Source organism: Acidimicrobiales bacterium (assembly GCA_036378675.1).
GTDB lineage: Bacteria > Actinomycetota > Acidimicrobiia > Acidimicrobiales > Palsa-688 > DASUWA01.
Genome location: DASUWA010000007.1, coordinates 1 through 57,671, shown reverse-complemented (window position 1 = coordinate 57,671; position 57,671 = coordinate 1). Strand labels below are relative to the sequence as shown.

General features: G+C 64.9%; 54 protein-coding genes (1 of these 54 running past the window's edge). 36 read left to right on the top strand and 18 right to left on the bottom strand.

All coding sequences use genetic code 11. The features are described 5' to 3' along the window. Both VFZ97_02450 and VFZ97_02445 read right to left on the bottom strand, forming a co-directional pair. Positions 1 to 1,221, bottom strand: partial view of a DNA polymerase Y family protein gene (locus tag VFZ97_02450; GenBank protein HEX6392272.1) — the 5' portion only. It extends 555 nt beyond the left edge of the window; 1,221 of the gene's 1,776 nt are visible here — the first part of the coding sequence; its start codon is at positions 1,219 to 1,221; its stop codon lies beyond the left edge, outside the window. Positions 1,222 to 1,238: 17 nt separating this feature from the next. Next, positions 1,239 to 1,973, bottom strand: a complete 735-nt coding sequence (locus VFZ97_02445; protein HEX6392271.1) for a hypothetical protein — start codon at positions 1,971 to 1,973, stop codon at positions 1,239 to 1,241. A 233-nt stretch (positions 1,974 to 2,206) separates the two neighbouring features. On the opposite strand from VFZ97_02445, the gene VFZ97_02440 reads away from it, so the two are divergent. Further along, complete coding sequence (locus VFZ97_02440; GenBank protein ID HEX6392270.1) at positions 2,207 to 2,713, top strand: SRPBCC family protein; 507 nt, start codon at positions 2,207 to 2,209, stop codon at positions 2,711 to 2,713. Here VFZ97_02440 and VFZ97_02435 read toward each other — a convergent pair. Beyond that, positions 2,703 to 4,100 (bottom strand): NAD-dependent malic enzyme, encoded by a 1,398-nt coding sequence (locus VFZ97_02435; protein ID HEX6392269.1) that lies wholly within the window; start codon positions 4,098 to 4,100, stop codon positions 2,703 to 2,705. The genes VFZ97_02440 and VFZ97_02435 overlap by 11 nt on opposite strands. A gap of 491 nt (positions 4,101 to 4,591) precedes the next feature. Between VFZ97_02435 and VFZ97_02430 the strand changes: the two genes are divergently transcribed. Beyond that, complete coding sequence (locus VFZ97_02430) at positions 4,592 to 6,604, top strand: acetoacetate--CoA ligase (GenBank protein HEX6392268.1); 2,013 nt, start codon at positions 4,592 to 4,594, stop codon at positions 6,602 to 6,604. Positions 6,605 to 6,614: 10 nt separating this feature from the next. On the opposite strand, the gene VFZ97_02425 is transcribed toward VFZ97_02430, so the two are convergent. Continuing rightward, positions 6,615 to 7,055, bottom strand: coding sequence for a MarR family transcriptional regulator (locus tag VFZ97_02425; protein HEX6392267.1), 441 nt, complete (start codon positions 7,053 to 7,055; stop codon positions 6,615 to 6,617). A gap of 92 nt (positions 7,056 to 7,147) precedes the next feature. Between VFZ97_02425 and VFZ97_02420 the strand changes: the two genes are divergently transcribed. Then, the gene (locus VFZ97_02420) at positions 7,148 to 7,516 is read left to right on the top strand and encodes a hypothetical protein (GenBank protein ID HEX6392266.1); all 369 of its coding nucleotides are present in this window, start codon (positions 7,148 to 7,150) and stop codon (positions 7,514 to 7,516) included. Positions 7,517 to 7,878: 362 nt separating this feature from the next. Beyond that, the gene (locus VFZ97_02415; GenBank protein HEX6392265.1) at positions 7,879 to 9,930 is read left to right on the top strand and encodes a hypothetical protein; all 2,052 of its coding nucleotides are present in this window, start codon (positions 7,879 to 7,881) and stop codon (positions 9,928 to 9,930) included. Here the strand turns inward: VFZ97_02415 and VFZ97_02410 are convergent. The 4 genes from VFZ97_02410 to VFZ97_02395 are packed head-to-tail and all read right to left on the bottom strand — an operon-like array spanning position 9,888 to position 15,565. After that, complete coding sequence (locus VFZ97_02410; protein HEX6392264.1) at positions 9,888 to 13,694, bottom strand: ABC transporter ATP-binding protein; 3,807 nt, start codon at positions 13,692 to 13,694, stop codon at positions 9,888 to 9,890. The genes VFZ97_02415 and VFZ97_02410 overlap by 43 nt on opposite strands. A gap of 58 nt (positions 13,695 to 13,752) precedes the next feature. Next, entirely contained in the window at positions 13,753 to 14,424 is a 672-nt protein-coding gene (locus VFZ97_02405; protein HEX6392263.1) for a ribonuclease HII, read from the bottom strand. Continuing rightward, a complete protein-coding gene (locus tag VFZ97_02400) occupies positions 14,421 to 15,161 on the bottom strand; it encodes a pyrimidine reductase family protein (protein HEX6392262.1) in 741 nt (246 codons plus the stop codon). The genes VFZ97_02405 and VFZ97_02400 overlap by 4 nt, the downstream gene beginning before the upstream one ends. Next, a complete protein-coding gene (locus VFZ97_02395) occupies positions 15,158 to 15,565 on the bottom strand; it encodes an RpiB/LacA/LacB family sugar-phosphate isomerase (GenBank protein ID HEX6392261.1) in 408 nt (135 codons plus the stop codon). Before VFZ97_02395 ends, VFZ97_02400 begins: the two co-directional genes overlap by 4 nt. A gap of 67 nt (positions 15,566 to 15,632) precedes the next feature. On the opposite strand from VFZ97_02395, the gene cofC reads away from it, so the two are divergent. Further along, the gene (gene cofC / locus VFZ97_02390; GenBank protein HEX6392260.1) at positions 15,633 to 16,256 is read left to right on the top strand and encodes a 2-phospho-L-lactate guanylyltransferase; all 624 of its coding nucleotides are present in this window, start codon (positions 15,633 to 15,635) and stop codon (positions 16,254 to 16,256) included. Between the two features lie 45 nt (positions 16,257 to 16,301). Here the strand turns inward: cofC and VFZ97_02385 are convergent, their stop codons facing one another. From VFZ97_02385 to lon, 3 genes are all read right to left on the bottom strand, one after another. Next, positions 16,302 to 16,799: a histone H1-like repetitive region-containing protein gene (locus tag VFZ97_02385; protein ID HEX6392259.1), complete on the bottom strand. Its 498-nt coding sequence runs from the start codon at positions 16,797 to 16,799 to the stop codon at positions 16,302 to 16,304. Between the two features lie 13 nt (positions 16,800 to 16,812). Then, positions 16,813 to 17,244, bottom strand: a complete 432-nt coding sequence (locus tag VFZ97_02380; GenBank protein HEX6392258.1) for an HU family DNA-binding protein — start codon at positions 17,242 to 17,244, stop codon at positions 16,813 to 16,815. A gap of 105 nt (positions 17,245 to 17,349) precedes the next feature. Then, a complete protein-coding gene (gene lon, locus VFZ97_02375) occupies positions 17,350 to 19,731 on the bottom strand; it encodes an endopeptidase La (GenBank protein HEX6392257.1) in 2,382 nt (793 codons plus the stop codon). Positions 19,732 to 19,851: 120 nt separating this feature from the next. Here lon and VFZ97_02370 point away from each other — a divergent pair, with 120 nt between their 5' ends. Further along, the gene (locus VFZ97_02370) at positions 19,852 to 22,527 is read left to right on the top strand and encodes a hypothetical protein (GenBank protein HEX6392256.1); all 2,676 of its coding nucleotides are present in this window, start codon (positions 19,852 to 19,854) and stop codon (positions 22,525 to 22,527) included. 59 nt (positions 22,528 to 22,586) lie between these two features. Beyond that, entirely contained in the window at positions 22,587 to 22,985 is a 399-nt protein-coding gene (locus tag VFZ97_02365; protein ID HEX6392255.1) for a nuclear transport factor 2 family protein, read from the top strand. A 7-nt stretch (positions 22,986 to 22,992) separates the two neighbouring features. Here the strand turns inward: VFZ97_02365 and VFZ97_02360 are convergent, their stop codons facing one another. After that, positions 22,993 to 24,549, bottom strand: coding sequence for an AMP-binding protein (locus tag VFZ97_02360; protein ID HEX6392254.1), 1,557 nt, complete (start codon positions 24,547 to 24,549; stop codon positions 22,993 to 22,995). A 115-nt stretch (positions 24,550 to 24,664) separates the two neighbouring features. Between VFZ97_02360 and VFZ97_02355 the strand changes: the two genes are divergently transcribed. From VFZ97_02355 to VFZ97_02340, 4 genes are read left to right on the top strand one after another with little or no spacing between them, the layout of a single operon-like run. Further along, positions 24,665 to 25,849, top strand: coding sequence for a glycosyltransferase (locus VFZ97_02355; GenBank protein HEX6392253.1), 1,185 nt, complete (start codon positions 24,665 to 24,667; stop codon positions 25,847 to 25,849). After that, entirely contained in the window at positions 25,846 to 26,580 is a 735-nt protein-coding gene (locus VFZ97_02350) for a polysaccharide deacetylase family protein (GenBank protein HEX6392252.1), read from the top strand. Before VFZ97_02355 ends, VFZ97_02350 begins: the two co-directional genes overlap by 4 nt. A gap of 9 nt (positions 26,581 to 26,589) precedes the next feature. Then, entirely contained in the window at positions 26,590 to 27,546 is a 957-nt protein-coding gene (locus VFZ97_02345; protein ID HEX6392251.1) for a metal ABC transporter substrate-binding protein, read from the top strand. Further along, positions 27,543 to 28,406, top strand: a complete 864-nt coding sequence (locus tag VFZ97_02340; protein ID HEX6392250.1) for a serine hydrolase domain-containing protein — start codon at positions 27,543 to 27,545, stop codon at positions 28,404 to 28,406. The genes VFZ97_02345 and VFZ97_02340 overlap by 4 nt, the downstream gene beginning before the upstream one ends. Here VFZ97_02340 and VFZ97_02335 read toward each other — a convergent pair. Then, complete coding sequence (locus VFZ97_02335; protein ID HEX6392249.1) at positions 28,403 to 28,753, bottom strand: carboxymuconolactone decarboxylase family protein; 351 nt, start codon at positions 28,751 to 28,753, stop codon at positions 28,403 to 28,405. The genes VFZ97_02340 and VFZ97_02335 overlap by 4 nt on opposite strands. Before the next feature lie 134 nt (positions 28,754 to 28,887). Here VFZ97_02335 and VFZ97_02330 point away from each other — a divergent pair, with 134 nt between their 5' ends. Beyond that, positions 28,888 to 29,331: a cyclic nucleotide-binding domain-containing protein gene (locus tag VFZ97_02330; protein ID HEX6392248.1), complete on the top strand. Its 444-nt coding sequence runs from the start codon at positions 28,888 to 28,890 to the stop codon at positions 29,329 to 29,331. Here VFZ97_02330 and VFZ97_02325 read toward each other — a convergent pair. Beyond that, positions 29,314 to 30,213, bottom strand: a complete 900-nt coding sequence (locus VFZ97_02325; protein ID HEX6392247.1) for an ABC transporter ATP-binding protein — start codon at positions 30,211 to 30,213, stop codon at positions 29,314 to 29,316. The two genes, VFZ97_02330 and VFZ97_02325, sit on opposite strands and share 18 nt — an antisense overlap. Positions 30,214 to 30,446: 233 nt before the next feature. Between VFZ97_02325 and VFZ97_02320 the strand changes: the two genes are divergently transcribed. The 17 genes from VFZ97_02320 (at position 30,447) to VFZ97_02240 (ending at position 49,003) form a co-directional block, all read left to right on the top strand. Next, positions 30,447 to 31,349, top strand: a complete 903-nt coding sequence (locus VFZ97_02320) for an ABC transporter permease (GenBank protein HEX6392246.1) — start codon at positions 30,447 to 30,449, stop codon at positions 31,347 to 31,349. Positions 31,350 to 31,359: 10 nt separating this feature from the next. After that, positions 31,360 to 32,220, top strand: coding sequence for an ABC transporter permease (locus tag VFZ97_02315; protein ID HEX6392245.1), 861 nt, complete (start codon positions 31,360 to 31,362; stop codon positions 32,218 to 32,220). Between the two features lie 9 nt (positions 32,221 to 32,229). After that, complete coding sequence (locus tag VFZ97_02310) at positions 32,230 to 33,684, top strand: MCE family protein (GenBank protein ID HEX6392244.1); 1,455 nt, start codon at positions 32,230 to 32,232, stop codon at positions 33,682 to 33,684. Continuing rightward, on the top strand, positions 33,681 to 34,739 hold the full coding sequence (locus VFZ97_02305) for an MCE family protein (protein ID HEX6392243.1): 1,059 nt from the start codon (positions 33,681 to 33,683) through the stop codon (positions 34,737 to 34,739). Before VFZ97_02310 ends, VFZ97_02305 begins: the two co-directional genes overlap by 4 nt. Positions 34,740 to 34,752: 13 nt before the next feature. Continuing rightward, entirely contained in the window at positions 34,753 to 35,763 is a 1,011-nt protein-coding gene (locus tag VFZ97_02300) for an MlaD family protein (GenBank protein ID HEX6392242.1), read from the top strand. Beyond that, positions 35,760 to 36,932 carry an MCE family protein gene (locus VFZ97_02295; protein HEX6392241.1) on the top strand — a complete coding sequence of 391 codons (1,173 nt, stop codon included), beginning with the start codon at positions 35,760 to 35,762 and terminating at the stop codon, positions 36,930 to 36,932. The genes VFZ97_02300 and VFZ97_02295 overlap by 4 nt, the downstream gene beginning before the upstream one ends. Positions 36,933 to 36,942: 10 nt before the next feature. After that, entirely contained in the window at positions 36,943 to 38,037 is a 1,095-nt protein-coding gene (locus VFZ97_02290) for an MCE family protein (GenBank protein ID HEX6392240.1), read from the top strand. Continuing rightward, positions 38,034 to 39,116 (top strand): MCE family protein, encoded by a 1,083-nt coding sequence (locus tag VFZ97_02285; GenBank protein ID HEX6392239.1) that lies wholly within the window; start codon positions 38,034 to 38,036, stop codon positions 39,114 to 39,116. Before VFZ97_02290 ends, VFZ97_02285 begins: the two co-directional genes overlap by 4 nt. A gap of 20 nt (positions 39,117 to 39,136) precedes the next feature. Beyond that, complete coding sequence (locus VFZ97_02280) at positions 39,137 to 39,724, top strand: hypothetical protein (GenBank protein HEX6392238.1); 588 nt, start codon at positions 39,137 to 39,139, stop codon at positions 39,722 to 39,724. Continuing rightward, entirely contained in the window at positions 39,721 to 40,551 is an 831-nt protein-coding gene (locus VFZ97_02275; GenBank protein ID HEX6392237.1) for a hypothetical protein, read from the top strand. Before VFZ97_02280 ends, VFZ97_02275 begins: the two co-directional genes overlap by 4 nt. A 32-nt stretch (positions 40,552 to 40,583) precedes the next feature. Further along, positions 40,584 to 41,654, top strand: coding sequence for a hypothetical protein (locus tag VFZ97_02270; protein HEX6392236.1), 1,071 nt, complete (start codon positions 40,584 to 40,586; stop codon positions 41,652 to 41,654). Between the two features lie 106 nt (positions 41,655 to 41,760). Next, on the top strand, positions 41,761 to 42,138 hold the full coding sequence (locus VFZ97_02265; protein HEX6392235.1) for a hypothetical protein: 378 nt from the start codon (positions 41,761 to 41,763) through the stop codon (positions 42,136 to 42,138). A gap of 3 nt (positions 42,139 to 42,141) precedes the next feature. Then, positions 42,142 to 43,797, top strand: coding sequence for an AMP-binding protein (locus VFZ97_02260; GenBank protein HEX6392234.1), 1,656 nt, complete (start codon positions 42,142 to 42,144; stop codon positions 43,795 to 43,797). Positions 43,798 to 43,807: 10 nt separating this feature from the next. Next, the gene (locus VFZ97_02255; GenBank protein ID HEX6392233.1) at positions 43,808 to 45,262 is read left to right on the top strand and encodes an AarF/UbiB family protein; all 1,455 of its coding nucleotides are present in this window, start codon (positions 43,808 to 43,810) and stop codon (positions 45,260 to 45,262) included. Positions 45,263 to 45,306: 44 nt separating this feature from the next. After that, positions 45,307 to 46,497: a prolyl oligopeptidase family serine peptidase gene (locus VFZ97_02250; GenBank protein HEX6392232.1), complete on the top strand. Its 1,191-nt coding sequence runs from the start codon at positions 45,307 to 45,309 to the stop codon at positions 46,495 to 46,497. A gap of 15 nt (positions 46,498 to 46,512) precedes the next feature. Continuing rightward, the gene (locus tag VFZ97_02245) at positions 46,513 to 47,241 is read left to right on the top strand and encodes an LppX_LprAFG lipoprotein (GenBank protein ID HEX6392231.1); all 729 of its coding nucleotides are present in this window, start codon (positions 46,513 to 46,515) and stop codon (positions 47,239 to 47,241) included. 19 nt (positions 47,242 to 47,260) lie between these two features. Then, entirely contained in the window at positions 47,261 to 49,003 is a 1,743-nt protein-coding gene (locus VFZ97_02240; protein ID HEX6392230.1) for an MFS transporter, read from the top strand. Between the two features lie 178 nt (positions 49,004 to 49,181). Here the strand turns inward: VFZ97_02240 and VFZ97_02235 are convergent, their stop codons facing one another. Next, complete coding sequence (locus VFZ97_02235; GenBank protein HEX6392229.1) at positions 49,182 to 49,856, bottom strand: uracil-DNA glycosylase; 675 nt, start codon at positions 49,854 to 49,856, stop codon at positions 49,182 to 49,184. Positions 49,857 to 49,884: 28 nt separating this feature from the next. Here VFZ97_02235 and VFZ97_02230 point away from each other — a divergent pair, with 28 nt between their 5' ends. From VFZ97_02230 to VFZ97_02220, 3 genes are read left to right on the top strand one after another with little or no spacing between them, the layout of a single operon-like run. Further along, positions 49,885 to 50,679 carry a histidine phosphatase family protein gene (locus VFZ97_02230; protein ID HEX6392228.1) on the top strand — a complete coding sequence of 265 codons (795 nt, stop codon included), beginning with the start codon at positions 49,885 to 49,887 and terminating at the stop codon, positions 50,677 to 50,679. Further along, positions 50,676 to 51,308: a DUF3090 domain-containing protein gene (locus VFZ97_02225; GenBank protein ID HEX6392227.1), complete on the top strand. Its 633-nt coding sequence runs from the start codon at positions 50,676 to 50,678 to the stop codon at positions 51,306 to 51,308. Before VFZ97_02230 ends, VFZ97_02225 begins: the two co-directional genes overlap by 4 nt. Further along, positions 51,269 to 52,003 carry an SCO1664 family protein gene (locus VFZ97_02220; GenBank protein ID HEX6392226.1) on the top strand — a complete coding sequence of 245 codons (735 nt, stop codon included), beginning with the start codon at positions 51,269 to 51,271 and terminating at the stop codon, positions 52,001 to 52,003. Before VFZ97_02225 ends, VFZ97_02220 begins: the two co-directional genes overlap by 40 nt. A gap of 92 nt (positions 52,004 to 52,095) precedes the next feature. On the opposite strand, the gene VFZ97_02215 is transcribed toward VFZ97_02220, so the two are convergent. Together VFZ97_02215 and VFZ97_02210 are read right to left on the bottom strand one after the other, a co-directional pair. Next, complete coding sequence (locus VFZ97_02215; protein ID HEX6392225.1) at positions 52,096 to 53,064, bottom strand: electron transfer flavoprotein subunit alpha/FixB family protein; 969 nt, start codon at positions 53,062 to 53,064, stop codon at positions 52,096 to 52,098. A gap of 44 nt (positions 53,065 to 53,108) precedes the next feature. Further along, positions 53,109 to 53,888 carry an electron transfer flavoprotein subunit beta/FixA family protein gene (locus VFZ97_02210; protein ID HEX6392224.1) on the bottom strand — a complete coding sequence of 260 codons (780 nt, stop codon included), beginning with the start codon at positions 53,886 to 53,888 and terminating at the stop codon, positions 53,109 to 53,111. Between the two features lie 96 nt (positions 53,889 to 53,984). Here VFZ97_02210 and VFZ97_02205 point away from each other — a divergent pair, with 96 nt between their 5' ends. From VFZ97_02205 to VFZ97_02190, 4 genes are all read left to right on the top strand, one after another. Further along, on the top strand, positions 53,985 to 54,383 hold the full coding sequence (locus VFZ97_02205) for a hypothetical protein (GenBank protein HEX6392223.1): 399 nt from the start codon (positions 53,985 to 53,987) through the stop codon (positions 54,381 to 54,383). Further along, positions 54,376 to 55,131, top strand: a complete 756-nt coding sequence (locus VFZ97_02200) for a SigB/SigF/SigG family RNA polymerase sigma factor (GenBank protein ID HEX6392222.1) — start codon at positions 54,376 to 54,378, stop codon at positions 55,129 to 55,131. Before VFZ97_02205 ends, VFZ97_02200 begins: the two co-directional genes overlap by 8 nt. A gap of 4 nt (positions 55,132 to 55,135) precedes the next feature. Then, positions 55,136 to 56,083 carry a diacylglycerol kinase family protein gene (locus VFZ97_02195; GenBank protein HEX6392221.1) on the top strand — a complete coding sequence of 316 codons (948 nt, stop codon included), beginning with the start codon at positions 55,136 to 55,138 and terminating at the stop codon, positions 56,081 to 56,083. Between the two features lie 139 nt (positions 56,084 to 56,222). Continuing rightward, a complete protein-coding gene (locus VFZ97_02190; GenBank protein HEX6392220.1) occupies positions 56,223 to 56,513 on the top strand; it encodes a WhiB family transcriptional regulator in 291 nt (96 codons plus the stop codon). A 108-nt stretch (positions 56,514 to 56,621) separates the two neighbouring features. Here the strand turns inward: VFZ97_02190 and VFZ97_02185 are convergent. Further along, the coding region (locus VFZ97_02185) for a sensor histidine kinase (protein HEX6392219.1) at positions 56,622 to 57,671 on the bottom strand (1,050 nt) is incomplete at its 5' end.

Genomic DNA, 57,671 nt, shown 5'->3' with positions numbered 1-57,671 from the left:
GGTCATCACCGCGTCGGGTCCAAGGAGGCCCTGGACCCGGGCGAACGCTCTTGCCGCCCGGGCATCCGACTCGGCCGATCCCCCCCAGAAACCGAGTTGGCGACCGGTATCGGGATGGACCTCTTCGGGAACGAGGCGCAGAAGGGTCAGCCCGGCGGATGGCGTTCCATTACATCCTTGGGTACATCCTTGGGTACATCCTTGGGTACATCCTTGGGCCCCGCCGGTTCCGGCGAACCATCCCTCCAGTTGCCAGGGGGTTCTCTCGGCCAGAGCGCCGGCGCTCAGCGCACCCTCATGACGCCAGTGGCGCACAAGGTGCTCGGCGTGCTCGGTCTGCGCCTCAATGGACACCATCGTCGCGGCCAAACCCTGCCGCTCCAATCGTTCGAGAAGCTGATCAGCAAGACCCTTGGCGACGAACGCAGCCGCCTCGATCCTCGTTTCCGGCGGGTCGAACTCGGCAGACACCGCCATCTCAGGTGGAGGGGTACGCGCAGTGACCGGCCGCGGGTCGAGCCCGCGTGCGATCTTGTGAGCCGTCTCCCCCGATGTGCCGAACCGCCCCAACACCGCCGGCGCCGGCAGCCGTGCGAAATCGCCGAGGGTGCGGACACCGAGACGGACAAGAAGGCCCGCCAGTTCCTCATACCCCTCCCCCAAAGCCGAGACCGGCTGCGGGGCAAGCCACTGCCGGCTCCTGCCCCGCTCCACTACAACAACCCTCTCGCCGGTGAGCTTGCCGGCGACCCTCGCGGCCAGGCCGGCCACGAAACGCCCGTCAGCGACCCCGACTCTGCAACCCGCCACACCCGAACCCGCCACACCCGAACCCGCCACACCGACCGCCGAGTCGACCGTGCGAGCCACCAGCTCCGCCAGCGCCGGATCACCACCGAAATAGCGCGAGGGGCCTCGGGTAGCCAAAGCGATCTCACCGGGCGCCAGGATCTCGACGCCGGGGGTGAGGGTCTCGATCGCCGCGACAACCGGCTCCCACGCTCTGGCGTCCCTACCGCCGTCGGCCGCTACCACTTCAACTTCCGGGCATCGGGCCTGGGCTTCACGCCGGCGGAGTCCCAGTGTCACCCCGTCCGCCCGGGCTGCTGCTGTTGCTGCGACGACGCGGTTGGCGAACACGACAACAGCCGGCTCATCCGGCCAGCAGCCAGCCGCCACCGCCGGCCAGTCGGGGTACCAGACGATGAGTGTCCTGGGCATCTCGCCGGCTCCCCGACTCAGCCCGCCGCCGAGACAACAACCGGCTCCCCACCCAACTCCGCCGGAACCCCGCCTTCTCGCCCAGTGCCTTCCACCTCTTCCACGCCCCCACCCGGACCAGGCAGCCACAGTGAAACCCGCCGGCTCCTGCCCCCGGCCACCCGCCGGCCTCCTACCGACACCTCGATCTTGCGCGCTCGGAGGTTTCCGTGGCCGGCGCCGAGCCCGACCCATTCTGCGGACTCAACGTAGAGACGGACGTCTGGGGACTCCGGCCACCTCTGCTGCTCTGCTGTTTCCACGATTAGCATCACCGACCCCCGTTCCCGGACCCGGGCTGCGAGGCGGCGTGCGTCAGGCGGGCGGACCCGAGCCGGCGGTCGCAACATCACAAAATCGACTCCGTCGAGCAACGAGGCGACCACCACCGGCCAGCCATCGCCGGGTGCCGGAACCAGCGCGAACCGCTCGAGTCGCACACCGAGCTCGGCAGCCGCGGCCAGGCCGAGTGACGGGAATCCGACGGCCGCCGACCACGAGCAGGAACCACCGGCCATCACGCTTCCTGTGACGGCCAATGCCAACGACACACTTCCCGGCACACCGGTCGAGCCCACTCCTACGGTGATCCCGCGCTGGATTCCTCCAGAGAGAAAAAGACCCCGCAAGGCGCCCTCCACCTCGAGCTTGCGGGTTCCGGCCATAGCGATCGGCCGGCTCCTTGCAGCTGCGGCGCCGAGCAGATCCTCCACAGCTCAGACCATATACGAACACCCGTTCGACGTCGAGCGGTGGAGGGGTGGAGGTGTGGAGGTGTGGAGGTGTGGAGGTGGGCAGTGTTAGGGAACCAGGGTTCCTTTTCTCTACCCGCGGTACCGCAACCGGGCGCCGGCGGGCTCTACCCCGACGCCGGGTAGGGAAAATCGATCATGGTCGATTTTCTCTACCCGGTCATGGCTTCACCGAGTCCCTCTAACCTGACGTCGTGCCGTGGGACCTGAAAGAGGTCGGAACCGACTTCTTCGACTCAGCTCCTTATCGTTGCGTCAGCACGGAAGTGCTCTTCCGGCCGCCGGTCGCCATCTTCAGGGCGCTCGCCGAAGACCCCGCCGGCTGGGGGGCCTGGAACCCCGGCTTCTCGTACCACGGCCGCTATATGACCTCACCACCGCACGGACCCGGAGCGATTCGCGAGGTGACCATGGCGGGCATTCGCTACACCGACACGATCCTCGTGTGGGATGAGCCGCACCGCTGGACCTTCTTCGTGTCGCGCGCGGGCGCACCGTTCGCCAGGGCGCTCGCCGAGGACTACCGGATCACACCTCAGGGTGACGCCGGCACTCACTGCACCGTGCAGTGGACCATCGCGATGGAGCCCCACCCCTTGCTCGCCAGGATGAGCCCACTCATGGATGCGATGCTGCCGCGCTACTTCCGAAGGGCGATGACCAACCTGAGCGCGCGCATCGGAGCCAGCCTCAGCGTGTGACCCCGTCGGCGCGGGCGGCCTCCGCGACCGCCAACGCGACCGACTGCCCGACTCCAGGAGCGAAAACACTCGGCACTATCTCCTCCGGTCGCAACTGGTCCGCTGGAACCGCGGCGGCGATGGCGTCTGCGGCCGCGAGCTTCATGTTTTCGGTGATCTTGGTGGCGCCGGCGTCGAGAGCGCCTCGGAAGATACCCGGGAAGCACAGCACGTTGTTGATCTGGTTCGGATAGTCACTCCGCCCCGTCGCCATGATGGCCACGATTCCCTCGACTTCCTCGGGAAGGACCTCCGGGACGGGATTGGCCAGCGCGAAAACAATCGGCCGTTCCGCCATGGTCTCCACGTCGCTGCGGTGAAGCAGACCGGGGCCGCTCACACCGATGAACACGTCCGCGCCTCGCAGGATGTCCTGGAGGGAGCCGGAATGGGCGTTGGGGTTGGCGTTGTCGGCGAGCCATTGCTTCGACGGGTCGAGCGCTTCGCGACCGCTGTGGATCGCTCCCTTCCGGTCGGCGGCGACTATGTCCTTGACGCCTGCAGTCATGAGGATCTTTGTGATCGCCACACCCGCGGCGCCAGCGCCGGAGAGAACGACCCGCAGATCCGGGAGGTCTTTGTCCACCAGCTTCGTGGCGTTGCGCAGCGCGGCAAGAACGACGACGGCCGTGCCGTGCTGATCGTCGTGGAACACCGGTATCGACATGGTCTCGGTGAGTCGCCGCTCGACGTCGAAGCAGTGCGGCGCGGCGATGTCCTCCAGGTTGATGCCGCCGAACATCGGTTCCATCCGCTGGACCGTGTCGACCAGCTCGTCCGGCGACGACACTCTCAGGCAGACGGGGACCGCGTTGATCCCGGCGAACTCTTTGAAGAGCATCGCTTTGCCCTCCATCACCGGCATGGCAGCTTCGGGGCCGATGTCGCCGAGTCCGAGGACCGCGCTGCCGTCGCTCACGACCGCGACGGTGTTGGCTTTCATCGTGTAGCGGTGAGCGAGCAGGCGGTCGTGGGCGATCGCCATGCAGACCCTCGCCACCCCGGGCGTGTAGGCCATGGCCAGATCGTCCCGGTCTCTCAGTGGGACCTTGCTGTCGATGCTGAGTTTGCCGTGCTCGTGCAACGCGAACGTCCGGTCTTCGACCTCGAGGATCTCGATCCCCTCGACTCCACGGGCCACCGCCTCGACATCCGCAGCGTGGCCTTCCGAGCCGCAGAAGACCACAACATCGCGCGTGACGGTTGCGCCGTCGGTGGCCACGATCTCGATTCCGACCAGGCTTCCGCCGGCGACGCCGATGGCGCTTGCGAGCTGACCGAGGACACCCGGCTGGTTGCGGATACGCGCCCGGAGGCGCAACGAGAATGCGGCTAACGGAGTGGCCATCCAGGGAGGATACCGACTGGCGGCGAAACCTCACCCTTGCCGATGTGTCGAACGGCACTCTACGCTTAGGGGCCAAGAGGGGGTGTTCGGGCGAGGCCGGCCGCGGGCCCCCGGGGGGATGGCCGGACAGGCCTCGACCCGAACGTAAACCGAGGCGCTTTGGCTTGCGGCCGGGCTACTGTCCACGGCCCCTGTGAGGTTGGGCATCCGGCCGGGCCCGCGCTCCTGCTCAAACGCGACGAAGGACCGGCGGGGGGATGCCGGTCCTTCGCAAGGCTCGAGGGGCGGGGGGGGAATCGCCCCGAGCTACGTCCATCATTATGGGAAACTTTTCACGATCGAGTCAAGCGACATTCGTCACAGCACCTCTCTTACAAGCAACGTCCGTCGCAGTGCCTATCTGCTCGGACGATAGCTCTACCGGATCTCTCCTAAAGGACAGATAGCCGAGTGTGCCCATGCACGACCAGCGACGTGGTCGAATAGCCGCCGTGCCTACGTCGCCCGCACGAGGAAGACCCGAACCGCTGTGGACGCCATCCGCAGCCAGGAAGCAAGGGTCGCTGCTCCACGCGTATCTCGAGCACAAGGGCTTCGCCGGCTACGACGAAGCGTGGGCCTGGTCGGTATCGGCGGAGGGCAGCGGCGAGTTCTGGAACGACGTCGCCGAATGGCTAGAAGTGACCTGGCGACGACGTCCGGGCGCCGCGCTTGAACCGGACAACACGCGAGTTCCCGGCTGGCGCTGGTTCCCAGGCGCAACTCTGAACTACGCAGAGAACGCCCTGCGGTACGCGTCGCGTTCCCCGGACTCGCCGGCGGTGCTCGCATTGTCCCAGACTCGCGAGGAGATCCGCCTGAGCTGGGGGGAGCTCGTCCGGTTGGTCGCATCCGTGCGCGCCGGGCTGCTTCAGGCCGGCGTGCACCCCGGGGACCGAGTAGCCGGGTACCTGCCGAACATTCCGGAGACGCTCGGAGCGATGCTTGCAACCGCGAGCCTCGGTGCAATCTGGTCGAGCTGCGCGCCCGAGACCGGCGTGACAGGAGTCCTCGACCGTTTCTCGCAGATAGAACCCAAGGTGCTTCTGGCCGTCGACGGCTATCGCTTCGGGGAGAAGGACGTCGACCGTCGCGAGCACGCGGACCAAGTCCTTCGTGGGCTTCCTAGCGTGGAGACCGCGGTGTGGCTTCCGTACCTGCGAACCGCCGCCGGCCCGCCTCCCGGCTGGACGGAATGGCTCGACCTCATTTCCGCCGGGGACCAACGTGCCGGAGGTTCGCCTGTCGAGTTCCTAGAAGTCGACTTCGACCATCCCCTCTACGTCCTGTTCTCGTCGGGCACCACCGGAAGACCGAAACCGATCGTGCACGGTCACGGGGGCATCGTTGTCGAGCACCTTAAGGCTTTGGCGTTCCACTTCGACCTTGGGCCCGCGGACCGTTTCTTCTGGTTCACCACGACCGGCTGGATGATGTGGAACTTCTGTGTCTCGGGACTGCTGGTTGGGTCGACCGTGGTGCTGTTCGACGGCGATCCAGCCTGGCCGGGCGTCGACGGCCTGTGGCAGGTGATGGAAGAGACTGGAACCACTTGTGGCGGAGTTGGGTCCGGCTACCTCGTCGCGTGCAGTAAAGCTGGCGTGTCCCCCAGATCCTCGTTCGGAATGACGCGGTTGCGAACCCTCGGCGCGACCGGTTCGCCGCTGCCGGCGTCAGCCGCGCGATGGGTATACGAAGCCTTGTCCGACGACATCGTGCTCGCGTCGTTCAGCGGCGGCACCGACGTTTGCACGGGTTTCGTCGGTGGCAGCCCGCTGCACCCGGTGTGGGCCGGAGAGATCTCGTGCCGCTGCCTAGGTGCCGGCGTGGAAGTCTTCGACGACACGGGGAGCCCGGTGACCAACGAGGAGGGCGAACTCGTGCTGACCAGGCCGCTGCCGTCGATGCCGGTGGGCTTCTGGGGGGACAACGACGGATCTCGCTATCGGTCCGCCTACTTCGAGAGATTCCCCGGAGTGTGGGCGCACGGTGACCGAGCGACCCTGACCGACCGTGGGACCGTCGTCATCTCAGGACGCTCGGATGGGACTCTCAACCGTGGCGGGGTGAGGATAGGGACGGCCGAGCTGTACGCGGTGGTGGAGTCTCTTCCGGAGGTGGCGGACAGCCTTGTTGTTCACGTCGAGGATCCTGTCGGCGGCCCGGGAGAGATCTGGCTATTCGTGGTCAAGTCGATCGACGAAGCAGCCGACGAGTCGCTGGGTGATCGATTGCGGAAAACGCTCCGCGAGTCGCTGTCGCCCCGGCACGTTCCGGACCACGTCGTCAACGTGGCGGCGATCCCGCGCACGCTTTCGGGGAAGAAGCTCGAAGTCCCCGTAAAACGGATCCTCGCCGGAGCCGATCCCGATCAGGTCCTGACCATCGCATCGGTCGCCAACCCAGACAGCCTCGCCCCGATCCTTGCCATTGCTCGCGCTCGTGCTGATGTAAACGAGAGCTGACGAGGACTGCTCAGGAGGGCGGAAGTTCGTCCCCCGAAGCGATCCGTTCGAGGAGCGGCACGGCTGCTTCGAGCACGGTTCGCTCCTCATCTGTGAACTCCTGGAGCCTCGAAGCCAGGTACGCGTCCCGGCGTGTCCGGATCGTGTCGAGCAACGCGAGACCCGTCTCGCTCGCTACGAGACGGGCGACGCGGCGATCTGTCGGATCCACCTGCCTCTGCACGAACCCCCGGTCCTCGAGACGAGCTGCGATTCGGGTCATCGAGGGGGGCGCGATCCGCTCGATGGCCGCGAGCTCCCCCAGGGTGACCTCACCCCTCTTGGCGACGACGGTGAGAGCTGAAAGCTGAGAAGGGGTGATCTCACCGACGGCTTCCTGTCTGAGCCTGCGGGAAAGGCGGAGGACCGCCAACCGGAGCTGGCTTCCCAAAGAGGTCGTTTGGGCGCTCATCGGCGTGAGTGTAACCAAGGGCACCAACCCCGCTGTCGCCGGCCTGCCTGCGGCGGCGGGAAAGTACCCGGGAAAGCTGGCACGATGGGAGCGTGCCGATGCGCGAGGACTGCCGTCATTTTCAGAGCCGGACGTACGACACCGGCGAGGTAGCCCGGTTCTGCGTCCTCAACCTCGCGCCGGAGGCTCCTTGGCGCTGCCCTGAGAACTGCGATCGCTACCAGCGGGACATCATCGACGCATCCTTCGTCAGCGGTTCCCTGGTCCGCGAGCAAGTCGAAGAAGAGCCAGACGAACCTGCGGAAGATGTCGCCGCAATCCTCGATGAGGCTGACGCGATCGTTACAGCTGCGGGACCGGAGATCCTCGCCGAGGTAGAAGCCGAGCGGACCGGGCGCCGCTGGTGGCAGTTTTGGAAAAAGGATGACGGCGGCGACGGAATTCGCCTGAGCAACCGCTGACGCGCCATCCGAGGAGCGGTTGTACGCAGGTCCTGATTCGAGTGCCGAAATTGCCAACCCGCAGTCGGCGTGCCAGCGCAATTGCGATTGCGTCGGCGGCCGGATTCGTTCTGCTTGCGGCGTCGTGCTCGTCTGGAACCTCTAGGTCATCACCTTCGACTAAACCGCCAGGCAGCACGTCTCCCCCAACTAGCGCATCGGCGACGGGCGCAACGGCCTCGTGGAGTTGGTCCAGCGACAACAGCCCGGCCATAGACGCGTTGAATACCTCGCCCGCGACAACCGTTGCTTCGGTTCTCGCCCCCAGGCAGATCGGGTCACCCTGGATCGCGGCCGGCGCCCGCAGTAGCGGGGCGCGGAGCATGACCGCTACGGCGTGGTCTTCGACAGACGCTCAAACGTGGACAAGCCAACCGCTCACGGGTGCCGGAACTTTTAGCGAGGCCAACGCAGCGACGACTTGGAGGACCGGAACTGTCGTGGTCGGATCCGTCGGCCAGGGTTCGAGCCGCCACTCAGCCGTGTGGATCTCTTCGGCCGCGGGAGCCCCGTTCACGGCCGCGCCGGTGTCCGATTCGCCCGCCGGAAGCAGTGTGCCGGGAACTTCGGCTGCGGCCGCACCTAGTTCCGAAATTGACTTGGTGACGGCCGGCGGGCTGGGTTACTTCGCGTCGGGAACTGTGGGTGGGCAACCCGCGGTGTGGTACTCGACCAACGGTTTGCAGTGGTCGCTGTCGTCTCAGGCAACGAGGTTCTTCGATGGGCTGGACGATGCGAGGATCTACGCGTTGTTCGCAACGTCGGGACTGGTGTACGCGGCGGGCTCGATAGGAGACGGGACGGCTACCGATGCGGCGCTGTGGAGTACGCAGGACGGGCTCGACTGGAGAGCGGCGCAGCCGCCGCAAGGGTCGTTCTCGGGACAGGGCGACCACGTGATCACCGGGGTCGCGCAGCTCGGAACTGGCCAAGGCGGCGCCGTCGGACTGGTCGCCGTCGGCGGAATTGATGCTGGAGGCGTGTGGGAGCCGGTGTCATGGATATCTCCCGACGGCATGACTTGGAGCCAGCCCTACGCTTCGTTTCCCGAAAGCGGTACGGCAGGAGGTGTGGCCCGCGCGGTGACGGCCGTCCCCACTCTCGCCGGCACCTCGGAACTGTTCGCGGTGGGGGGCAATGACGGAGCTCAGGACGTCTGGCAGTCGTCTGACGGAATGCGCTGGTCGTCGGTCGCGCTGCCGGGCCCCGCTGCAGCCCCCTCAGCGTGGCACGCGACACTTGTCGCGTCGAACGGCGCGTCGATCGCGGTGGCTGACGGAGATCCCGGGCAAGCGCACCTTCTGGTCCACAGCTCTTCCGGGTGGACCGAGCCGAGCGATAGTGCGTCGCAGTTCGGACCGGTCGGATCGATCGTGGAGGCTTCGAGTCTCGACAGCGTCGCCGGCAAGCTCGTTCTGACGGTCCGCATCACTCATCCGTCTCAGGCGGTGGGGCCCGCCACGACGACAACCGTTTCGTTGGTTTCGTCGGACGGGCTCAGTTGGACATCAGCCCCCGCGGCCACAGGCGCCACTGCCGCGGTGGCCGGACCGCCGGGATCGAATGTCGTTGGCCGGCTGGGAGCAACCTGGATCGCGTCGGGAACGGCGTTGGGATCGACGCCCGGCGTGGCGGACGCTCCGGCGGTCGCATGGACGAGCACCGACGGATTGCACTGGACAAGCGCCGGAACGATGGATCCACAGCCCGGGGTCGCTACCGAATTCCCGGCAGCGATGTGCAGCAATTCCGGCACGGTGCTCGTCGTCGGAGACGCGAGCCAGAGCCGCTCAGGGACGTCGGCCGCGGCTTGGTACTCCGCCACCGGAACGAAATGGAAGCAGGCGGTCGTGTCCCCGTCCGCCCCCACGGGCGCGACTGAATGGATGGATGGGTGCACGTCAACTGCCGGAGGTTTCGTCGCGTTCGGTGCCACCGAATCTTCGTCTGGATCCCTCGTTCCCGCGGTCTGGACGTCGCCTGACGGAACGCGTTGGACGCTCCAGGACAGTGCTGCCTTCGGACGCGCCGCGCCTGCGCCTCTGACCAGCCTTGCTGTCTCCGACACCCGGTGGATCGCGGTCGCGGGTTCGGGCTACCCGGTCGCGACAGGTGTCACCGGACAGTCACGTTTCAATGCCCGAAGTGCACCGTTCGGAGCGGCGTTGCTCTACCCGCCGTCCGCGTCAGGCGTCGCGGTGTGGATCTCCAGCGACTCCGGTTCCAGTTGGCAACGCGTCGACACCGGGGATCCGCTTTGGGCAACGGCTACTGGCGCGTCGCTGGAGCAGGCAGCCTTTGCGGGGTCAACGGCGGTAGTCGTCGGAATCGCCTACGGCAGGCTCGACGTCTGGACGGGCACACCCGAGCTATAGGTCGATTCGATCTCGAACGACCTCCACATGACGGCGTAGGTGCCACCGGCCGCTACGAGTTGCTCGTGCGTGCCGTCCTCCACGACTCGTCCGCCGTCGAGAACGAGGATGCGATCTGCGCGCCGCGCGGTCTGCAACCGGTGGGCTATCACGACAGTCGTTCGCCCCTGCGCCACCACGTTCATCGCCCGGGTCACTCTCGCCTCTGTCGCCAGGTCGAGGTTGGAGGTCGCCTCGTCCAACAGCAGTATCGCCGGGTTCACCAGCTCAGCCCTGGCCAGCGCGATCAACTGTCTCTGCCCTGTCGACAGAGACCTACCTCGCTCGCTGACCCGATGGAGGTACCCGCCGGCAAGGCCCGCTACCAGGTCATGCGCTCCCACTGCGCGAGCTGCCGCCTCTACCTCGGCGTCAGTGGCGTCCGGTCTCCCATACGCGATGTTGTCGCGGATGGTTCCAGAAAACAGGAACGCTTCTTGTGGGACGTATCCGAGACGATGGCGGAAGGCCGGCAGATCCATTCGTCGCAGATCGATGCCGTCAACGCTCACGGAACCGCTCGTAGGATCGTAGAAACGGGTGATCAGCTTGACGATCGTCGACTTCCCTGCACCGGTCTCTCCGACCAGCGCGACGCTCTCACCTGGCGAGATCTCGAGATCAACACCTGCGAGCGCTTCTCGACCGGAGAACCCCGACGGGTAGGAGAAGTGGACGTCTTTGAAGGCGACGCTTCCACTGATCTGCTCGGGTCTGACCGGTTGCGGATCCTCGACGACGAGCGGGCGGACTGCCATCAAGGCGTTGATCTGGGCTCCCGAAGCGCCGGCCTGCTGGTAGGAGTCGAACGTCTGTGACAGCTGCTGGATGGGGTTGAACAGGAGCCCGAGGTAGAGGAGGAACCCGACCAGCTCGCCTGCGGTCAAGGATCTGCTCGCGATCATCGCCGACCCGACCGCGAGCACCAGTACTGCGGCGGTGTCGGACAAGAAGTCGACGAACGGGAAGTACAAGGCCACAAGTCGCTGCGCTCCGAGACGCGCGTCGAGATATCCCTTGGAGAGCTGCCTGAAGTCCCGGCGGTTGCGACTCTCCCTGACGAACGCCTGCGACTCCCTTACTCCGGACAGGCTCTCCTGCATGCTCGCATTCACAACCGCGACTCGCTCGCGCGCCCGCTCGTACGCAGCAGAGGAGAGCCGGCGGTAAGCGATCGTCGCGCCGGCGAATGGGACCAAGACCGACAGAGCGACGAGACCAAGGTTCCAGTTCCACACCAGTAGCGCGATAGCGACTCCCAGAAATGTGAACATGGCCACGACCGCGTTGATGAGTCCCGACTGCAGCAGGTTTGAGAATGCGTCGACGTCGGTGGTCATGCGGGTCATGATTCGTCCCGCCATCTCGCGCTCGTAGTAGTCGATCGACAGCCGCTGGAGATGCGACCAGATGCGGACGCGGAGCGCGAGCAAAAGCCTCTCCGCGGTCCGGCCGGTCACGAGAACCTGGAGCATCGAATCCCCGAGGTCGAGCAGGGCCACCACGAGGAATATCGCCGACGAAAGCCAAAGGGCCCTCTCAGAGCCCTTCGCGACCCCTTGGTCGAGTCCCCACCGGATGAGGACCGGGCCGGCGAGGGCTGCAAGGGCGTCGAGCACCACTAGCACCAGGCCTGTGAGCAGGTACTTCCGGTAGGGACGCACGAACCGACCGAGCGAAAACGAAGGATCATCGCGCGCCTCCGCCCAGACGTCGACACCCGGTTCGTCTCGAACCGGTGGCAGCGCGGCGACCTTGGCAAGAAGCTCCGGCGTCGGCCCGAGCGCCCCCATCCAGTTGCCGCCTCCTCCCCCGCCACCGCCACCGCCACCGCGACCTGCTCCGAGGCCCGCCGATTGACGAGGTGCCGCCACGACCTGACCGTCGAATCCACTCCCCTCCGCGTCCTCTTCGCTCCAGAGCGATTCCGTGATTCCCGTCTCCTCCACATCAGACTCGGAATCGTCAAGTGCCAGCGCACCGACCCCTTCGGCGTCCTCTCCCGGGCCGGCGAGCAGCTTCCGGTAGGTGGGGCAGCGGGACATGAGCTCCTCGTGAGTTCCCTGGTCGATTATCCGCCCGTCCTCGACGACTGCGATGCGGTCCGCGAGCCGCAGGGTCGACCGGCGGTGAGCGACGAGGATGGTGGTCCGGCCCTTCATGACCCGCCGTAGTGTGGCGTGGATCTCCTCCTCGACGCGCGCATCGATGGAGCTGGTTGCGTCGTCGAGGATGAGTATCCGCGGGTCGGTGAGCAATGCGCGAGCCAACGCGATGCGCTGCCGTTGACCGCCCGACAGCGTCAGGCCGCGCTCGCCTACGAGCGTCGAGTACCCGTCCGGCAGGCGCGAGATGAAATCATGGGCCTCGGCGGCGCGCGCCGCGGCCTCGACCTCCTCCTGCGTGGCATCGGGTCGGCCGAAGGCGATGTTTTCGCGGACCGAGTCCGAGAACAAGAAGCTCTCCTCGAATACGACGCCTATCTGGCAACGGAGGGAGGTCAGGGTCACATCCCTGACGTCGGTTCCGTCCAAGCTGACGCTTCCGTCCTGAACGTCGTAGAAACGAGGAAGCAACAGCGCCACCGTCGACTTACCGGAGCCCGACGCCCCGACAAGAGCCACGGTCTCTCCGGCGGCGACGTTCAGGTCGAAGGACCTCAACACCGGCTGGCTGGCCAGGTACCCGAAGGTGACGCCCTCGAAGTGGACCGCGCCGGAAACAGGCGGCAGCTCGATGGCGTCGGCTTTCTCCTCGACGACCGGGGTCGACACGAGGAGGTCTAACACACGCTCGGCGCCTGCGCGCGCCTGCTGGCCGACCACAAGCAGACCGGCGAGCATCCGGGCCGGGCTGGACAGCTGCACAAGGTAGGTTGCGAAAGCCAGGAACGTCCCGATGGAAATCTTGTGATGTATCGCCATCCATCCGCCGAGCGCGAGGACCGCGACCTGCCCGAACACGGGAATCGCTTGAAGCACCGGCTGGTACTTCGCCTGCAACCGAACCGCTCGCAGGCGAGAGCCGTATAGGATTTGGGCTCGTTCGATCAGGCGCGCGAGCTCGTGCTTCTCCTGACCGAACCCCTTGACAACTCTCACGCCGGTCACGGCCTCTTCGACGACGATTGCGACCTCCCCCTCCCGCTGCTGAGAATCCCAGCTCGCAGGGAAGGTCTTCTCTCGCATGCTGTACGCGCTCCAGATCAAGGTCGGCACCACGCAAAGGGCGACCACGGCGAGCAACGGTGAGTAGTAGAACATCACCCCCAATGCACCGGCGAGCAGCAGGACGTTTCCGCTCATGATGGGCAGGAACGCGAGGAGGCTCTGTAAGAGGCCCACGTCAGAGTTGGCCCGCGAGACCAGCTGGCCAGTCTGGAGCTCGTCGTGGCGTGCGAAGTCGAGACGCTGGAGTTGGTCGTATATCGCGTTGCGCAGGTCGTTCTGCACGTCGAGGCTGACCCGACCGCCGACGAATCGACGGACGTACGCCGCCCCGAAACGCGCCGCAGCGGCTAGCCCGAGAACGGCGACCCACGGAGCGATGAAGACGTGACCTCCGGCTACGACCTCATCGACCACCTGCCTCTGCACCGCGGGCACCGCGGCTGACACTCCGCTTCCGACAAAGGCGGCACCGAAGGACAGAAGCACGTTCCGCCTGTGCGGGGCCAGCCACGGCAACAAACGGCGTATCCATCCGGGCCTCGCACTTACGCGCATCTTGTGAGTCATGCTAACGATCCGGGGGTGGTAGAACCGGGAAAAGCTGAGCCGCTCCTTACTCGAGTCCTCCCTCCAGCCAGATGCGCGGTGTCGCACGAGCGCCCTCGACCCCCCAGACAAGGTGCTCCATGAATATCCAAGTTCGGCGGTGAATGGCCGACGGACCGTATGCGTGAAGCGCCATCTTGTGGCGAGGGCACGGATAACCCTTGTTCGAGTCGAACTCGTAGGCGGGGTAGTTCGCCGCTTCGGCTCGCATCATCCGGTCCCTGCTCACCTTCGCGAGTATCGATGCCGCGGAGATCGACAGGCAGGTGGCATCCCCGCGGATGATCCTGCGAGTCGATCCGGCCCCGACGAAGTCCCAGTTGCCGTCCACGAGGACATGATCCGGCTGCACGCCCAGGCCCTCGATCGCCCGGCGCGCAGCCAGCCTCTGCGCATCCGCCATTCCGATCGAATCGCATTCTTCCTGCGACGCCGAGCCGACCGCCCAGCTCTCGCACCAGTCGGCGATCCGCGAGAAGAGCCTCTCACGCTCGGTTTCCGTGAGCATCTTGGAGTCCCGGACTCGATATACCCTTCGAGTCTTCGGGAGAACAGCCGCCCCGACGGTTATCGGACCCGCCCACGCCCCCCGGCCCACCTCGTCGACGCCTACGACGATGTCGTGTCCCTCGGCCCACAGCGCGCGCTCGACGGCAAGGGTGGGAGCCCGGTCGGTCATGCCGTCGCCCGTTCTCTGTTGTAGCGAGCCATAAGCAGGCCGTCGCCTTCGAGCAGCGCTCCCAGGCGAAACCAGCTAGGTTCGGCAAGCGGTATTGCGCCGGAGAGGTGAAGGTGCTGAGGCCCGGCGATCACCGGCGAGAACGTCACGCACATCTCGTCTACGAGGTCGTCGGTCAGCAACGAGTGGAGCAACGACGGGCCCCCCTCGCACAGAACCCGTCCCAAACCCATCCCGGCAAGATGCTCGATCGCCTTACAAAGGTCCACCTCGACGTCCCCGCACTCCACCACGTCCGCTAGATCTACCAGCTCGGGATGTACTGCTATCGCCGCGGCGGTCGTGATGACGATCGGCCTGTAGCCGCCCGAGAACACGCGGTCCCCGGAGCCGAGGAGCCCTCGCCGGCTTACGATCGCCAGAGGCGGAACGGGTTGCTGACCTCTCGACCTGCGGCGTTGCTGGCCGTCCCCGGCTACCGCCGGTCGCCCATATCGTTCAATTCGAGCGGTGCCGGCCCCGACAAGAACGGCGTCGGCGACGGCGCGCATCGCCAAGAAGGCGGCCCTGTCCGCCGGCGCACCTAGGGGCATGCTCCTGCCGCCGATCTCGACTGCACCGTCGAGCGACACGACGAAGTCGGCTCGAACGTGGCGGCCCGGCGCGACGTAATAGAAGTCCTCCAGAGCTTCGTCACCACTGATGACACACGCGTCAGGGAGAAGCCGGCGGATCAACGCAATTGCGCTACTGCGTCCGACTCGCTCGGGTCAGCGGGAGTTGACATGAACGCGTCGAGGATCTCCGTGGCCACTTCAGGGCTGGTGAGGCGGAGGCTCAGCGCCAGGACGTTCGCGTCGTTCCATTTACGCGATCCCGCCGCGGTTTGGGCGTCCACGCACAACGCCGCCCTGATACCGGGGACCTTGTTCGCTGCGATCGAAACTCCCGTCCCGGTCCAGCAGCAGACGACACCCGCATCGGCACGTCCGTCTGCCACCGCTTCCCCGACCAGACGCCCCACATCGGGCCACCACCCGGGCGCGCACAATGTGTCTACGTCGTGGCCAAGCTTGGCGAGATGTTCGGTGACAACGTCCGCCAAAGCGGTCACCTCGTCGGTTCCGAAAGCTACGCGCACCCGAGAGAGCTTATAAACCGCGTGCGCCTGTGCCGCCTAGACCCGGAGGGCACTTAGGATTCGTGGGGTGCCGACCAGCCCCGTGGGGCGACCCCAGGAGGACGAGCCGAAGCAGCCAATGGCCCCGCGACTGGGGCCCGTCGCGGTGCTCGTGCCGGTGAAGTCGTTCCGGGACGCCAAGGTGAGGCTCGCCCCGGCCCTCTCCCCGGAGCGCAGAGCGCAACTGGCCCGCGACATGGCCAACCGTGTCGTGGCATCCGCAGGAAATCTCCCAGTGGCCGTGGTTTGCGACGACCGTGAGGTGGCGAGCTGGGCTCGGTCGGCGGGAGCCTTGGTCATCTGGGAACCGGGGAGAGGGTTGAACGGCGCGGTCCAAGAAGGGGTGCGCCGTCTGGGCGACCTTGGAGTACAGTTGGCGATCGTCGCAGCCGGGGATCTGCCGTTGGCGACCGACCTCAGCTGGATCGCCGACTTTCTCGGGATAACGATCGTCCCTGACCGCCACGGCGATGGAAGCAACGTCATCGCAGTTCCACCGTCGGCCGGCTTCAGCTTCTCGTACGGCCCGGGATCCTTCGCCCGCCACGTGGGTGAAGCGAAGAGAACCGGGGCGCCGGTCAGAATCGTCCACGACAGCCCCCTTGCGTGGGATGTCGACGTTCCAGAAGACCTGGCCTTCGTGGGGGTCTAAACCGAATGTCCCGCCCGCTTTCGCGGGCGGGACACAGGTTGCTTTCTAGCTAGAGGCCTTCTTCGCCGCCGCCTTGCGGGCGGTGGTCCGCTTGGCCGGAGCTCTCTTGGCGGTCCGTTTGGCCGCTGTCTTTCTGGCCGTGGTCCGCTTCGCAGCAGTCTTCCTCGCGGTAGTCCGCTTTGCAGCGGTCTTCCGCGCGGTGGTCCGCTTAGCAGTGCGCTTGGCGGGAGCTCTCTTCGCGGTCCGCTTCGCCGCTGTCTTTCTAGCTGTTGTCTTCTTCGCCGTAGCCTTGCGAGCTGCGGTAGTCCGCTTCGCAGCAGTCTTCCTCGCGGTAGTCCGCTTGGCAGTCGCCTTCTTCGCTGCGGTCCGCTTCGCGGTGGTCCGCTTGGCGGTCGTCTTCCTCGCCGTCGTCTTACGAGCGGCAGTCTTTCGCGCGGTCGTCTTACGAGCTGCGGTCGTCCGCTTGGCAGCCTTCTTCGCGGTCGTCGACTTCCTTGCTGCTGTCTTTCTTGCGGCCGGGGCGGCCTTTTTCAACGGGCTCATGCTCTTGCCTTTCTCAGCGCTTCTTCGCCGACTTAGCGGCCTTTTTGGCCGACGTGGCCTTCTTCGACGCGGCTGCGGTCTTCTTAGCCGGAGCCTTCTTGGCCGAAGCCTTCTTGGAAGCGCCGGCTTTCTTTGCGGGCGCTGCCTTCTTGCCGCCGGCGGCTTTGCCGCCCTTGTTGAGCACGTCCTTGAACGCCGAAGCCGGCGCAAAGCGAACGCCCTTGGAGGCGGCGATCCTCACCGGAGCCCCAGTTTGAGGATTGCGCCCCATCCGAGCGGCCCGTGCAGTCGGCGAAAACGTCCCGAAGCCGAAGAGCGAGACCTTGTTACCCGCTCTGATCTCGGCTATCACGGCATCGGTGACTGCGCCAACCGCAGCCTCCGACTGTCTCCTGTCCAGCCCGGTCTTTCCGGACACAGACTCGACTAGCTCTGTCCTGTTCACCGCCACCTCCTGGCGTTATTTGGGGAAGTTCCCTGATATACAAGAGGTTTCGCGGCGCCAGGTCAAGCATTTCCCTTGCATGACAAGGAGTTTCGAGCGAAGTGCTCAGAAAACTCCTTGTCCCACAAGGGTTTTTGCTCCGAGGGCATTTTCCAGGACTTCGCCGATATCGGACGCGAGATGGAACTTCATCTCACTGCGAACGGCTTCGGGAACGTCTTCGAGGTCATCTTCGTTGCGCGCGGGCAACACGACTTCAGTGAGTCCTGCGCGGTGAGCAGCAAGAACCTTCTGCTTGACTCCACCAATGGGAAGGACTTTGCCTTGTAACGTGACCTCGCCGGTCATTCCAACTTCGGAACGAACAGGACGTCCGGTTAAAAGACTAACTAACGCGGTCGTCATCGTCACGCCTGCAGACGGTCCATCCTTCGGTATCGCTCCCGCGGGAACGTGCACGTGTATCCGCTTGTGGTCGAATGCGCCTTCTGGCAGTCCGAGCTCATCAGCATGCGCTTGAGCGTACGAGAGCGCGATACGCGCTGATTCCTGCATCACATCGCCGAGTTGTCCGGTGAGGGTGAGCCCTCCGTCTCCGGGGGACGCGCTCGCTTCGACGAACAGAACGTCTCCGCCCACTCCGGTGACCGCGAGACCGGTCGCCACGCCTGGAACTGAAGTGCGCTCCGCGACCTCGGGACGATGACGCGGGCGTCCCAACCAGGTCCGAACGTCTTCCGATCCGACGCGTATCGGTTGCGTGGGCTGCTCCGCGGCGACCTTCGCTGCGGCCTTGCGCAACAACCTTCCGAGCTCGCGCTCCAGTCCACGCACACCCGCTTCACGGGTATACCCGTCGATCACTGCACGAATCGCATCGTCAGTGACCTCGACTTCTCCTTCGAGAAGACCGGCTCGAGCAAGCTGGCGCTGCAGCAAGTGGTCGCGCGCGATCCCGACCTTCTCCTCGTCGCTGTAGCCGTCGATGCGAACGACCTCCATGCGGTCGAAGAGCGGTCCAGGTATTTGCTCAGCGTTGTTCGCGGTCGCGACGAACAGGACATCTGAAAGATCGAGATCGACATCCAGGTAGTGATCCCGGAACGTGTGGTTCTGGGCGGGATCGAGCACTTCGAGCAACGCGGCGGAAGGATCTCCTCGCCAGTCGCTTCCGAGCTTGTCCACCTCGTCGAGCAACACGACGGGGTTTAGCGTCCCTGCGTCCTTGATCGCGCGGACTATGCGGCCGGGCATGGCCCCGACGTATGTACGACGGTGACCGCGTATCTCGGCCTCGTCGCGGACGCCACCTAGGGCGACCCGGACGAACTTACGACCCATCGCGCGAGCCATCGACTCGCCGAGCGACGTCTTGCCGACGCCGGGAGGTCCGACCAGGGTGAGAATCATCCCACCCGAGCCTCGGCCACCCTTTTCAGACGGTTCGCCCTCGAGACCACGGTCGACCCGGAGTTTGCGAACGGCAAGATGCTCGACGATCCGTTCCTTGACCTCATCGAGGCCGGTGTGATCAGCATCGAGGATCGACCTGGCTTCGCTGACGTCAAGCCGGTCATCGCTTCGCTGTCCCCAAGGGATCTCGAAGATGGTGTCGAGCCACGTGCGGATCCATCCGTGTTCCGGACTCTGCTCGCTCATCCTTTCGAAGCGGTCGATCTCGCGTGTTATCGCGGCACGCACCGCTTCGCTGACGTTCAGGCTTTCCAGCCGCGTCCGGTAGTCATCGCCGGACTCCGAATCACCGCCTTCGCCCAGTTCCTTGCGGATCGCGGCAAGCTGCTGGCGCAGGAGATATTCACGCTGGGTGCGCTCCATGCCCTCAGCGACGTCGCTGCGGATGCGGTCCTTCAGTTCCAGCTCGGCCAGAGTCTCCCGGCCCCAGGCCAGGACCAGTTCGACCCTCTTCGACGGATCGAGCGTTTCGAGAAGCTCGACCTTCCTCTCCACCGACAGCTCAGGCCAGTATCCGGCCGTGTCGGCCAGCTCCCCGGGGCTGGTGACCCCTCGAAGCAGGTCGCCAAGCCGTCCGATGCCGCGGTGCTCCGCGATCGCCTCGAATACCGCCCGAAGCTCCCGCGCGGACTCCTCGTTCTCGGGGCCCGGTTGGGCCTCCTCGACCGCCTCGACCCCGACCCACAACGCGGCGCCGGCGGCCGCGGTGGCAGCACCTATCACCGCCCTGCCCTGGCCGGAGACAACGACCGCAGGCGTCCCCCCGGGCAGCGTGCCCGACCGCTCGATCGACGCGATCGTCCCGACTCTGGCGTAGCGTCCGCTACTCGAATCTGGACCGTCGGAACGACCGATCCGAGGGACCAGGACCAGCCGGTTGCCGGCACCGGGCGCGGCCTCGACCGCAGCCCTTGCCTCTGGCGTCTCCAGGGCGAGCGTGATGGTCATTCCAGGCAACACAACGCCCGCGTCCAGGGGGAGCAGCGGCAGGGCCGAGGTGGCTAAAGGAGGCATATCGAGACTCTCTTCCGAGGATGTAATCCTGTAAGTGCACCCAGGATAACGATCCTTGGAGGAAAGTTGTTCCTAGGCCACTCAACTTTCGCTCCGGACTCGGAGTGGGACGATGTGCGGATGGAGGACGAGCAGGAAAGACTCGATCAGGCCAACCGCGGCGACCTCCCATGGCGTATCTGGGGGCCGTACCTGTCGGAGCGGGCTTGGGGCACCGTGAGGGAGGACTACTCAGCTAACGGGGACGCCTGGTCGTACCTTCCCTTCGAGCAAGCCCCGTCCCGGGCCTACCGCTGGAGCGAGGACGGGCTCGGCGGGATTTGTGACCTTGACCAGCAGATTTGTCTCGCTCTGGCCCTGTGGAACGGCGAGGATCCGGTCCTCAAGGAGCGCATGTACGGCCTCACGTCCGAGCAGGGGAACCACGGGGAGGACGTAAAGGAGTACTGGTGGTACCTGGACGCGACCCCCACCTCCTCCTGGCTGGTGTGGCGCTACCACTACCCCCAGGCCCCGTTCCCGTACGCCGGGTTGCTCCATGAGAACGCCCGCCGGAGCCGGCTAGACCCCGAATACGAGCTGATCGACACGGGGGTCTTCGACGACAACCGGTACTGGGTGGTTACCGCCACCTGGGCGAAAGGCGCCCCGGAGGACCTGCTGTGGCACATCCAGGTTCGAAACATGGGGCCCGACGAGGCGACCATCGACGTCCTGCCGACGATCTGGTTCCGTAACACCTGGAGCTGGGACACCCCGGGCGGTGGAACGACCGGGCGTCCGACGCTCACCGCGGAGGACCACCGCACGGTGAGCGTCACCCACCCGGTTCTGGGGAGGTGGCGGCTGACCGGCGCCGGCGAACCTGAGCTCCTCTTCTGCGACAACGACACGAACCTGGCCAAGCTCTTCGGGGCGCCGGGACCGGCTTATCCCAAGGACGGCATCGCCGACCATGTCCTCTCGTCCGCCCCGACCGTGAACCCGCACATGTCCGGCACCAAGGCCGCGCTCCGTTATCGCGTAACGGCACCCCCTGGCGCCACGATGGAGCTGCGTCTGCGGTTCTGGAAGCCCGGAGAGGGCGCCAAGCCGACTCCGACGTCCGCCGAGGGTGACCTGGGTCTGGCATACGAAAAGGTGATGGCCGACCGGAAGTCCGAAGCTGACCTGTTCTATGCGCGGCTCGTGCCGAAAGACGCCACCGCAGAAGAGGCGCTGGTGCTGCGCCAGGCGTCGGCGGGGATGCTCTGGTCGAAGCAGTACTTCCACTTCAACGTCAAAAGGTGGCTGGACGGGGACCCCGCACAACCTCCTCCCCCTGCGGGGCGCGGCCTGATTCGCAACGGGGATTGGACCCACCTCGACAACCGTGACGTGATCTCGATGCCCGATCCCTGGGAGTACCCGTGGTACGCGTCGTGGGATCTCGCTTTTCACTGCGTAGCCCTGGCGCATCTCGACGCCGAGTTCGCCAAGCGGCAGCTGATACTGCTGGGCCGGGAGTGGTTCATGCACCCGAACGGCCAGCTGCCCGCGTACGAATGGAACTTCAGCGACGTCAACCCGCCCGTCCACGCCTGGGCCGCGTTGAGGGTATGGGAGATCGACTGGCAGGCGAGGGCCAGCCGGGACGTCGATGCGACACCAGATTTCGAATTCCTCGAAAGGATCCTGCACAAGCTCCTGCTCAACTTCACCTGGTGGGTGAACCGAAAGGACGCAGCCGGCAACAACCTCTTCGAGGGTGGATTTCTCGGCTTGGACAACATCGGCTTGTTCGACCGGTCGAGACCATTGCCGGTAGCCGGGCGGCTGGAGCAGTCAGACGGAACCGCCTGGATGGCGATGTACTGCTTGAATCTCCTGGAGATTTCGCTTCAGTTGGCCCTGAACGATCCGGTCTACGAGGACGTGGCCACGAAGTTCTTCGAACACTTCACCATCATCGCCCACGCCATGGAATGGCAAGGTCTGTGGGACGACCAGGACGGTTTCTTCTACGACCTAATCGTCCTCGCCAGCGGCCAATCGATTCCTGTCCGCGCGAGATCGCTGGTCGGGGTCGTTCCGCTCTTCGCTGCCACCGTCCTCGATCAGGAGCTCCTCGACAAGCTGCCTGCCTTCTCGCGGCGGTTGGACTGGTTCGTGACCAACAGGTCCCAGTACGCGCATCACGTCTCGCGTTCGAGCACCCCCGGGAAGCCTGGTCGGATCTTGCTCTCCGTGGTCGGCAGAGACCGTCTCGTCAGAGTCCTGTCCCGGTGCGTCGATCCGGAGGAGCTGCTTTCGGATCACGGTCTCAGGTCGCTGTCTCGCTACCACCTCGCGCATCCGTTCACGCTCGACCTCGGAGGATCGACGGCGTCGGTCGATTACGAGCCGGCAGAGTCAACCACGACTCTCTTTGGAGGAAACTCCAACTGGAGGGGTCCGGTCTGGTTCCCGCTGAACTACCTGCTTACGGAAGCGCTCGACCGCTACCACGACTTCTTCGGCGAGGGATTCACAGTCGAACACCCCACCGGATCAGGGACGAAGCGAACGTTGAACCAGGTCTCTGACGATCTTGCTCGGCGGTTGGTTTCGATCTTCCTGCCCGACGCTTCAGGGAAACGGCCGGTGTTCGGGTCCAACCGGCTCATGCAGACCGACCCGGCCTGGCGCGACCAGATTCTGTTCCACGAATACTTCCACGGAGACACCGGCGCCGGGCTCGGAGCCTCCCATCAGACCGGATGGACCGGTCTGGTCCTGGACCTGATCGCAGACCGCCGGCTCGGTGGGCGCCACTAGCCACGGAGTCCACCCAGGCCGCCCCAACGAGCGTCCCGCACCGCGTACAGTCACACCCGATGACTGTCTCTAAGGAAGTGTCCACGGAGGTGGAGGCGGCCATTCGGAGGCTGCTGGCCCGATTCTGCCAACTCGTAGACGACGGCGAGTTCCAAGCCGCGGCCGACCTCTTCTCCGCCGAGGCAAGGTTCATCCAGCTCGGTGACGAGACGGCCGGCAAGGACGCGATCCAGAAGATGCTCGCGAACCAGCCCAACGTAAAGACGCTTCACCAGGTGACCAACGTGGTCGTAAGCAACGGGTCGCACGACGGCACCTATCACTCCGTATCGGACCTGACGATAAATGCCAAGCGAAACGACACCTGGTCACAGACCTTCGCGGGCCGTTATCACGACACGTTCGTCGGTTCCGGTCGGGATATGAGATTCAGTCAGCGGATACTGACCGAGCGCTGAGCTCGGGTCAGTTCACCTTGCGTTCGTAGCCCTCCCAATACGGGGCGCGGAGCTTGAACTTCTGAAGTTTGCCCGTGGCGGTCCGCGCCAGCGCGTCGACGAACTCGACCGAGGTCGGGCACTTGAAGTGCGCCAGACGCCCCCGGCAGAACTCGATTATCTGCGATTCGTTCGCATCCTCGCCCGGACGCAACACGACGAGCGCCTTGACCGTCTCACCCCAGCGTTCGCTCGGTACCCCGATCACGGCCACCTCAGCCACCGCGGGATGCTGGTAGAGGCAGTCCTCGACTTCGACCGAGCTGATGTTCTCCCCTCCAGAGATGATCACGTCCTTCTTGCGATCCGAGATGGACAGGTAGTTCCCGTCGACGATCCTTCCCTCGTCACCGGTGTGAAACCAGCCGTCGACGATGACCTTGTCGGTCTCGGCTTTCTGGTGCCAGTAGCCGTCGAAGACGTGATTGGACCGGGCCAGGACTTCGCCGTCGGGTGAGGTTCGAATCTGCACGCCGACAGCCGGCACTCCCGCGTGGGACAGGCGCTTGCTCAGCTCGGCAGGACCCGATCCGTCCCATTCGCTCCGCCTCCTGTTGATGGTGAGAAGCGGGGACGTCTCGGTCAGGCCGTAGATCTGAATGAACTCCCATCCGAGCTCGGTCTCAACTCTCTCGATGGTCTTGGAGGGAGGGGGCGCGCCGGCCACAACCATCCGAATCTGGTCCCGACCGGGAATCGGCCGGCCAGCCTCTCGGCGGGAACCCGCAGCGTCCAGTACTGCTGCGACCACAGCCGGGGCACCGCAGAGCAGAGTCACCCCGTGGTCGCCGATCCGCCGAAGAATCTCCTCACCGTCGATCTTCCTGACCACGATCTGCGGAACTCCCATCGCGGTAACGGCGTACGGCATCCCCCATCCGTTGCAGTGGAACATCGGGAGAGTGTGCATGTACACGTCACGGTCGCTGACGTTCACATGCCAACCGAAGACGGTCGCGTTGAGCCAGCAGTTCCGGTGGGTGATCTGCACCCCTTTCGGCCGGGCGGTTGTGCCGCTGGTGTAGTTGATGCTCGCGGTCGCGGCCTCGTCCGGATCCCAATGATCCGGCTCCCGCGGTCTACCCGGTCCGACGGGCGAGAAGAGCTCGACGTCGGATGAACCGTTCAGAAGGATGCGGTGCTTGACGTCGATGCCCGCGACGTTGGCCTCTGACTCCGGGTCGATCAGAAGCACCGACGCGCCGGAGTGCTCGACGATGTACCTGATTTCGTCCGGCCCGAGCCGGTAGTTGATCGGCACGAGAACCCGCCCGTAACCGCTCACACCGAAGAACGAGACCATGAACCGGGCAGAGTTCGGGCTCACGATGGCTACCCGATCGCCGATACCCACTCCCATCTCGCCGAGCGTGATCGCCATGCCTCTGGCTCGCGCGTCGAGGTCGCCATAGGTCATCGATCCCATCGAGCCCGGCGTTCCTGGCTCGTCCACGACGGCCGTACGGTCGGAATACACGGTTGCCGCCCTGTCGAGAAAGTCCAGGATGGTCAAGGGCACGTACATGCTCATCCCCCGTAGGTGTGCAGGTCGGCAGCCCTGGATCGGCATGCCTGTAGCCAGAAGATACCCCTACGGGCGTAGGGCTCTCCGAGGCGGCCGCACACTAGTGTCGCGATTCGTGCGAGGCCGCCGGCGACGTCTGCGCGGAACCGCACCTCAGGCGCGCGACGCACGCCGCCAGCTGCAGGTCTTGGTGGTCTCGGCGAGCATGGGAGCGGGCCACGACGGAGCTGCTCGCGAGCTGGCTCGTCGCCTGCAAAGGCTCGGCTATTCCAGCGACGTCAGGGACTTCCTAGAGTCGGGACCGCTCCGGATCGGTGCCGCCCTACGACGGTCGTATGAGATCCAGCTCCGCTACTTGCCCGGCACGTACGAGGCGACCTACCGCATGTGGTTCCGAGCACCATGGTTGTGCCCACCGCTGGCTCGTTTCGTTGCGATCCTGACAAGACGAAGACTCCTGTCCTGGATAGACGATGCAGGTCCGTGCGCCATCCTGTCCACCTACCCGCTCGCCACGCTCAGCCTGGGCGAGCTTCGGAAGACGGGGAGACTTGCCGTCCCGGTTGCGAACTACATCACCGACTTCGGTGTGCATCCGCTGTGGATCCACGCTGGGGTCGACTTGACCCTCACGGTGCACGAAGGCCCAGCCAGGCGAGCCGCCGAACTTTCGGGCATCCAGTCGAACGTCTGCGAGCCCGCAGTGTCCGAAGCGTTCGAGCCGTCTGGTCTACCTTCCCGTCAAGAGTCCCGCAGGAAGCTCGGACTCGACGACCCCGAGCGCGCCGTTCTGGTCGCAGCCGGTTCGTGGGGTGTCGGGCAAGTCGAGCAGACCGTCCGAGACGTCGCGGCGGGAGGCCGGTTCGTCCCGGTGGTGGCGTGCGGATCGGATCGCCGCTTGCGGTCGCGGTTGGATAGAGTCGTCGGGAGGGAATCCATGCGCGCAGTCGTCCTCGGGTGGACGGATGACATGCCCGGCGTCATCGCAGCTTGCGACGTGGTGGTCGACAATGCCGGCGGCCTGACCGCGTTCGAAGCCATGAGGGCAGGTGTACCCGTGGTCAGCTACAAGACCATCCCCGGACACGGCCGAGAGAACGCTGAAGCAATGTCAGAAGCGGGTGTGGTCAGCGGCGCCGCCGACGCCGACGCCTTGTCGCTACTGCTCGACGCGCTGACCCACGCAGGCCCTGCTCGGGCTGCGCAGGTTTCCGCGGCCTCGAAGATGTTCGGACCCGATCCGGCTGAGCTGATCGCGGCGATGGTGACTACGACGCCGGCAGCACTTTTTTCCAGATGAAGCTACGCAGGCTCGCAGGAGGAATGGCGCTGACCGCAGGGGGCGTCGCCTTCGCCCATTCGCTTCCCGGGGTTGTCGCTTGGCGCTCGGCTCGATCGCTACTGCTCCCGAAGCTGTCAGGTGTCGGCCGGGCAGATCACGTTGCTCTCACCTTCGATGACGGGCCCGACCCCGCGTCGACGCCTCTCATTCTCGACGAAGTGGAGCGCCTCGGGTGGAGAGCCACCTTCTTCTGCCTCGGCTCCCAGGTGCGGCGGTCCCCGGGCTTGGCACGTGAACTGGTCGAGCGGGGGCACGAGATCGCCGTTCACGGCGACAATCACACCAGCCACCTCGTCCGTCCCGCGCCTTGGACCATCAGGGACGTCAGAAGGGCAACCGACACGATCGAGCAGGTCACCGGCGTAACACCCAGATGGTTCAGGCCGCCTTACGGAGGCGTCTCCGTCTCGTCGTTTCTTGCTGGTATGCGAATGCAGTTGGATATGGTTCTCTGGACGACTTGGGGCGTGGACTGGCGCGAGGACTCGACGGGCTGGAGCGTCGCCAAACGGGTTGCAGCGACCTTTCGGCCGGGGGCCACCGTTCTTCTGCACGACTCTGACATCACGTCGGCTCCCGGAAGTTGGCGATCCACGCTCGACAGCCTTCCCCTGCTTGCAGAGCAGTGGGGCCAGCAGGGCCTGACGGTCGGGCCTCTCTCGGAGCACGGCGTAGGCGGATCGGGCTAGGGCCGCCTCGTGGCGAAGACGACATGCATCGCACTGCGCACGCGTGCCGGAATACGGCGAAGTGCGGTTGTCGTGGCCGCGGTAACAGCTTTCGCCGGTTGCGGCGAATCGACCGCGCTCCACGGGCGTCAGGGGCCCACCTTGGAGGTCGTCGCGGCTTCTTACCCAGTTGCTCAGTCCGTCGACCTGATCGGTGAGGGAAAGGCCCACGCCACAGACCTGGTGCCCCCCGGCTCAGACCCGTTCGCATTCCGACCGAGTTCGGCGCAGGACGCAGAGATCCAGCAAGCCGGTCTGTTGATCCTTGCCGGCCAGGCGGTTCAGCCCGCGTCCTACTCAGGTTCGGGTGCTGCGAAACAGAAACTCGACCTGGGAACGGTGGCTTCCGAGCCCTACTACTGGCTCGATCCTCCGGCCATGCGCCAGGTGGTGCCGGCCATAGAGGCCGCAATGGAACGGGCCGATCCCGGGGATGCCGGTGCATTCAGGGCCGGCGCACGTGCGCTCGAGGTGGAACTCGACTCGACCGCTATCGACTACCAGAGCACTCTCTCGACCTGCCCGAGGCGGACGATCTTCGCGGCGGATGACGCGTTCGCAGGTGTGGCGCAAAGGTACGACCTGGACTACCACAGTTTCGGGCACAGCTTCGGGCACAGCTTCGGGCACAGTCTCGGGGACACTCTCGGGACGTCCGCGACGCCCGACCCCGCCAAGATCTCCGGCGAGTCGGCCTCGGTGAGGGCGACAGGGGCGACTGCGGTGTTCGCTGAAACCTGGGTACCTGCGCAGACGGTGACGTCGGTCGCCGCCGCCGCTGGTGTCAAGGTGCGAACACTCGACACCCTCCTCGGTCCACCTCCCGGTGGGTGGCCTCGGCAGGCGACGTACATCAACCTGCTCGAGTCCAACCTCGGCCGGTTGAACGACGCGTTGGGGTGTGCCGGTTCCAGCAGCGGCCCGTGACAACGCCTCTCGCGCAGGTAAGCGAGTGGGCGCCGTTGGCGGCAGCCGGTGTGGTTCGCCGCGGGATGGACCAGGGTCCCGCCGTCGTCGCTTCGCACGGGGACACGAGAAGGACGTTCCCCTGGGCGTCGGTCACCAAAATCCTGACTGCGATGAGTCTTTGGATCGCCACCGAGGAGGGCACGGTCGGCTGGGACGATCCGGTCGGACCGCCCGGGGCAACACTCGCGGACCTGGTGTCGCACGCCTCGGGGCTCGCCCCCGACGACGATCGACGTCTAGCACCACCGCGGACCCGGAGGATCTACTCGAACCGGGGAATCGAGCTTGCTGCAGCCCACCTCGCTGAACGCTCCGGAATGTCGTTCCCCGAATACATGACGACAGGTCTGCTCGACCCGCTCGGTCTTGACGGTGTGCGCCTCGACGGTTCACCGGCTCACGGAGCGAGCGGATCCCTCGCGGACCTCTTGGCCATCGGGGCCGAATTACTGGAACCGACAGTTGTGAGCCGATCAACGCTGATCGAGTGCACACAGGTGGCGACGCCCGGCCTGTCGGGCGTGCTTCCCGGGTTCGGACCCCAACAGCACAACGACTGGGGACTTGGAGTGGAGATACGCGATCACAAAGAGCCGCACTGGACGGGACACCGGAACTCCCCGTCGACCTTCGGTCACTTCGGCCAGTCCGGATGTTTCCTCTGGGTCGACCCGCGGCTCGGTCTGGCCCTTGCTTTGCTGACCGGGCGCGGGTTCGGCCCCTGGGCTGAACAAGGCTGGTCCGAGTTCTCCGACGACGTGATCGCCGAATACCGGACCCCTGATTACACAACCGACGGCTTCGAGCCGCCCGGCTAGGACTCCGGAGGCCCCGCCAGCTCCCGGAACGCAGCAAGAGCGCGAGGAGCCCACACGGTCCCCGGGCCACCGTTCATCAGCACCGCCACGCCCAACGCTTCAGCCACCTCCACCTCGGTCGCGCCTCGCCTGGCGGCGCCGCGGGCATGAGAAGCGATGCAACCGTCGCACTCGCGTGTCACTGCGATCGCCAGAGCAATGAGCTCCTTCGTCTTGGACGGTAGGGCGCCGTCGGTCATGACCGCGCGCTGCATGTCCGCATAAGCCCCGATGACGTCCGGGATGTGCTCGCGAAGCTCGTGGGCGGGTTCCCTCAGCTCACCGAGGACCTCGTTGGGGTGTATCACCTGGCCTCCTTGCCGTCGAGTACAGCAAGATTGTCGCGTCCGCTGGTATATCGGTGACTACATCGAGCCGATCAGCGGCGTGTCTTCGCACCAGACAGCTCAGAGTCCCGCTCGGTCAACTAGTTTCGGTAGTTATGGTTTCCCGGTTTCTGAAGCGAGACAAGGTCGACGTGCTGTCTCGCCTGCCTCTGTTCGAGGCGTGTTCGAAGCGTGATCTGAACCAGATCGCGTCCAAGACCGTCGAGATGGACCGGCCGGCCGGGACCATCCTGACCCGGGCTGGCCGCGACGGCGGGCTGATGTTCGTGATACTGGAAGGAGAGGCGGAGGTCGAGAAGGACGGCACCGTCCTGGGACGGCTGGGCCCCGGCGACGTGATCGGTGAGCTTTCACTAATTGATGGTCAACCCAGGTCCGCGAACGTTCGAGCGATCACCGACATGAAGGTTCTGGAGCTGGCACAGGACGACTTCCAGTCCCTGGTCGACTCCTCGCCGAAGTTCGTTCAGAGCCTGTTGCGATCGCTGTCTCTTCGAATCCGTGACATGGACTCGCGCGAACTAGGAACCATTCGCTGAGGTAGGCCGCTGGGCGGCGTCCGCGCTTTCGGCGATCAGCGCCTGGATCTCTTCCTCACCCCGTGCAGCGTCCACCATCTCGTCCATACTGATCGGGCCGACCGAACTCCCAGCCAGGAACTGCTTGACGAGTGCGCGCTCGCTGGTGAACATCTCGCTCGCCGGCCCGAAGCGGACGAGGCTCGAGCGGTAGAGCATGCCGATGTAGTCAGCGGTTCGTTTCACCGACTCGATGTTGTGAGTGATTATGAAAAATGTGCAGCCGGTCTCCTTCTGAACCGAGATGACCAGCTCGTCGAGGTACGCGACTCGGACCGGGTCGAGTCCGGAATCGGGCTCGTCAAAGAAGACAATCTCGGGATCCAGGATGAGAGCCCTGGCCAGGCCGGCGCGCTTCCGCATGCCCCCCGAAACCTCCGCAGGCAGCTTGTCGAGGTGGGCAACCATGCCCACCATCTCGGCCTTCTCGAGGACCAGGGCCTTGATCTCCTTCTCCCCCTTGTTGGTGTGCTCGCGCAGAGGAAACGCGATGTTGTCGAATATGTCCATCGACCCGAACAGCGCCCCGTCCTGGAAGAGGACGCCGAACTTGCGGCGGATTCGCAGCATCTCCTTGTTCGGGATCCCGACGATCGGTTCTTCGTCGATGTAGATCTGCCCCTCCTCGGGCCTCAGCAGGCCAATGATGTTCTTCAGGAGAACCGATTTGCCCGTCCCGGACGGGCCGAGCACCGCGGTGATCTTTCCCCGAGGCACATCGAAGGTGATGTCCTTCAGGACGGTGTGGTTGCCGAAGCGCTTTGTGACCCCCCGCAGAGAGATGACGGGATCCGGGACCGTCGTGTGCGACCGGTCCTGCAAGCCCGTGGGGGATATAGCCACTAGTTCCTCCTTGCGGCTTCGGTGTCCGCGTGTGCGCCGGCTGGGAAAACCGCGCTACGTGCAGGATATTCGGGTTCGGAGAGGCAATTCCCTCACGTGCGGGAGAACCTGATTCCGGACTCCCTCGAGGCACCCGCGAGGCTCCTTGCTGGCCCACGAACCGTGTGGTTGTCTCTTCGCCGTGGGCACCGTTGGGACGATGCGGACAAATCGGTGAATCTGGGCAACAGGCCATGACCGTCGACATGGCCGCCGCGCCCGAACCCGGGGAGCAGCGGGCCTCGCTAGACCGGCCTCGGCCGGGGGTGTCGGAGCTGATCGCCGACTCGACTCGAAAGGCTGCTCGGGGTTTGGAAGACGCGGCCTTGGGGGGAGTGCGATCGTTCGGGGCGCTCGTCGCCCTGGTGCTCGACACGATCGTGGCGTCAATAAGCGCAATCCTTCACGGGCGGTTCGCGGTGAGGGAATTCTTCGAGCAGGCCTGGTTCCTGGTTTCGGTCTCGTTGCTCCCGACCCTTCTGATAGCCCTTCCGTTCGGCCTCGTCCTCGTCCTGGAGGTCGGCAGCCTGGCCAACAACATCGGCGCTCCGTCCTTCGTCGGCGCCGTCGACGCGGTCGGCATCGTTCGGGAAGCGGCACCCCTGATCGTCGCGATCGTCCTCGCTGGCGCGGGTGGATCTGCAGTGTGCGCCGACCTCGGGGCACGGACGATCCGGGACGAGATCGCCGCGATGCAGGTGATGGGCCTGGACGAGGTCGAGCGCCTCGTGGCGCCTCGAATGCTGGCAATGGTCATCGTGTCCGTTCTACTGAATGGGATCGTCGCCATGGCCGGGATCATCTCGGGATACATCGCCGACGTGACCGTGCTGCACGGGTCGGCTGGGGGTTTCCTGAACTCCTTCACCACGTTCGCCCAGCCTCAGGACATCATCGAATCGGAGCTGAAGGCGGCCGTCTTCGGCGTGCTCGCTTCGGTGGTCGCCGCCTACAAGGGCCTCAGCGTCAAGAAAGGCCCGTCCGGCGTGGGTGAGGCCGTAAACCAGTCCGTTGTCGTCACGGGGATCTCCCTCTTCGTCGTCAACCTGATCCTGACCGAGATCTTCCTCGTCTTGGTCCCGCCCCCGTTCGTGTGATGGCGGTCTGATGGTCACTCCCGCCAGCGCTCTCAGAGGAACCCGCACGCGAGGTGTGAAGCTCGCCAACTCCGTCGTGGGCCAGTTCGCCATGTTCGGCGAGATGCTGGTGTTCTTCCTGCGGGCTGTCGTCGACGTCCCCCTGGTACTTCGCCGCTACCGGAAGGAGTACTTCCGTCTGCTTGGTGAAGTGACCTTCGGCGGCCGGATCTTCGCGATCGTGGCGAGCACGGTCGTCGTCGCAGCTCTTCTCTCCGCGGTGGTGGGTGTGCAGCTCGCGCTGGAGGGCTATCAGGGACTGCAAATCATCGGACTCGGTCCGCTTGCCGGCTACCTGTCGGCGTTCGCGAACACCCGAGAGCTCACTCCGCTCCTGACCGCGTTCGGATTGGCGGCGCAAATGGGCTGCAGGTTCACATCCGAGCTCGGGGCCATGCGAGTCACCGAAGAAATCGACGCGCTCGAAGTGATGAGCATCCCTTCGCTCGCCTATCTGGTCACCACGCGAATGCTCGCCGCCCTGACCGTCGCTGTACCGCTGTACTTGGCGGCACTGGCAGGGGCTTATCTGGCCACTCAGCTGACCGTCATCGCCGTCGCGCAACAGGGCTCGGGCACCTACCTCCACTACTTTCACGAGTTCCTCACCGGGCGGGACGTCCTCCTTTCCGTTCTGAAAGTGGTCGTGTTCGCGGTCCTCGTCACGGCGATCCACTGCTACTACGGGTTCAACACGAAAGGCGGTCCGGAAGGAGTCGGAAGGGCCGCGGGCCGGGCGATCCGCGCGAGCGTCGTGTCGATCGCGGTGTCGGACATGCTCATGACCGTTCTCTTCTGGGGAACGTCGAGCCCGGTAAAGATCACGGGTTAGGGCATTTCTGTGAGCGCCGAAGTTTCCGCCACCCCTCGTAGACGGCGTCTGAGCCTGGAGTCGATCCAGGAATCGCGGCCCGCGCGTGCCCTGTTGGGTCTGTTGCTCGCGGTGGCCGTGGTCGCGGCCGTGTACGCGATCATTCTGGCTTTCACCGGCCACTTCACGAGCGTGGTTTCCATCGACGCTCAGATTCCATCGGGTAGCAACGCGATCGGCGTCGGAGCACCGGTGCAATACAGGAACGTCACGGTCGGAAAGATAGCCAGCGAGGCGCAGGCACCGAACGGCACGATCGTGGTGCATCTCGACTTCTACCCGAGCCGAATAGTGAACGTCCCGAGGGGGGTCCAGGCGCAGGTCGCCCCTTTGTCCATCTTCGGGAATCAGTACGTCGACCTGGTTCCGCCCGCGACGATCGGCGCTGGCCACCTGGAGGCGGGCGACTCGATACCGGCGTACGGCGGGGAGCCGTCGACTTCGCTCCAGGGAACGGTCACTCAGCTCTACGACCTGCTCAACGCCATCCATCCGGCCGACCTCGACACCGCGCTCACCGCGTTTGCCACGGCGTTGAACGGCGAAGGAGAGAGCCTCGGGAAGGCTCTCGACGCCGCGTCCCAGTACACCGGCAAGACGATCGAGCCCAACTTGGACACGATCCAGGCGGACTTGCGGCTACTGGTTCCGGTCAGCAGCCACCTCGCGGCTGCAACACCGGACCTGCTCGGTTTGCTCGCCAACTCAGAGACGACCGGCGCCACCATCACGAACCAAGCCGCGGACCTTCACACGCTTCTCGCGACCGGTCAACTCGCGACCGGTCAACTGGCGCGCGTGTTCTCGACCGAGCAAACCGACCTGATCAACCTCATGAACCAGTCAGGGCCGCTACTGGGCGACGTGACCTCCAATCCGAACGAGCTGTCCTTGACTTTGTCGGGGCTGAGCCAGTGGGCGGCGGCATGGGCAGCGGCGGAGTCACACGGGCCGTACTTGTCAGTGACTGCGAACCTTCCCGTCGCTGACATCAGCTCCGGCATCAACGCCGCACTCGGCTACAACAACCCATCCTCCCTCGCCGCCGCGCTGGGTCCCGACTTCAATCCCCAGACCTACACGTCGGCGAACTGTCCGGCGTATCCGGGCGCGACCAATCCTTACTGCGGCCGCGGCGGAAGTCCCGCGGCGTCGCCCGGTCAGCCGTCGAGCGTATCCGCGAGCGACGTCGGCCTGAGCTCAGGTTCGAGTGTCGCGGCCGGCCCGACCAACTCCACCCAGCGGCAGACGTCCTCTCCCGCCGGCGGTTCTGTAGCCGCGGCAGACAGCTATCCCTACGCAGAAGAGCTGAACGCGATCGAATCCATCGCCTCCGCACTCAACGGCGGAAGGCCCCCCGCCTCTCCCGGCGTGGCCGCGCTCCTTCTGTACCCCCTGTTCGCCTCTATCTCGGGAACGTCGTGAACCGGCGGTACCTCTCAGATCTCATCAAGCTCGTCATCTTTGTCGTGGTGGCGGTGATCATCACCATCAGCGTCGTCGCCACCCTTCTCGACGTAAAAGGCGGCTCCGGCTACCACGCGATCTTTGCAAACGCGACGGGTCTGGAATCCGGCGATACGGTACGTATCGCAGGGGTGGAAGTCGGCAAGGTCAACGGGGTAAGCCTCGTAGGCGACCGGGCCAAGGTCGATTTCTCGGTGTCGAGCTCCCAACACCTCACCAGCACCACGACAGCGTCGATCCAATTCGAGAACCTCCTGGGGCAGCGATACCTCCAGATCTCCGCGGGCACATCGGGAGGCGCCCGGCTCAGGCCCGGGGCGACCATTCCTATCTCGAGGACGAGGCCAGGGCTGGATCTGACAACTGTCTTCTCTGGCTTCCAGCCCCTTCTCGCTGCTCTCGACCCGAAGCAGGTCAACGACCTGACCGGCTCGATCATCCAGGTGCTCCAAGGCGAATCCGGGGCTGTCGGCAACCTGGTGAACGAAACGACGGTCCTGACTCAGAACCTGGCATCTCGGCAACAGGTCATCGACCAGATTCTCGACAATCTCACCCCCCTATTGACGAGCGTCAACGCGCACGACACCCAGTTGTCGGACCTGATTACCGGCCTGAACTCACTGGTTACGGGTCTGGCCAACGAGCGCGGAACCGTGGGTGACGCGGTGACCGGATTGAGTCAACTAGTCACCAACACCAACAACCTCCTTCAGAACGTCCAGCCCACCCTCGATCAGGACCTCTCCGGCCTGCAGGGTGTCACCGGCGAGCTACTCAGCAACCAGACGCAGCTCTCTGCGGTCATCCACAACCTGCCCGGGCTTCTGTACGCCCTCGACAAAGTGTCCAGCTCTGGCAACTACCTAAGCGTCTACATCTGCGACCTGACCCTGAACGTCAGCAACCCGATCAGCGTCAAGCTTTCTCCTACGGTGCCGCAGTCCCCCGGGCTTCCCGTTCCGGTGGGCGTCATCGGCGACGAGTCACAGCACACGAGGGTGTGCTCATGACCAGGAGCGGGTCGTGAGGAAATTCAGGGAGCTCAACCTTTACGCGATCGCGGGCATCTCGACGGTCGTGCTCGTGATTGCGGCGTATCTCGCGCTGAACTTCTCCAAACTCCCTCTGATCAGCAGCCAGAAGACCTACAAGGCCGATTTCGCCAACGCTGTCGGTCTCGAAAAAGGAGATGTCGTCACGGTTGCAGGCGTGCGAGTCGGGGCGATCACCGGCCTCCAACTGCACGGGTCGGTCGCCCGGGTGACCTTCAGCGTCAGCGGGGGCCCGCGCCTCGGCGATACAACCCGGATCGACGCGAAGGTGCTCAACCCGGTCGGAGTCGAGTATCTCGAGCTGACCCCTGACGGTCCCGGCCACCTCAACGCCCCCATCCCGCTCGACCGAACCAGTGTGGCGGGCACCCTCGTGGGCGACCTCAACCAACTAACGACTCAGACCCAGCAGACGAACATCCCGCAGCTGGTCCAATCGCTGCAAGTCATCACCCAGACCCTCGCCGCCAACACGCCTGCGGAGACCAAGGTTGCGATCGACGGTGTCGCACAACTCTCCGCCGTGTTTGCCGCCAAGCAGACCGAAGTCGCCGACCTGATCGCTCAAACGGGACGGCTCACGTCCACCCTGAACTCCGACACCAACCAGCTGGTCAGCCTGCTCAGCGAGGGTGACATCGTCCTTCAGGTTCTAAACCAGCGAAAAGCGGCGATCGACAACCTTCTATCGACCACGACTGCGCTGACCCAACGTCTCAACCACCTGATCCTTGACGACCGTTCGGTGCTCGACCCACTTCTGGCGAACCTGCAGTCGGTCTCCGCGACGCTCGCTCATGACAGCAACGATCTCGGCAGAGCGATCCCGCTGCTGGCCGCGTTCTCGCGCTACAGCGCCAACGTCACCGGCTCTGGCCCGTTCGCCGACGTGGTTGCCCCCGGGCTCGTCATTCCCGACAACCTCGTAGCCCAGTGCGCGAAGGTCGGGGCGCTCGACCCGCAGAGAGGGTGCCGAGCGTGAACCGCCTGATCGCGCGAGCAACCCCGCTACTCGCTGCAGCCGCGGCGACAATCATCGTCGCCGCCCTCGCGTTCGTCGTAGTCGTCGGAGGCGGTTCCACCAAACCGATCTCGGCGGAGTTCGCCGAAGCGCCAGGCCTCTACGCCGGAAACCACGTCGACGTACTTGGGATTCCGGTCGGATCGGTCACCGGTGTCAAGGCCGAACCCGGCTACGTCGTCGTCACCATGCAAGTCAGGTCGGATCTGAAGATCCCGTCGGACACAAACGCCGTCATAATGGCGCCGACAGTTGTGGCCGACCGGTTCGTCGAGCTGACACCCGCCTACACCGGTGGCCCAGTCCTGGCAGCCGGTTCGGTGATACCTCTGGGCCGGACCGCGATCCCCCAGTCGGTCGACGCGGTGTACGCGGCGTTGAACAACCTTGCCTATCAACTCGGCCCCAACGAGGCCAACAAGAGCGGCGCGCTCACCGATGTGGTCCACCGTCTCGCCCTTCAGTTCGGGAACGCGGGTCCGGACTTCAACTCTGCGGTCGTGAACGTCAGCGGCGCCCTGCACGGCTTTGCCCAGAACTCGAGCCAGTTGACCGACCTTCTCAACAATCTCGGGGACCTGAGCAAGGCGCTCGCCACCAACTCCGGCACTTACGCGTCATTCACCAACGATCTCGCCGCGGTGAGCCAGATACTCGCGAGCGATCGCGGGGACCTGGCGTCAGTGCTGTCGTCGCTGCAACAGCTCTTCGCCAATCTGACCTCGTTCATCCGGGCCGACGGCTCGCATCTAGGGTCGAGCATCAGCGATCTGAGCACGTTCGCCAACAGCCTGGTGAGCCAGCAAGACGCCCTCAAGAAAATCCTGGACCTGTCGCCACTGGACCTCCAGAACCTGGACAACGCCATCGACAAGGGAGCCTCGGGTGGCCCCGCACTGCGCGGTCGGTACGACGCGGTTGCCTCGACCCAGCAGCTGTTCAACCAGGTCTGCGGCAACTCGGCGCTCCGGTTCCTCGTGATCCTCGCGACCGGCACTCAGACGAACCCCCTGACCGTGGCGACCCCCGTCGACACGCTCTGCGGAATCGGCAATGCCCTCAACGCCCTGACTCCCCCGCCAGGCGCGTCACCCGGACCGAACCTCACACTGGCAGCGCTCACGTCATGAAGCTCACGTCATGAAACAGGCGCTACGACTAGGCCCCGCAAACCACAGACTGGCAGGCGCGCTGGTCGCGCTCGCTCTGCTGGCGTCCTCATGCGGACTCAGCCTCCAGTCGCTGCCCAAGCTCGGCGGAGTCTCCGGCCCCACGTACAAGCTGACCGCATCTTTCGGCAACGTAGTAAATCTTCCCGCCAACGCCCAGGTGAGGCTCGGGGCGTTCTCGGTCGGATACGTGTCGTCCATCGGACTGAAAGACTTCCAGGCGGTCGTGACCATGAGGATAAAGGCGAGCGTCAAGCTTCCTCAGGGGACGAGCGCAGCCATCCACTTCGACACCCCGCTAGGTGAGGACTTCGTTCTCCTGGAACCCCCCGCACCGGCACCTCCCTCGTCGCAGTATCTCGCCGATGGTGCGGTGATACCGGAGTCCGAGACGAGCACCGCTCCGAGCGTCGAGGACGCCTTCGCCGCCCTCGGCGCCCTGCTCAACGGAGGCGGGATAGACCAGCTGCAAACGATCGTCACCCAGACCAACCTGGCGTTCAACGGCAACCAGACTCAGATTCGGCAATTGTTGGAATCGCTGAATGCCACCGTGACCTCGTTCGCGCACAACACTCCAGCGGTCGACAACGCCCTGACCGCGATATCCGGCCTCTCGCAGGTGCTCAACCAGGGACGGAACACGATCACCAACGGCATTGCATCGTTAGGCCCGGCAGTGGCAGTGCTAGGTCAAGAGAACCACGACCTGGCCAACCTTTTGACCCAGCTCGACTCCCTCAGCGGGGCCGCCAACAACATCATCCAACAGAGCGCTACCGGCACAGTCGCGACGCTCAAAGGACTGCAGGCCTTGATCGGGCAGCTCCTGTCGGTTCAGCAGCAGTTGGGTCCGGCGCTCGACGCGGTGAACAGCTTCGAGACCAACACCCCGAACATCGCTCCCGGCGACTACGCCCAGCTCTCCATTCAGTCGACTATCGAGGTGCCGCCTGTACCGTCGAATGCTCCGGCCCTTCAGAAGGTTACTGTCGACCCGCCGGAGAGTGACCAGTCTTACGACCGCTCCGCCATTGCCACGCTCATCGAAGGCGGCCTCCCGTGAGCCGTTCGATACTCACCCGCATCATCGCGCTGGTCGTCGTAACCCTGCTGGGGCTCTACTACATCCTCTTCGACGCGGTTGGGATCAAGCTGACCAACCAGCCGTACACCATCCACGCGGTTCTAACGACGGGGGGTGGGATTTACCAGGATGCAGGGGTCGCATACCGCGGTGTCCAGGTCGGCAAGGTCACCGGCCTCCACCTGGAGCCGAGTCGCGTCGTGGTGGACATGGCGATCCGCCACGGGGTAAAGATCCCCGCGAACGTGACGGCGAGCGTCAAGGAACTCACCGCTGCCGCGGAGCAGTACCTCGATCTCGTGCCCGCCGCGATGGACCCCCCGTTCATCCAGGCGGGCTACACCATCCCCGAGGATCGAACGAGCGTCCCTGTATCGATCGGCCAAGTGCTCAATACGGTCAACACGCTGGTCAGCAGCCTGAGCGCTTCAGATCTGAACACGCTCAGCCGGGCTCTCGCCGAAGGGCTCCAGGGAGCCGGGCAAGACCTCCGCTCGATCATCGTCGACGGAAGCACGCTCCTTCAGGCCCTGCAATCCGCGGCTCCCGGGACGGTTAACCTCATCAATTCGGGCAACACGGTCCTATCGACGTTCAACCAGACGAGCGACAACTTCGCGAGCTTCGCCCACAACCTCAACCTGCTCTCGCAACAGGTGGCCCAATCCAACGGCGACCTGATCAAGCTGCTTCAGAACGGCGCGACCGTCAGCACCACCGGAAATCAGTTCCTCACCCAAAACGCACAACCGATCATCGAGCTACTCCAGGAACTCGGAACCTTGAGCAACATCAGCTTCGAGCGCGAACCGGCCTTCCAGGCCCTGTTCCAAGTGCTTCCCTTGTTCGCTCAAGACATCGCTTCAACTTCCACCAACGGACAGATCCGCTTCGAGCTCACCTTCAACTACGACCACCCCGTTTGCCCGTACAGCGCGACGATGGTCGAACCGACCTCTCTGGTCGTCCAAGCCGACCTGACCCAGAACTGCGGGCACCAGGCCTCCGACCTACTCCAAAGAGGCGCCGACAAGGCGCCGGCACTACCCCAGGGATAGTAATGACAGAAATGACAAACATGACCGACACAGACATGACAGAGAACCAATTCGGCGAGCAGCGTCCCTCGGGGCCGCTGCACGCAAAGTCCGGCCCGAGCAGCCAGAGCGTCATCGGGCGGTTCGGGATCACGGCAATCGTCAACATCCTGCTGATCCTCATTCTCATCGGCGCGCTCATATTCACTGTGCTCCGCGTGCGGGACCAGGACTCGCAGAACTCGTTGAGAAACAGCGCCAAGACGGCGGCCGGAACCTACGGGATCTACCTGTCCAGTTATGACTACAAGAACCTCAACGGGCCGAACTCCGCGTGGGCGAACGTCGAGAAACACGCAACCGCCAAGTTCCGCCACGACTTCGAAACAACCAGCACCGACTTGTCCAAACTTCTGAGCCAGTACAACGCCGTCGCTACCGGACAAGTAGTCGACGTAGGGCTCGAATCCGTATCCAGCTCGACGGCCGTCGCGCTTATCTTCGTCGATCAAACCGTCACCAATACCGTTCAAAAACCGAATTCTGTGACCCAGCCGCTAAGGGTCAAGCTCACGATGGTCCGGCAGAACGGTCAGTGGCTGATCGACCAGCTCCAGGTTCCCAAGTGAGGCTTGCGCGGGCGAGGCTCGGCGCTGCGGCGCTATTAACGACGGCTGGGATCGTCGGGGTCGTCTCCGACGTGCCGGCGTTCGCAGACGCGACCGCTCCGCCGGCGTTCCCAACCAATTGCCCCGCCGCGCAATATCCACCTCCCGGTTATCCGAACCCGCCGCCCGCGACGCCGTTCCTGTACCAAGGCAAGCTGTACAGCGGCCAGGTCCGCTACGAAGTCCCGTTTAAGGCGATCATCAACGGCGGCGAGATCGACCTGCCGCCGAACGTCAAGATCCCCCACCTCTACGCGTCGCTGTGCGGGCTGATTCAGCTGCCCGACCTCTCGGGAACCATCGAGCCAAACAATTTCAACATCGCGACCCCGAACGTCTACGTCGCCAGCCTCGAGGCCCTGCCAGCGAGCGTGGCGTTCGGGCAGCTCAAGTCGACCATCGACCTGACTCCAGCCCCGAACGGCGGTCTCAACATCACCATCAGCGGCGCGACCACTGAGTCGGTAAGCACCCTCAGCAACACCATCACCTGCGGCCTGACCCTGACCGCCCTCTTTACAACCAAGCACGACGGGATCCTGACGGGGGCACCTGTCACCGGTCCAACCATGCAGGGCCAGGCGGAGGCGGTCAGCAATTCCTTCGCCGTTCCACCCGTCCAGGCGTCGAACAGTTGCCCGCCTTCGGTCGCTCAAACGTTCAATCAACTGCTCGGGCTACCAGCAGCGCCGGGAGTCGGAACGTTCAAGACTCCGTTCTGCTTCGACTTCGAGTTGCAGGGCATCAACAACCCGACCCCCACCGCCCAGTGCCCGTGGCCCAGCTGATGGGACGCCGTCGTCGACATCGAGCACGTCGAGTGGCCCCGCTGGTAACCGCCGCGCTCGGTGCGTCTGTGTCAATCGGGTTGGGCATCGGTCTATTGCCGGTGGCGACAACCGCCGCACAGGCCCAGCCTCCGATGAACTGCCAAGCGGAGCAGTACCCGGCGGGAGGGGCGGCTCCGAACGCTCCGTTCACGCCGTACGAGATTCCTTTCAGCGCGACGCTCGGCCCAAACCCGCCTCCGCCGGGCGGCGCGCTTCCAAGCGTTCCTTCAGGTGGCTACCTGGAGATCTCCAACGGGTTGCTTACCGCGGTTCTCGGTGGCGGCCCCACGTTCCTTCCAGGAAATCCGGGACAGATATACGCGACGACCTGCGGCCTGTTCCAGCTCCCAACCGAGCAGGGATCGATTGCCCCCAACCCGGAAGGCAACCAGAACGACACTCACTACAACAACAACTTCCAGTTCGTTAACCCGATCCCCGTTTCGGTGTCGATCACCGGAATCTCCGGGCTGCCCGTACTGACGGGATACGGTGCGGCGGATGGTCAGCTGTCGGCGGTCATCGACCTGACCCCAGCCGCGAACGGAGGACTGAACGTAGAGTTCAACGCCGCCGCCAAGTCGACAAGCGATTTCGGTCCGGCACTGTCAGTTCTGGGTCCGATCCTGGGACAGATAACCGCGGCCACGGGGAACGAGTGCACGATCCCGATCGGCGACCTGCGTGAGGCAGGCTTGCCGGCGTCAGATCTAGCGGTGGGCCCAACCGGCGTCAGTTCCGTGACGGGGCTCACTTACGCTCAAGAGACCAGCCCTGCGCACTTGACCAGCGGCACTAGTGGCAACATGACCGGCCAGCCGATCACCGGTCCGATCACCGGGGCGCAAGCCACTCTGGTCAGCAACGACTTCGCGGTTGCAAAGGTCGACCCGAACACGCCTCCCTCGCCGTCGGCGCCGGGCGCGGCAACGACGGCGCCGTCGACGCTGTGTACACAATCGAACGCCAACCTTCTTAACCTGCTTTTAGGTCTCCCGTCCCCTCCAGGGAAGAACACCTTCTTCGCCCCAAGCACCTTTGCGATACACACGACCGCCTAAGGGCACACTCGTATTCGCCGCAGCGCTTGCCGCTTTGGTGACAGTGGCAGCCGGGTGCGGCAACAGTTCCCGACCGAGAACATCGAGCTCGACGACACTTTTGACCGTGGACAGGTGGCGCCCGCCAAATGTGCCATCGGTACCGGACACGACCGGCTACTGCACGGTGGTGGTGGCTATCTACAAGCACGTTGCGGAGCTTCCTCACGCGACCCAAAAGGTGCGAGCCCAGATCGTCAACGACTACCTCGCCGAAGTGCCCACCATGATCGCCACCGCACCGCAGCCGGCCGCCGCCGACACGAGGCTCTATTTCAACTCGGTAGCAGAGATCCTCGGCGACCTGCAGAAAGCGGGACTCGACCCCAAGAAACTGTCCGACCCGAATCTCGGGCGGGTGCTGCTCGATCCCGCAGTCAAGGCCGCCGGGGATCGGGTAATCACTTTTGTGCGGAACAACTGCAACTACACCATCGGAGGCTGATCGATGCCCGGTCCGGTCCGGAACCTCACCCAACTCTCCAGGACGCTACTGAGGCTGCCCGTCGAGGCCCAGGCCTTGGCGACGCTCGTTGCTTCGGGAATGGTGGGAGCCGAGCGTCCAGACAGGCTTTTCGCCATGTACCAGGCGCTCGACCGTTACGGTGCGATGGGTGCCGCGTCGACGGTGGCGGCGATTCGATATGGAGACCGGCCAGCCGTGGTGGACGAGCTCGGCACGGTGACCTTCGCCGAGATGGATCGCAGGTCCAACGCTCTGGCAAATGCGCTGCGGGCGCGAGGAGTTGCCGAGGATTCTAGGGTCGGGATCCTTTGCCGCAACCATCGCGGCATCTATGACGCCAGCCATGCGGCGTTGAAGCTCGGCGCGCGAGTCCTCTTCCTCAACACGGACTTCTCCGGGCCTCAGGCGGCTGAGGTATCGGAGCGCGAAGCACTCGACACGATCATCTACGACGAAGAGTTCGCCGAAACTGTCGCCGCGGTAAGGGCCCGGAACGGGCGCTACATCGCCTGGACCGAGGGGACTTCAAGAGAAGGGGATCCGACCCTCGCATCGATGATCGCGGCCGGCAACCCTGAGCCACCTGCTCCCCCCTTCGGTCACGGGTCGGTGATCATCCTGACGAGCGGCACAACGGGAGCACCGAAGGGAGCGACCACGGCGCAGCCGCGGTCTCTGGTGGCTCCAGCAGCGATCCTCTCCCGCATTCCGTTCCGAAGCCGCGAAGCTTCTTTCATTGCCTCCCCCGCGTATCACGCGTGGGGATTGGGGACGTCAGTGTTGATGCTCGCCCTCGGCTCGACGATCGTCCTGAGAAGAAGGTTCGACCCCGACCAGGTGCTGGTCGCCCTTGCCGAGCACCGTTGTAGCTCACTCGTGCTTGTGCCCGCAATGCTCAACCGACTCGTCTCACTTGGAACCGACCGAATAGCCGCCGCGGACTTAGCCTCGCTGCGCATCATCGCGTCGAGCGGTGCGCAACTCGACGCGGCACTATGCAGAAAAACCATGGATGCCTTCGGCGACGTGCTCTACAACCTCTACGGCTCCACTGAGGTCGCATGGGCAACCATCGCCACCCCCGACGATCTCGAAGCGGCACCAGGCACTGCGGGAAAGGCGCCGCTCGGGACGACGGTACGGATATACGACGACGCAGGCACCCAGGTGCAGATCGGAACCGTTGGCCGGATATTCGTGGGGAGCGGCATGGAGTTCGGAGGGTACACGGGAGGGGGCAGCAAGGAGACGATCGACGGGCTGATGTCCACCGGAGACGTCGGGCATTTCGACGAGTCGGGACGGCTGTTCATCGACGGCCGCGCCGATGAAATGATCGTTTCGGGCGGAGAAAACGTCTACCCGGCGGAGGTGGAGGACCTGCTCTCCAGTCACGAGTCGATCCTCGAGGCGGCGGCCATCGGGGTGAAGGACCCCGACTTTGGCCAGAGACTGCGCGTCTTCGTGGTCGTGCGGTCCGGCCATACGGTCGATGAAGGCGCCGTAAAAGACTTCGTTCGTGCCAACCTCGCGCGCTACAAGGTCCCCCGAGACGTGGTGTTCGTCGACAAGCTGCCCAGAAACCCGTCCGGAAAGGTCCTGAAGCGGCAACTGGCGGAGCATCAACTGGACGAATGAACATGTCGGCATGAGCCATCCGGAACCAGCTGTCGTGATCCCCGGATCCGACTTCGGGACAGCCGGGATCAGAAGCCAGTTCCGCGGACCTTATGCCGACGGCCCTCCCCCTCAGGACCTCGAGGTTGAGGTGCCCCGCCTTGGCGCTTTCGGAGTTGCCGAGCTCTTCCGGCTCGTGACCGTGTACGTCATGATCCCGATTCGCGTCGGTCTTCGTCTCGCAGCCTGGTTGGTACGTCCATGGAAGCGAAACGTCTTAGATGCGGCAGCGCACGGCGGAGTCGACGCGCTGATAAGCCTCGGCCCGACTTACGTGAAGCTCGGCCAGATCATTGCGTCGTCGCCTGGGCTGTTCCCTCAGCCGCTGGCGTCCGCAGCCCAACGTTGCCTCGATGAAGTACCGCCCTTCGACGGCCGGACCGCGCGCGACATGATCCGCAAGGACCTCGGCTTGCCGCCCGCCGCGATCTTCAAACAGTTCGACGAAGCCCCCCTTTCGGCCGCCTCGATCGGTCAGGTACATGCTTGTGTGCTCCCAGACGGCCGGGAAGCGGTGATCAAACTTCAGCGGCCAAATATCCGCAAGCAGATGACGACCGACCTGCGGATCATGTACCGGCTGGCAAAAACCATGGAGAAATTCTTCCAATTCGCCCGGAACGCCAACGCGATTGCGTTGGTAGAGGACCTGCACGACGTCACGTTCAGCGAGCTGAACCCGGCTCTCGAAGCGTGGCGCCAACACCATTTCCGGGACAAGCTTTGGGATTTCGGCGACAACGACTGGGTGACCGCGCCGCAGATCTACTGGGACTACTGCGGTCCCCACATGATCTGCATGGAGCGGATGACCGGAATTCCCATGGACGAGTTCGACGCAATCCGAGATCGTGGGATCGATGGGGAACTCGTGCTCCGGCGTGGCGCCAAGACGTGGCTCGAGGCAGTTCTCGTCCACGGACCATTCCATGGGGACATGCACGCCGGAAATCTGTGGGTTCTCGACGACGGCCGCGCCAGCTATCTCGACTTCGGGATCATGGGAGAGGTCCCCGACGACTACAAGCAGCTGATCAAAGACCTGCTGTTCACCTTCATGTTCGATCAGGACTTCTCCCGGATCGCAAGGGCCTACAAGCGGCTTGGCCTAATAAGCGACGACATGGGGACCGATGAAGAAGTGGGCTCAAGGATCAAGCTGGTCGTGGCGCCGATGCTCGGAAGCGCGTCCAGCATGAGCTTGGGGGACTTCATCGTGTCGTCCCTCGAGATGATGAGGCAGTACGGCATGACAGCCCCCAAGGAGATGGTCCTCTTCTCGAAGCAGATGCTCTACATGGAGCGCTATATCAAAGGACTCGCCCCTGATTGGCAGATTGCGACCGACCTATTTCTGGTAAAGAACATATTCCCCGACGAGGCGGCAAAACGAGCCGCCGATGCGGGCGTCGTGTTCCCCAGTTAGCAGAATCAACCACGTTCAGCGCCGAATAGACAAGGCTGACACCCGTGAGCATCAAAGCCGAATATCCCGAACCACCAGTTGACGCTCCCTTCGATGGCCCGCGCTCGATCGGCCTGGCCGGCCCCGACGCCGCGTGGCGCGACGCCGTCCCCGACGGCGGTATTCAGGTTCAAGCGATCGCGTTGATGGACCTGTGGCTCCGAACAGGTCTTGCGTCGGTCGTAGCTGCCGCTGCAGCGCCGGCAACGTTGAGGCGCCGTTCGAGCGCCCTGCAACGGGCATCGATCGACTTTTTTGGCGAGTTGGCCGCCGACGCCGACGCCTCCAAGGTCTTCCTGGCGCCTCCGCCGGTGAAGATGAAGGCCCGAAGGCTCGGACGTCAGCTCTGGGCACCCGGGGTCGGCTACATCGAGCTGATCAGCTTCAAGAGTCCATACCGGGTGACCTGCCCGAAGTTGCGGACGTCCTACACGAGCCACGACCGGAACGCGGTTGCCAGGGCACAACATTGGCGTCACGAAGACGGTCCGCGTCCCACGATCATCGTCGTCCACGGCTTCACCGGTTCGCCCTACTGGTTCAACAGCACGTTCATGTCGCTACCCTGGTTCTACAGCCACGGCTGCGACGTCGTCCTGGTCACATTGCCGTTCCACGGAGCGAGGAACGACCGATTCGCCCCGTTCAGCGGCTCCGGGCTCTTCACCGACGGGCTCGGCCACTTCCACGAAGCGATGCTGCAAAGCATCTGCGACATCCGGGTAGTGGTCGACTACCTGATCTCAACCGGAGTGGAACACGTGGGCATAACCGGACTGTCGCTGGGGGGTTACGTCAGCGCTCTCATGGCAGCCGCCGAACCACGCCTTCACGTGGCCATACCCAACTCCGCTGTCACGGACATGTCGAGGTTGCTCGACGGGTGGTTTCCGGCGGGCCAGCTGCTCAAGATTGCTCTCCGAAAATCGGGCATTTCCGAGGAGTCGTTCCAGGCGTCGATGAACCTTCACAGCCCGCTCAACTATCCGCCCCTTCTCAGCCGGGACCGCCTGTTGATAATCGGGGGGCTCGGAGACCGGCTCGCTCCGCCCGAGCAATCGGCCCGGCTGTACGAGCACTGGGGGCATCCCCAGATCGAATGGTTCCCCGGCAGCCACATAGTGCACCTCGGCCGCGCACACTACCTTCGCGCTGTCGGGCGCTTCCTCAAGGCGACCGGCTTCAGCACTGGTTGACCCCTAGGAGACTTTTTGCCCCGACGCCCGTTCCAGACTGTGTTGCCGCGAACCGCCAACAAACTGGTCTTGTCGGGCGGCGGCTTGTGCCTACTCGCGCTGCTGGCTGCCTGTGGCAGCTCCAGCTCCTCCGCAAGTCCTCAAGCGCTGCTTGAGAACGCGAAGTCGACCCTGGACTCGGCACAAGGAGTTCACTTCACCCTCACGAGCACGAACGCGGCGGCGGGCGGCACCGTTATCGAGGGCGGCCAGGGCGACATGGTGAGGCCGGACCGGTTGCAGGGGTCGCTCGACGTCTCTGTCGCCGGCGGGCGCGCGTCTGTGAAGGTTGTGGCTGTCGGGAATACCGTGGAAGCGCAGCTTCCGTTCTCCACGAAATACAGCAAGATCGATCCAGCCTCGTTCGGCCTGGGGAACCCGACTGACCTTCTGAGCACCCAGCACGGGCTTTCGAGCATGCTCACTTCCGGTACCGGCGCCCGGAAAATCGGAACGGAGCGCGTGGGAGGCGAGCTCCTCGACGAGATCAGGGAGACCATCCCGGGTTCGGCCGTGCCGCTGCTACCCAATCAGGATCCGAGCCGCCCCGTGGTGCTCGTGGCTGCGATCGACCCGAGCAACCATCAGCTTCGACGAGTGGATCTCACCGGCCCCTTCGTAAGCGAGACCTCGAACGCCACTTTCACGGTAACCCTGACGAACTACGGAGAAAGCGTCCCGATAACCCTGCCACCCACCAGCTGAACGCGACATGGACGTCCGGGTGACCGAGCCACTGGTGGTGCGGAACGAGCGCGACCGCTGGAGGCTCGGCCTCGTAGCATCCGCAGTCCTTCTAGCGGCAGCTGACACCTACGTCGTGGTCGTGGCGCTGCCCGCGATCATGTCGGGAGTCGGCATCGGGCTTGATCGCCTGCAACGAGCAACGCCGATCATCAGCGGGTTCCTGCTCGGCTACACCGCGGTACTGCCGCTGATCGGCCGGCTGGCCGATCTCGCCGGTACGGCCCCGGTGTTCGCGGGTTGCCTGACCATCTTTGCCAGCGGCTCCGTCGTCACCGCCACCGCGCACAACCTTCCAGTGGCCGTGACGGGAAGGGCACTGCAGGGTTTGGGAGGCGGCGGTCTCGTCCCGGTCGCACTGGCCATGGTGGCCGCCCGCTGGGCCCCGGACGAACGCGGCGCGCCGCTGGGCTTGGTCGGCGCCGTGCAGGAGCTGGGCAGCGTGATTGGACCGCTGTACGGCGCTGCAGTGGTCGCGGTGGCGTCGTGGCGGGCGATCTTCTGGATCAACGTACCCGTGACGATTGTGGTCGGGTCCGCGTTCTGGTTGACCACCAGACGTGATCGCCGATCTGGGCGGCGCGACGTAATTGGGATCCTTCTGCTGTTGGTAGGTTGCGCCGGTCTCATCTTTGCGCTTGACGCGCCGTCGAGCCTCGCCAACAGCGCCTCAGTTGGCCAGATATACACGCCGGCAACGTCGGGCGCATGGTCTGCATTCACGACGCCTATCGCGCTCGCGTCGATAGGCGCTCTCGTCCTGTTCGTTGCTTGGGAGGCAGTCAAGCCGTTCGGAGTCCGGCCGGTTGTCTCCGCGCGGACCCTACCAAGTGTTCTCGCGGCTGCAGATCTCCCCGGGTCAGCGCTGCTCGCCGGTGTGCTCGCGTGCGTTGTCGTTGCGTTCTCCACGGCCGACCCCAGCCGGCAGGTCGTGGCATCCAGTGCGAAGGTGGTCGCGCCACTGGCGGTCGTGCTCGCAATCGGATTCGTGATTCGTCAACGGACCGCGCGGGAACCGTTGTTGAGGTTCGGGTCGCTTTCGGCGAGGCCGGCCTGGGGATCGCTGCTGGTCAACCTCGCCGTGGGTGGTGCGCTCATGGCAGCGCTGGTCGACGTGCCTCTCTTCGCCAGGGCGACGGTCGATCCGAAGTCGGAGGTCGCGGCCGCGCTCGTATTGCTCCGCTTCCTGCTGGCCGTCCCGGTGGGCGCGCTTGTGGGCGGCATTCTGTGCCGCACGCGGGCGAGGGCCCCGCTCGTTGCGGCGGGCGGGATGGTGCTGGCCACCGCGGCGTTCCTTTTGATGACGTCCTGGTCCAAGAAGTCGTTGGGCGGCGGCCCGCGATGGAGCGACGTGGAGCTCGTCGTCTGCGGCTTCGGTTTCGGTCTTGCGATCGCTCCGGTGAACGTCGCAGTTCTGGGGGCTGTGTCCGAGCGGGTACACGCCCTGGCAAGCTCGCTTGCCGTAGTTGCCCGCACGATCGGCATGCTCGTGGGACTGTCGGCCCTCACCGCCATAGCGCTACACCGTTTCTACCAAGCCGAGGCTCGAATCGGTTCTGCCCTCGTGCTCTGCCCCACCCATCCGACGTCCTGCCCGGCCTACACCAACGCGACCAACGCAGCTGTCGTCACCGAGCTGCACACCATCTTCGCCGGAGCGGCGATCTGCGCCGGTATCGCCGGCGTCTTGGCGCTGTTCCTGCTGAGGCCCCAGCCGACCTGACTGCTCTGGGCACGGCCAGCGGCGGGGCGGGGCCCCGCGGTCCGGAGGAGACTGGGGTTGGGGCCCCAGTCGGGCCGGTGTTACGGCTGGGGTTGGGGCCCTAGCCGGGCAAGTGTCAACGGCCGGGCGTGGGGGTGGGGTCCCCACTCTCCGGGGGAGGCCGGGGCTGGGGCCCCAGCTAGGCAAGTGATATAGCGCGGATGAAGACGGCGTCGAGCATCGGGGCAGTCAGCTTGCCGGTGAAGGTGTTCTGCTGGCTCGGATGGTAGGAACAGATCACCGCCGGCACGCCGTCGGAACGCGGTATCTCGACTCCGTGCCCGAAGCGCGGCCGGCCGGTGAGACCGAACACCCGGGCGATGACGTCGTAAGCGAACTGCCCGAGCACGACGACCACACGAAGGGACGGCAGTGCCTTCATCTCTCGTACCAGGTAGGGCATGCACCGGTCCCGCTCCTCGGGCAGAGGTTTGTTGGCGGGTGGCGCGCACCGAACCGCGGAGCACACCCAGACGTCGCGGAGCGCTAGACCGTCGTCGACGCTCACGCTGTCGGGCTGGTTGGCGAGACCGGCGCGGTGCATCGACCCGAACAACCAGTCCCCCGAGCGGTCGCCGGTGAAGATCCGTCCTGTTCGGTTCCCGCCGTGAGCCGCGGGTGCCAGGCCGACCACGGCGATCCGGGCCTCCGGATCCCCGAAGCCCGGAATCGGGCGGCCCCAGTACTCCTCGTGAGCGAAGGAGGCGCGCTTGACCTTGGCGACTTCCTCTCTCCACGCGACTAGGCGCGGGCACGCGCGGCACTCAACAATCTCGCGTTCTACTTGGACGAGCTCGCCACGGCCGTCAACCACTCCAGAGACACTAGGTTGGCCGGGCGATATGGGAGCCCCGCCTCCGGCAACCTTGGTATTTCTCGTGCGACACGGGACCACTCCGACGACCGGAGCGCTGCTTCCCGGCCGCGCGCCCGGTTTGCACCTGTCGGACAAGGGGAAGGCTCAGGCGGAATCGGTCGGCGAGAGGTTGAGAGGCTGGGCGCAAGCCAATCCGGAACGGGGCAATCCCGAACGGGGCAATCCCGAACGGGCCAATCCCGAACGGGCCAATCCCGAACAGGCCAATCCCGAACAAGCCAATCCCGAACAAGATGGCAAGAGGACCACTAGGAGGAAGAAGGCGCCGGGACCGAGCCGGCCCTCGATCGGGGGTATCTACGCGTCGCCGCTCGAACGAACCAAGGAAACAGCCGCTGCGATCGCTGCGGCGCTCGGATCCCGTGTTCGAATGGATCGAGGCCTGCTCGAATGCGATTTCGGCGAATGGACCGGAGGCTCGTTGAAGGACCTGTCCAAATTGCCTGAGTGGTCGACGGTGCAGCGGTACCCGAGTGGGTTCCGTTTTCCGGGTGGCGAATCATTCGCAGAGATGCAGACGAGGATTGTGGGGGCGCTGCACGGGATCTGCGAGCGCCACCCGGGCGAAGCCGTCATCGCGGTGTCTCACGCCGATCCGATCAAGGCGGTCGTAGCAGATGCGATGGGGACGCACCTCGATCTGTTTCAGCGGATCGTCATATCTCCCTGCTCGATCACCGTGATCAGCTACGGGTCTCTCGGTCCGACCGTCCTGGCGGTCAACTCAACCGGTTCCATCGGCGACCTGGTGCCGTCATGAGCCGATCCTTCGATCTCCCGGAGGTGGAGTGGGCGACCGTCGGAACTGTCGGGGAGCCCGGTCACAGAACGTTCTACATCCAGGCGCGGCAGGGCGATCAGCACGTCACCCTGAAGCTGGAGAAGCAGCAAGTCGCCGCGCTCGCGCAGTTCATCGGTGAAATACTCTCCGACCTTCCGGTGCCGGAATCGACCCCACCCGACGACGAGCTCGAGTTGACCGAGCCTGTGCTAGCAGAGTGGATCGTCGGAAGCATCCAGCTGGCCTATGACAGCGACGCGGACCGGATCGTCGTGGTAGCCGAGGAGATCACAGTTGAACCTGAGGCAGACGACCATGACACTGAGACCGGGGACACTGAGACCGGGGACACTGAGACCGGGGACGCAGAGAACGGGGGACTCCTGATCGACCCCGACCTAGGACCTTCGATCGGCGGATCCGAAGCCCTGGAAGATCAGGCGATCGGCCGGTTCGGGCTCACCAGATCGCAGGCCGCGGCGATGGTCAGGCGAGGGCGGGACTTGGTGCGCGCGGGTCGCCCAGCGTGTCCTCTGTGCGGCAATCCGATGGACCCTGAAGGTCATTCGTGCCCCCGGACCAACGGCCACCGGTCTCCCGCTCGCTGAGCGCGCTCTGCGCCGGCGAGGTCGAGGTCCAGGGCCGCATGCCCTGGAGCAGCAACGCCACGTTCCTCGTGACCGTCCGCCCGGCTGACGGTTCTGAAAACGAACCTCTCGTGGCGGTCTACAAGCCGGCCGCGGGAGAACGCCCGCTGTGGGACTTCCCGGGGGGCCTGTACCGCCGTGAGATCGCGGCTTACGAGCTGTCAGCCGCGCTCGGATGGAACTTCGTTCCCGAGACCATCGAACGCGCGGACGCGCCGATGGGACCGGGGGCGCTTCAACGGTTCGTCGACGCGGACTTCGAGCAGCATTACTTCACACTCCTCGAAGAGGATCGCTTCCACCGCCCCTTGAAGCGGATGGCAACGTTCGACGTTGTCGCCAACAATGCTGACCGCAAAGGCGGCCACTGTTTGGTGGACGACGAGGGCCAGGTATGGGGCATAGACCACGGATTGTGCTTCCACCCGGAGCCGAAGCTGCGAACCGTCATATGGGACTTCGCCGGCGAGCGCGTCGACGACGACGACCTGACGGACCTGGCGAGGCTCGTCGATGACGGAATCCCACCGTCACTGCACGAACACCTCCGGCCGAACGAGGTGGCCGCGCTCAAGGCTCGAATCCGCAGACTCCTCGACCGCGCTCGCCTACCGGAGCCGAGAAGCGACCGCCCCTACCCGTGGCCGCTTGTTTGAAGGCGATGACATTTGACCCGGACGGGGCCCGTTAACACTCACTGGCCCCATCCTCCTCCGGAGCGTGGGGACCCCATCCCCACGCTCGGCCGTCACGCTCGGGCTCGGAGCGCTTCGATGAGCTTGGGCAGCACCTTGTTCACGTCGCCTACGACCCCGAGGTCGGCGATCGAGAAGATCGGCGCCTCCTGGTCCTTGTTGATGGCGATGATGTTCTTCGAGCCCTTCATGCCGACCATGTGCTGGGTTGCGCCTGAGATCCCGGCCGCGATGTAAACGGTCGGCTTGACCGTCTTGCCGGTCTGGCCGACCTGGTGCGAGTAAGGCACCCATCCGGCGTCGACGATGGCGCGCGACGCACCGGGCGCCGCCTTGAGAAGCTTGGCCAAGTCCTCGATCATCTTGTACCCGTCCGCCTGGCCCAAGCCGCGGCCTCCGGATACGACAACCGCGGCCTCGTCCAGTTTCGGTCCTTCGGTTTCCTCGACGTGGGACCCGAGCACCTTTGCAGACCCGGCAGCACCAAGATCAGGGACACTCCAAGTGTCGACTGCTGCGGCGCCGCCGCCACTCGGCTCGGCAGCGAAGGACTTCGCCCGGATGACGTAGATCCCGGGCGCACCGGCGGTGAATTTCGCGTCCAGCATCTCGGTGCCACCGAAGATCGCGTGCTCGGTAACGAGGCTTCCGTCCTGCGCCTCGAGCCCAACCACGTTGGTGAGCACGGGCCGGTCGATGCGAGCCGAAAGCCGCCCCGCGATGTCGCGACCGTCGTAAGTCTGCGGAATGAAGATCGCGTCCGGTGCGTCCCCGGAAGAGATCTTGTCGGCGATCGCCGCTGCGACCGCAGGACCTGCGAGCCCTCCTCCGAGATCCCCGACTGTGTGCAGTGCGGTCGCGCCGTGAGCTCCGACGTCACCAGCGAGCCCGCTCGCGTCGCCCCACGTGATTCCTTCCACCGTGGAGCCCAGTTCGCGCGCCTTGGTCAGAAGTTCGAGGGAGACAGGCGCGACGTTGTCACCCGCGCGGACAACTACGACCCAGATCTTGTTCAGTGCCATTTTCTAACGGTGAGCCTCTCTACTTATCCTTGAGCCCTTCGGGGCTAGATGACCTTGAGCTCTTCGAGGAACGCGATGATCCGCTCGTGAGCGTCGCCCTCGTCGACGACGACCTCGCCCGCCTTGCGGGCCTCGGCAGGCGCGACCGAAACGACCTCTTGGCCCGCGCCGCCGTTACCGACCGAGCCGGAGTCGACACCCAGGTCCGAAACTTTCAGCTCGTCTACCGGCTTCCCTTTGGCGGCCATGATGCCCTTGAACGACGGGTACCTCGGCTCCACCACACCGGCCGTAACGGTGATGACCGCCGGCAACGCCACTTCGACCTCGTCGTAACCCGCTTCGGTCTGGCGTTCGACGTGGACCTTGCCGCCGGAGACGCTGACCTTTTTCGCGAATGTCACTGCCGGTAGCCCGAGAAGCTCGGCAACTTGCACCGGCAGCGTGCCGGTGTAACCGTCGGTGGACTCCGTCGCCGCGACGATCAGATCCGGCTCGGCCCGCTTGATGGCGGCCGCGAGCACCTTCGCAGTGCCGAGAGCGTCCGATCCTGCCAGCACCGGGTCGCTCACGAGGATCGCCTTGGCCGCGCCCATCGCGAGAGCGGTGCGCAAGCCGCTTGTCTCGTTGTTGGGGGCCATCGAAACCAGGGTGACCTCGCCTCCGCCGGCCTGCTCCGCCAGCCGGAGCCCCATCTCCACGCCGTAGGAGTCGGACTCATCCATGATCAGCTTGCCCTCGCGCACCAGGTTGTGGGTCTGAGGGTCCAGCCTCCCGGGGGACGCCGGGTCGGGAATCTGCTTGACGCAGACGACAACGTTCATTCCTTCATTGTTCTCTACGGTTCACCAACGGAACAAACCGGGGGACCACGAAGGCGGCGGGCCGCGCCATTCCTGGGCTGCTACGGTCGCAGGTTCGTGAGCCAGCCCGACGAGGTGCGACTCCTGGTCCCTGCGTCCCCCGAATTCCTGCGTTTGGCGCGGGTGACTGCGGCCGGTCTCGCCGGCCGGCTGGGCTTCTCATATGACGAGGTCGAGGACCTCCGGCTGGCTATCGACGAGTTGTGCTTCGGGCTCACCGGTCCCACCGGCAGGCGGGGGACGGTGGAGCTCAAGTACGTCATGCTCGATGACGGGCTGGAGGTCGAGGGCGAGGGCCGCTTCTTGGAGGACATCGCGCCGGTTGGCCTCACCGACCTGTCCCGCGTGATTCTTGGAGCCCTCGTCGACGAGCACGAGTTAGGTCCCGGTCCGCCTGCCCCTCATTTCAGACTGGTCAAGCGGCGCCGGACCGACCCGGCTCATACCGGTGACTGACCGCGACTCGCTCCGGGAATCGTTCGCCGAGTACGCGCGCTCCGGCGACGTGGTGCTCCGCGATCAGTTGGTGTCGGCGCACATGGGACTGGCGTCGTATCTCGCCCGGCGTTTTGCCAACCGAGGTCAACCGCTGGACGATTTGGTGCAGGTCGCTTCGCTCGGTCTTTTGAAAGCGGTCGACCGTTTCGATCCAGGACTGGGCATCGAGTTCTCCACGTACGCGACGACCACGATCGTCGGTGAGCTGAAGAGGCACCTCCGGGACAAAGGATGGGCGGTTCGTGCCCCACGCCGGATGCAAGAGCTGTACCTCAACCTGAGCCAGGTCATCGACGCGCTCGGCCAGGAACTCGGACGATCACCCACCATCGCCGAGCTGGCCAACGAGGCCGGCGTATCGGAGGAAGACGTGCTGGAGGCGCTCGAAGCCGGACAGGCTTACCGTTTTGCTTCGCTCGACGCGCCAAAGGGAGACGGCGAGGGCGGGGACTCTCTCGGAGAGCGCCTGGGAGGCGAAGACACCGAACTCGCACGGGCTGAGGGTCGTGCAACGCTCGACCCTCTGCTTCGCCAGCTCCCCTCCAAACAACGCCACGTCGTCGAGCTGCGGTTCTTCGAGGGCCTCACTCAGTCGGAGATCGCCCGACGGCTGGGCATATCGCAGATGCAGGTCTCGCGGCTTCTGACCCGTTCGGTCGCGCAGCTCCGTTCGCTCGCGAAGGCGCCGCCATCCGACCAGGGTTGAGTCGGTGCGCCTGCTCCTGATCGTCAACACGTCGGCGTCCTCGGTCACGGCCCGCGCCAGGGTGGTGATCCAGAAGTCCCTCGCGGCGGACCACGAGGTGACCGTCGCCGAGACAAGCAGGCGGGGACACGCCACGCGGCTCGCCCAGGGCGCGGCTTCACGCGGCACCGACGTCGTCGTGGTGCTCGGGGGGGACGGGACCCTGAACGAGGCCGCGAACGGCATCGCCGGTACCGGCTGCGCGCTGGGTGTGCTCCCCGGCGGGTCGACCAACGTGTTCGCCAGGACTATCGGGATGACAAACGACCCGATCGAGGCGACCGGGGAGCTGTTGTCGGCGCTGGGGGCGGGACCCGCAGGAATCCGCACGGTCGGCCTCGGGAGCGTCAACGGCCGGCGCTACCTGTTCCACGTCGGCGTCGGATTCGACGCCGCGGTCGTAGCCCAGGTCGAAAAACGCTCAGCCATCAAGAAGTACCTCGGCCACGCGTTCTTCGCCTACGCCGCGCTCGACACTTGGGCCCGTGGCTTCGACCGGCGCCGCCCCCACTTCTCCATGGAACTCGAGCGGCGAGACGGCGAGAAGGTGAGCGTCGAAGACGGGTACTTCGCAATCGTCTTGAACACCAACCCGTACACGTTTCTCGGGGAGCGGCCGTTCAATGTGGCGCCGGCTGCGACCTTGGACACCCCTCTCAGCGCGGTCGTGCTGCGGTCGCTCGGTGCGGCGACGTTCCTCGGCCTCGCCGCAACCGCTCTCCGGCGTAACGAAGGGCTCAAGAACTCCCGAAAGGTTTCAGTGGTGGACGACGTCGTACGGGCCGTGCTCCTGCCCCGTGGGGACGTCCCGTACCAGGTGGACGGCGACTACTTGGGGGCTGCCTCCCATCTGGAATTCCGATGGGAACCGGAGACCCTGCGGCTGGTCGTCCCGGAGAACGGGAGGATTTGACAACCGCAAATTTGGTTGCCCAAAGCCTTGCGTTCGCGGTACCCGCGCTTTACGCTGTTGCATCGCTGCGGTGAACACACGGATTGGTGTTACAACGCACGTGACATTTTTCACAACCTCCCCCGAAAGGTAGTCGCTCGTGGCCCTTACCTGGAGCCGCAATATCGAGTGGGACGTAGACGACTGGCGCGACCAAGCGGCATGCCGTGACACCGACCCGGACCTTTTCTTCCCGATCGGGAGCACCGGTCCAGCGATCGAGCAGATCGAGGCGGCGAAGGCAGTCTGCATGCAGTGCGACGCTCAGCGGTCCTGTCTCGAGTTTGCCCTCGCAACCAACCAGGAGTCCGGAATCTGGGGCGGGACTTCCGAGGACGAGAGGCGCAAGTTGCGCAAGGCTTGGCTGGCCAGCCAGCGCCGAGCGTCTTAGCGGCTTCCCCGAGCAGAACTCCCAACGAGCTCACTAGCTGAATAGACGGTCACAAGCCCGCTGGCGCCCGGCCGGTCAAGCCGGGCGTTTTCGCGCTGAGGGCCTATGTCACAGACTTTCCAGGTCCTCGGAGGCTTCCTCGACGGGAATGTCGAGTTCCACGACCGTGCCCCCGTCGTTGCGCATCGAGATGGTCCCGCCGAGTTGGGTCCCCACCAGTCCGCGGACGATCGACAGGCCGAGGCTGGAGGTGTTGTCGATGGTGAAGTCGGGAGGGAGCCCGATGCCGTTGTCCCGGACGAAGACCCGCAAGCGGTCGTCCTCCCGGTGCAGCTCGACCTCCACCAGAAGGACCGGAGGATTCTCCGATAAAGCGCGGATCTGTTCGGAGGCGGCCTCGTGCGCGCCTGACGACACGGAGGCGGGTACCCCCGCCGGCATGGCGTGTTCGGCGGCGTTCTGCATCAGCTCGGTAATCACGACGGCCAGCGGCGTGGCGACGGCGGCCGGGAGCTGACCCGCTGCACCTGTGTAAGAGATGCGGACGGGATGGTCAGGGCTTCCGAGGTCCTCGGCCATTCGGACCAATGACGGCAGGATGTCGTTGAAGTCGACCTCGTCCGTGGTGTCTCTGGACAAGATTTCGTGGACCACCGCGATCGACCTGACCCGCCTCTCGGATTCCTCGAGCGCGTGACGACCCTCTCCCTCGGGCATTCGCCGGGACTGGATGCGCAACAGAGAAGAGATGGTTTGCAGATTGTTCTTGACGCGGTGGTGGACCTCTCGGATGGCAGCGTCCTTCGAGAGCAGCAACCGGTCTCGCCGGCGCAGGTCACTGACGTCGCGCACCAGCACGAGTGAACCGGTCACCGAACCGTGGTCGAGAAGTGGGACACAGCGAATTCCCACCGCGGTGTCGCTGCCGAATACAAGTTCCTCGGCCGCGGGAAGCTTCGTCTGGTACGCGAGCGAAACCGCAGACTGGGCCAGACCTGCCTCGTCGAGCCGAACGCCTTCGAGGCCGGAATACACGCCCATGCGGTGCATCGCGTTGACCGCATTCGGAGATGCGTAGTCGATGCGTGCGCTGGCGTCGAGCACGAGGACACCGTCTCCGACGCGAGGGACCTCGGTGACCGAATCTTCGTCAACGGG

Excerpts from the sequence above, each read along its gene's own strand:
- VFZ97_02435 (HEX6392269.1), bottom strand. The coding sequence starts at position 4,100 with ATGGCCACTCCGTTAGCCGCATTCTCGTTGCGCCTCCGGGCGCGTATC.
- VFZ97_02425 (HEX6392267.1), bottom strand. The coding sequence starts at position 7,055 with ATGAGCGCCCAAACGACCTCTTTGGGAAGCCAGCTCCGGTTGGCGGTC.
- VFZ97_02415 (HEX6392265.1), top strand. The coding sequence starts at position 7,879 with ATGACCGCTACGGCGTGGTCTTCGACAGACGCTCAAACGTGGACAAGC.
- VFZ97_02410 (HEX6392264.1), bottom strand. The coding sequence starts at position 13,694 with ATGCGCGTAAGTGCGAGGCCCGGATGGATACGCCGTTTGTTGCCGTGG.
- VFZ97_02405 (HEX6392263.1), bottom strand. The coding sequence starts at position 14,424 with ATGACCGACCGGGCTCCCACCCTTGCCGTCGAGCGCGCGCTGTGGGCC.
- VFZ97_02385 (HEX6392259.1), bottom strand. The coding sequence starts at position 16,799 with ATGAGCCCGTTGAAAAAGGCCGCCCCGGCCGCAAGAAAGACAGCAGCA.
- lon (HEX6392257.1), bottom strand. The coding sequence starts at position 19,731 with ATGCCTCCTTTAGCCACCTCGGCCCTGCCGCTGCTCCCCCTGGACGCG.
- VFZ97_02370 (HEX6392256.1), top strand. The coding sequence starts at position 19,852 with ATGGAGGACGAGCAGGAAAGACTCGATCAGGCCAACCGCGGCGACCTC.
- VFZ97_02365 (HEX6392255.1), top strand. The coding sequence starts at position 22,587 with ATGACTGTCTCTAAGGAAGTGTCCACGGAGGTGGAGGCGGCCATTCGG.
- VFZ97_02360 (HEX6392254.1), bottom strand. The coding sequence starts at position 24,549 with ATGTACGTGCCCTTGACCATCCTGGACTTTCTCGACAGGGCGGCAACC.
- VFZ97_02350 (HEX6392252.1), top strand. The coding sequence starts at position 25,846 with ATGAAGCTACGCAGGCTCGCAGGAGGAATGGCGCTGACCGCAGGGGGC.
- VFZ97_02330 (HEX6392248.1), top strand. The coding sequence starts at position 28,888 with ATGGTTTCCCGGTTTCTGAAGCGAGACAAGGTCGACGTGCTGTCTCGC.
- VFZ97_02320 (HEX6392246.1), top strand. The coding sequence starts at position 30,447 with ATGACCGTCGACATGGCCGCCGCGCCCGAACCCGGGGAGCAGCGGGCC.
- VFZ97_02315 (HEX6392245.1), top strand. The coding sequence starts at position 31,360 with ATGGTCACTCCCGCCAGCGCTCTCAGAGGAACCCGCACGCGAGGTGTG.
- VFZ97_02290 (HEX6392240.1), top strand. The coding sequence starts at position 36,943 with ATGAAACAGGCGCTACGACTAGGCCCCGCAAACCACAGACTGGCAGGC.
- VFZ97_02280 (HEX6392238.1), top strand. The coding sequence starts at position 39,137 with ATGACCGACACAGACATGACAGAGAACCAATTCGGCGAGCAGCGTCCC.
- VFZ97_02260 (HEX6392234.1), top strand. The coding sequence starts at position 42,142 with ATGCCCGGTCCGGTCCGGAACCTCACCCAACTCTCCAGGACGCTACTG.
- VFZ97_02255 (HEX6392233.1), top strand. The coding sequence starts at position 43,808 with ATGAGCCATCCGGAACCAGCTGTCGTGATCCCCGGATCCGACTTCGGG.
- VFZ97_02230 (HEX6392228.1), top strand. The coding sequence starts at position 49,885 with ATGGGAGCCCCGCCTCCGGCAACCTTGGTATTTCTCGTGCGACACGGG.
- VFZ97_02225 (HEX6392227.1), top strand. The coding sequence starts at position 50,676 with ATGAGCCGATCCTTCGATCTCCCGGAGGTGGAGTGGGCGACCGTCGGA.
- VFZ97_02215 (HEX6392225.1), bottom strand. The coding sequence starts at position 53,064 with ATGGCACTGAACAAGATCTGGGTCGTAGTTGTCCGCGCGGGTGACAAC.
- VFZ97_02210 (HEX6392224.1), bottom strand. The coding sequence starts at position 53,888 with ATGAACGTTGTCGTCTGCGTCAAGCAGATTCCCGACCCGGCGTCCCCC.